At 63.0% G+C, this 55,157-nt stretch carries 60 protein-coding genes, 1 tRNA gene and 1 pseudogene (2 of these 62 only partly in view); 38 read left to right on the top strand and 24 right to left on the bottom strand.

The features are described from left to right. Window positions 1-929 carry the 3' portion of a Trk system potassium transporter TrkA gene (gene trkA / locus OPC11_RS03715; protein WP_069452850.1) on the top strand. It extends 412 nt beyond the left edge of the window, so the window shows 929 of its 1,341 coding nt (coding positions 413-1,341); the start codon falls outside the window, past its left edge; its stop codon occupies window positions 927-929. Next, entirely contained in the window at window positions 926-2,524 is a 1,599-nt protein-coding gene (locus OPC11_RS03710; protein ID WP_007983451.1) for a TrkH family potassium uptake protein, read from the top strand. The genes trkA and OPC11_RS03710 overlap by 4 nt, the downstream gene beginning before the upstream one ends. 34 nt (window positions 2,525-2,558) lie before the next feature. Here the strand turns inward: OPC11_RS03710 and OPC11_RS03705 are convergent, their stop codons facing one another. The 3 genes from OPC11_RS03705 to OPC11_RS03695 all read right to left on the bottom strand — a co-directional run bounded on the left by OPC11_RS03705 (window position 2,559) and on the right by OPC11_RS03695 (window position 5,877). Further along, entirely contained in the window at window positions 2,559-4,814 is a 2,256-nt protein-coding gene (locus OPC11_RS03705) for an amino acid permease (protein ID WP_264781055.1), read from the bottom strand. Beyond that, window positions 4,814-5,248, bottom strand: a complete 435-nt coding sequence (locus OPC11_RS03700) for a universal stress protein (RefSeq protein ID WP_007983448.1) — start codon at window positions 5,246-5,248, stop codon at window positions 4,814-4,816. Before OPC11_RS03700 ends, OPC11_RS03705 begins: the two co-directional genes overlap by 1 nt. A gap of 158 nt (window positions 5,249-5,406) precedes the next feature. Then, on the bottom strand, window positions 5,407-5,877 hold the full coding sequence (locus OPC11_RS03695) for a hypothetical protein (protein WP_264781054.1): 471 nt from the start codon (window positions 5,875-5,877) through the stop codon (window positions 5,407-5,409). Window positions 5,878-5,963: 86 nt separating this feature from the next. Here OPC11_RS03695 and OPC11_RS03690 point away from each other — a divergent pair, with 86 nt between their 5' ends. Continuing rightward, window positions 5,964-6,581 carry an adenylate kinase gene (locus OPC11_RS03690; protein WP_264781053.1) on the top strand — a complete coding sequence of 206 codons (618 nt, stop codon included), beginning with the start codon at window positions 5,964-5,966 and terminating at the stop codon, window positions 6,579-6,581. Between the two features lie 6 nt (window positions 6,582-6,587). On the opposite strand, the gene OPC11_RS03685 is transcribed toward OPC11_RS03690, so the two are convergent. Next, window positions 6,588-6,932 carry an SHOCT domain-containing protein gene (locus OPC11_RS03685; protein ID WP_264781052.1) on the bottom strand — a complete coding sequence of 115 codons (345 nt, stop codon included), beginning with the start codon at window positions 6,930-6,932 and terminating at the stop codon, window positions 6,588-6,590. Between the two features lie 148 nt (window positions 6,933-7,080). On the opposite strand from OPC11_RS03685, the gene OPC11_RS03680 reads away from it, so the two are divergent. The 6 genes from OPC11_RS03680 (at window position 7,081) to OPC11_RS03655 (ending at window position 12,833) form a co-directional block, all read left to right on the top strand. Further along, window positions 7,081-7,992 (top strand): DUF106 domain-containing protein, encoded by a 912-nt coding sequence (locus OPC11_RS03680; RefSeq protein WP_264781051.1) that lies wholly within the window; start codon window positions 7,081-7,083, stop codon window positions 7,990-7,992. A 39-nt stretch (window positions 7,993-8,031) separates the two neighbouring features. After that, complete coding sequence (gene cmk, locus OPC11_RS03675) at window positions 8,032-8,610, top strand: (d)CMP kinase (RefSeq protein WP_069451334.1); 579 nt, start codon at window positions 8,032-8,034, stop codon at window positions 8,608-8,610. Continuing rightward, complete coding sequence (locus OPC11_RS03670; protein ID WP_264781050.1) at window positions 8,610-9,482, top strand: RNA-guided pseudouridylation complex pseudouridine synthase subunit Cbf5; 873 nt, start codon at window positions 8,610-8,612, stop codon at window positions 9,480-9,482. Before cmk ends, OPC11_RS03670 begins: the two co-directional genes overlap by 1 nt. A 785-nt stretch (window positions 9,483-10,267) precedes the next feature. Further along, window positions 10,268-11,326, top strand: a complete 1,059-nt coding sequence (locus OPC11_RS03665; RefSeq protein WP_264781049.1) for a succinylglutamate desuccinylase/aspartoacylase family protein — start codon at window positions 10,268-10,270, stop codon at window positions 11,324-11,326. Between the two features lie 44 nt (window positions 11,327-11,370). Then, window positions 11,371-11,441, top strand: a tRNA-Pro gene (locus tag OPC11_RS03660). A gap of 327 nt (window positions 11,442-11,768) precedes the next feature. Next, window positions 11,769-12,833 (top strand): 3-keto-5-aminohexanoate cleavage protein, encoded by a 1,065-nt coding sequence (locus tag OPC11_RS03655; protein ID WP_264781048.1) that lies wholly within the window; start codon window positions 11,769-11,771, stop codon window positions 12,831-12,833. Window positions 12,834-12,846: 13 nt separating this feature from the next. On the opposite strand, the gene OPC11_RS03650 is transcribed toward OPC11_RS03655, so the two are convergent. Together OPC11_RS03650 and OPC11_RS03645 are read right to left on the bottom strand one after the other, a co-directional pair. Further along, window positions 12,847-13,398 (bottom strand): DUF2378 family protein, encoded by a 552-nt coding sequence (locus OPC11_RS03650; RefSeq protein ID WP_264781047.1) that lies wholly within the window; start codon window positions 13,396-13,398, stop codon window positions 12,847-12,849. A gap of 86 nt (window positions 13,399-13,484) precedes the next feature. Beyond that, the gene (locus OPC11_RS03645) at window positions 13,485-14,009 is read right to left on the bottom strand and encodes a hypothetical protein (RefSeq protein ID WP_073096576.1); all 525 of its coding nucleotides are present in this window, start codon (window positions 14,007-14,009) and stop codon (window positions 13,485-13,487) included. A 205-nt stretch (window positions 14,010-14,214) separates the two neighbouring features. On the opposite strand from OPC11_RS03645, the gene OPC11_RS03640 reads away from it, so the two are divergent. The 6 genes from OPC11_RS03640 to OPC11_RS03615 all read left to right on the top strand — a co-directional run bounded on the left by OPC11_RS03640 (window position 14,215) and on the right by OPC11_RS03615 (window position 19,291). Continuing rightward, on the top strand, window positions 14,215-14,946 hold the full coding sequence (locus OPC11_RS03640) for a hypothetical protein (RefSeq protein ID WP_264781046.1): 732 nt from the start codon (window positions 14,215-14,217) through the stop codon (window positions 14,944-14,946). A gap of 58 nt (window positions 14,947-15,004) precedes the next feature. After that, a complete protein-coding gene (locus tag OPC11_RS03635) occupies window positions 15,005-15,961 on the top strand; it encodes a hypothetical protein (protein WP_026177769.1) in 957 nt (318 codons plus the stop codon). An 83-nt stretch (window positions 15,962-16,044) separates the two neighbouring features. Next, window positions 16,045-17,022 (top strand): beta-ribofuranosylaminobenzene 5'-phosphate synthase family protein, encoded by a 978-nt coding sequence (locus tag OPC11_RS03630; RefSeq protein WP_264781045.1) that lies wholly within the window; start codon window positions 16,045-16,047, stop codon window positions 17,020-17,022. 11 nt (window positions 17,023-17,033) lie between these two features. After that, window positions 17,034-17,870: a hypothetical protein gene (locus OPC11_RS03625; protein WP_007978027.1), complete on the top strand. Its 837-nt coding sequence runs from the start codon at window positions 17,034-17,036 to the stop codon at window positions 17,868-17,870. A 114-nt stretch (window positions 17,871-17,984) separates the two neighbouring features. Next, complete coding sequence (locus OPC11_RS03620) at window positions 17,985-18,893, top strand: hypothetical protein (protein WP_264781044.1); 909 nt, start codon at window positions 17,985-17,987, stop codon at window positions 18,891-18,893. Then, entirely contained in the window at window positions 18,890-19,291 is a 402-nt protein-coding gene (locus OPC11_RS03615; protein ID WP_264781043.1) for a hypothetical protein, read from the top strand. Before OPC11_RS03620 ends, OPC11_RS03615 begins: the two co-directional genes overlap by 4 nt. A gap of 12 nt (window positions 19,292-19,303) precedes the next feature. Here the strand turns inward: OPC11_RS03615 and OPC11_RS03610 are convergent, their stop codons facing one another. Continuing rightward, window positions 19,304-19,654, bottom strand: a complete 351-nt coding sequence (locus OPC11_RS03610; protein WP_264781042.1) for a hypothetical protein — start codon at window positions 19,652-19,654, stop codon at window positions 19,304-19,306. Window positions 19,655-19,844: 190 nt separating this feature from the next. On the opposite strand from OPC11_RS03610, the gene OPC11_RS03605 reads away from it, so the two are divergent. Both OPC11_RS03605 and ppc read left to right on the top strand, forming a co-directional pair. Beyond that, the gene (locus OPC11_RS03605) at window positions 19,845-20,174 is read left to right on the top strand and encodes a transcription factor S (RefSeq protein ID WP_007978021.1); all 330 of its coding nucleotides are present in this window, start codon (window positions 19,845-19,847) and stop codon (window positions 20,172-20,174) included. A 73-nt stretch (window positions 20,175-20,247) separates the two neighbouring features. Continuing rightward, window positions 20,248-22,923, top strand: a complete 2,676-nt coding sequence (gene ppc, locus OPC11_RS03600; protein ID WP_264781041.1) for a phosphoenolpyruvate carboxylase — start codon at window positions 20,248-20,250, stop codon at window positions 22,921-22,923. Between the two features lie 46 nt (window positions 22,924-22,969). On the opposite strand, the gene OPC11_RS03595 is transcribed toward ppc, so the two are convergent. Beyond that, window positions 22,970-24,538 carry a globin-coupled sensor protein gene (locus tag OPC11_RS03595; protein ID WP_264781040.1) on the bottom strand — a complete coding sequence of 523 codons (1,569 nt, stop codon included), beginning with the start codon at window positions 24,536-24,538 and terminating at the stop codon, window positions 22,970-22,972. A gap of 111 nt (window positions 24,539-24,649) precedes the next feature. Between OPC11_RS03595 and OPC11_RS03590 the strand changes: the two genes are divergently transcribed. The 5 genes from OPC11_RS03590 (at window position 24,650) to OPC11_RS03570 (ending at window position 28,060) form a co-directional block, all read left to right on the top strand. Further along, complete coding sequence (locus OPC11_RS03590; RefSeq protein ID WP_264781039.1) at window positions 24,650-24,856, top strand: hypothetical protein; 207 nt, start codon at window positions 24,650-24,652, stop codon at window positions 24,854-24,856. Then, window positions 24,853-25,362: a hypothetical protein gene (locus OPC11_RS03585; protein WP_264781038.1), complete on the top strand. Its 510-nt coding sequence runs from the start codon at window positions 24,853-24,855 to the stop codon at window positions 25,360-25,362. Before OPC11_RS03590 ends, OPC11_RS03585 begins: the two co-directional genes overlap by 4 nt. A gap of 142 nt (window positions 25,363-25,504) precedes the next feature. Next, entirely contained in the window at window positions 25,505-26,200 is a 696-nt protein-coding gene (locus OPC11_RS03580) for a CalY family protein (RefSeq protein ID WP_264781037.1), read from the top strand. A gap of 50 nt (window positions 26,201-26,250) precedes the next feature. Further along, the gene (locus tag OPC11_RS03575; RefSeq protein WP_264781036.1) at window positions 26,251-26,715 is read left to right on the top strand and encodes a signal peptidase I; all 465 of its coding nucleotides are present in this window, start codon (window positions 26,251-26,253) and stop codon (window positions 26,713-26,715) included. Window positions 26,716-26,836: 121 nt separating this feature from the next. Next, window positions 26,837-28,060, top strand: coding sequence for a choice-of-anchor W domain-containing protein (locus OPC11_RS03570; RefSeq protein ID WP_264781035.1), 1,224 nt, complete (start codon window positions 26,837-26,839; stop codon window positions 28,058-28,060). Window positions 28,061-28,064: 4 nt separating this feature from the next. Here OPC11_RS03570 and OPC11_RS03565 read toward each other — a convergent pair. Further along, window positions 28,065-28,320, bottom strand: a pseudogene (locus tag OPC11_RS03565) (hotdog domain-containing protein); the annotation flags it as partial. A 66-nt stretch (window positions 28,321-28,386) separates the two neighbouring features. Next, on the bottom strand, window positions 28,387-29,220 hold the full coding sequence (locus OPC11_RS03560) for a hypothetical protein (RefSeq protein WP_007978009.1): 834 nt from the start codon (window positions 29,218-29,220) through the stop codon (window positions 28,387-28,389). A 94-nt stretch (window positions 29,221-29,314) separates the two neighbouring features. On the opposite strand from OPC11_RS03560, the gene OPC11_RS03555 reads away from it, so the two are divergent. Next, entirely contained in the window at window positions 29,315-29,560 is a 246-nt protein-coding gene (locus OPC11_RS03555; RefSeq protein ID WP_007978007.1) for a hypothetical protein, read from the top strand. Continuing rightward, window positions 29,557-30,240 (top strand): DUF2071 domain-containing protein, encoded by a 684-nt coding sequence (locus tag OPC11_RS03550; protein ID WP_264781034.1) that lies wholly within the window; start codon window positions 29,557-29,559, stop codon window positions 30,238-30,240. Before OPC11_RS03555 ends, OPC11_RS03550 begins: the two co-directional genes overlap by 4 nt. A 19-nt stretch (window positions 30,241-30,259) precedes the next feature. Here OPC11_RS03550 and OPC11_RS03545 read toward each other — a convergent pair whose 3' ends face one another. Further along, on the bottom strand, window positions 30,260-30,952 hold the full coding sequence (locus OPC11_RS03545) for an SDR family oxidoreductase (RefSeq protein WP_264781033.1): 693 nt from the start codon (window positions 30,950-30,952) through the stop codon (window positions 30,260-30,262). A 90-nt stretch (window positions 30,953-31,042) separates the two neighbouring features. Between OPC11_RS03545 and OPC11_RS03540 the strand changes: the two genes are divergently transcribed. Further along, on the top strand, window positions 31,043-31,513 hold the full coding sequence (locus tag OPC11_RS03540; protein WP_007977999.1) for a metal-dependent hydrolase: 471 nt from the start codon (window positions 31,043-31,045) through the stop codon (window positions 31,511-31,513). Here OPC11_RS03540 and OPC11_RS03535 read toward each other — a convergent pair. The 3 genes from OPC11_RS03535 to OPC11_RS03525 form a co-directional block, all read right to left on the bottom strand. Beyond that, entirely contained in the window at window positions 31,510-31,935 is a 426-nt protein-coding gene (locus tag OPC11_RS03535) for a hypothetical protein (protein ID WP_264781032.1), read from the bottom strand. The genes OPC11_RS03540 and OPC11_RS03535 overlap by 4 nt on opposite strands. A gap of 76 nt (window positions 31,936-32,011) precedes the next feature. Beyond that, window positions 32,012-32,929, bottom strand: coding sequence for a CocE/NonD family hydrolase (locus tag OPC11_RS03530; RefSeq protein ID WP_264781031.1), 918 nt, complete (start codon window positions 32,927-32,929; stop codon window positions 32,012-32,014). A 38-nt stretch (window positions 32,930-32,967) separates the two neighbouring features. Next, a complete protein-coding gene (locus OPC11_RS03525; RefSeq protein WP_018128785.1) occupies window positions 32,968-33,141 on the bottom strand; it encodes a hypothetical protein in 174 nt (57 codons plus the stop codon). Between the two features lie 197 nt (window positions 33,142-33,338). Here OPC11_RS03525 and OPC11_RS03520 point away from each other — a divergent pair, with 197 nt between their 5' ends. Together OPC11_RS03520 and OPC11_RS03515 are read left to right on the top strand one after the other, a co-directional pair. Further along, the gene (locus tag OPC11_RS03520; protein ID WP_018128784.1) at window positions 33,339-34,082 is read left to right on the top strand and encodes an ABC transporter ATP-binding protein; all 744 of its coding nucleotides are present in this window, start codon (window positions 33,339-33,341) and stop codon (window positions 34,080-34,082) included. After that, a complete protein-coding gene (locus tag OPC11_RS03515; protein ID WP_264781030.1) occupies window positions 34,079-35,326 on the top strand; it encodes an ABC transporter permease in 1,248 nt (415 codons plus the stop codon). The genes OPC11_RS03520 and OPC11_RS03515 overlap by 4 nt, the downstream gene beginning before the upstream one ends. Window positions 35,327-35,335: 9 nt before the next feature. Here OPC11_RS03515 and OPC11_RS03510 read toward each other — a convergent pair whose 3' ends face one another. Further along, window positions 35,336-35,935 (bottom strand): TetR family transcriptional regulator C-terminal domain-containing protein, encoded by a 600-nt coding sequence (locus OPC11_RS03510; protein ID WP_026177768.1) that lies wholly within the window; start codon window positions 35,933-35,935, stop codon window positions 35,336-35,338. 163 nt (window positions 35,936-36,098) lie between these two features. On the opposite strand from OPC11_RS03510, the gene OPC11_RS03505 reads away from it, so the two are divergent. The 3 genes from OPC11_RS03505 (at window position 36,099) to OPC11_RS03495 (ending at window position 38,690) form a co-directional block, all read left to right on the top strand. Beyond that, on the top strand, window positions 36,099-36,707 hold the full coding sequence (locus OPC11_RS03505; RefSeq protein WP_264781029.1) for a TetR/AcrR family transcriptional regulator: 609 nt from the start codon (window positions 36,099-36,101) through the stop codon (window positions 36,705-36,707). Further along, a complete protein-coding gene (locus OPC11_RS03500) occupies window positions 36,704-38,179 on the top strand; it encodes an MATE family efflux transporter (protein WP_264781028.1) in 1,476 nt (491 codons plus the stop codon). The genes OPC11_RS03505 and OPC11_RS03500 overlap by 4 nt, the downstream gene beginning before the upstream one ends. 76 nt (window positions 38,180-38,255) lie before the next feature. After that, a complete protein-coding gene (locus OPC11_RS03495; protein ID WP_264781027.1) occupies window positions 38,256-38,690 on the top strand; it encodes a universal stress protein in 435 nt (144 codons plus the stop codon). Window positions 38,691-38,738: 48 nt separating this feature from the next. Here the strand turns inward: OPC11_RS03495 and OPC11_RS03490 are convergent, their stop codons facing one another. Continuing rightward, entirely contained in the window at window positions 38,739-39,368 is a 630-nt protein-coding gene (locus tag OPC11_RS03490; protein WP_264781026.1) for a TetR/AcrR family transcriptional regulator, read from the bottom strand. A 346-nt stretch (window positions 39,369-39,714) separates the two neighbouring features. Between OPC11_RS03490 and OPC11_RS03485 the strand changes: the two genes are divergently transcribed. After that, window positions 39,715-41,295: an MDR family MFS transporter gene (locus tag OPC11_RS03485; protein WP_264781025.1), complete on the top strand. Its 1,581-nt coding sequence runs from the start codon at window positions 39,715-39,717 to the stop codon at window positions 41,293-41,295. A gap of 168 nt (window positions 41,296-41,463) precedes the next feature. On the opposite strand, the gene OPC11_RS03480 is transcribed toward OPC11_RS03485, so the two are convergent. Both OPC11_RS03480 and OPC11_RS03475 read right to left on the bottom strand, forming a co-directional pair. Beyond that, on the bottom strand, window positions 41,464-42,303 hold the full coding sequence (locus OPC11_RS03480; protein ID WP_264781024.1) for an ABC transporter permease: 840 nt from the start codon (window positions 42,301-42,303) through the stop codon (window positions 41,464-41,466). A 124-nt stretch (window positions 42,304-42,427) separates the two neighbouring features. Continuing rightward, entirely contained in the window at window positions 42,428-43,021 is a 594-nt protein-coding gene (locus tag OPC11_RS03475; protein WP_264781023.1) for a DUF6663 family protein, read from the bottom strand. 113 nt (window positions 43,022-43,134) lie between these two features. On the opposite strand from OPC11_RS03475, the gene OPC11_RS03470 reads away from it, so the two are divergent. The 3 genes from OPC11_RS03470 (at window position 43,135) to OPC11_RS03460 (ending at window position 44,352) form a co-directional block, all read left to right on the top strand. After that, window positions 43,135-43,557 (top strand): pyridoxamine 5'-phosphate oxidase family protein, encoded by a 423-nt coding sequence (locus OPC11_RS03470; protein ID WP_007977967.1) that lies wholly within the window; start codon window positions 43,135-43,137, stop codon window positions 43,555-43,557. Between the two features lie 115 nt (window positions 43,558-43,672). After that, window positions 43,673-43,984 (top strand): nucleoside triphosphate pyrophosphohydrolase, encoded by a 312-nt coding sequence (locus OPC11_RS03465; RefSeq protein WP_264781022.1) that lies wholly within the window; start codon window positions 43,673-43,675, stop codon window positions 43,982-43,984. 56 nt (window positions 43,985-44,040) lie between these two features. After that, entirely contained in the window at window positions 44,041-44,352 is a 312-nt protein-coding gene (locus OPC11_RS03460; protein WP_264781021.1) for a hypothetical protein, read from the top strand. 3 nt (window positions 44,353-44,355) lie between these two features. On the opposite strand, the gene OPC11_RS03455 is transcribed toward OPC11_RS03460, so the two are convergent. Then, window positions 44,356-45,273: a sulfite exporter TauE/SafE family protein gene (locus tag OPC11_RS03455; RefSeq protein ID WP_018128782.1), complete on the bottom strand. Its 918-nt coding sequence runs from the start codon at window positions 45,271-45,273 to the stop codon at window positions 44,356-44,358. 224 nt (window positions 45,274-45,497) lie between these two features. Beyond that, complete coding sequence (locus OPC11_RS03450; protein WP_018128781.1) at window positions 45,498-45,800, bottom strand: hypothetical protein; 303 nt, start codon at window positions 45,798-45,800, stop codon at window positions 45,498-45,500. Between the two features lie 30 nt (window positions 45,801-45,830). Here OPC11_RS03450 and OPC11_RS03445 point away from each other — a divergent pair, with 30 nt between their 5' ends. Then, a complete protein-coding gene (locus tag OPC11_RS03445; RefSeq protein WP_264781020.1) occupies window positions 45,831-46,481 on the top strand; it encodes an HAD family hydrolase in 651 nt (216 codons plus the stop codon). 37 nt (window positions 46,482-46,518) lie between these two features. Here OPC11_RS03445 and OPC11_RS03440 read toward each other — a convergent pair whose 3' ends face one another. Beyond that, window positions 46,519-47,358: a fructosamine kinase family protein gene (locus tag OPC11_RS03440; protein WP_264781019.1), complete on the bottom strand. Its 840-nt coding sequence runs from the start codon at window positions 47,356-47,358 to the stop codon at window positions 46,519-46,521. A gap of 109 nt (window positions 47,359-47,467) precedes the next feature. Here OPC11_RS03440 and OPC11_RS03435 point away from each other — a divergent pair, with 109 nt between their 5' ends. After that, entirely contained in the window at window positions 47,468-47,686 is a 219-nt protein-coding gene (locus tag OPC11_RS03435; RefSeq protein ID WP_007977954.1) for a hypothetical protein, read from the top strand. Window positions 47,687-47,706: 20 nt separating this feature from the next. Here OPC11_RS03435 and OPC11_RS03430 read toward each other — a convergent pair whose 3' ends face one another. Beyond that, entirely contained in the window at window positions 47,707-49,215 is a 1,509-nt protein-coding gene (locus tag OPC11_RS03430; RefSeq protein WP_264781018.1) for a phosphoenolpyruvate carboxykinase (ATP), read from the bottom strand. Between the two features lie 255 nt (window positions 49,216-49,470). Here OPC11_RS03430 and eif1A point away from each other — a divergent pair, with 255 nt between their 5' ends. Both eif1A and OPC11_RS03420 read left to right on the top strand, forming a co-directional pair. Beyond that, on the top strand, window positions 49,471-49,755 hold the full coding sequence (gene eif1A, locus OPC11_RS03425; RefSeq protein WP_007977950.1) for a translation initiation factor eIF-1A: 285 nt from the start codon (window positions 49,471-49,473) through the stop codon (window positions 49,753-49,755). A gap of 179 nt (window positions 49,756-49,934) precedes the next feature. Continuing rightward, the gene (locus OPC11_RS03420; protein WP_026177765.1) at window positions 49,935-50,303 is read left to right on the top strand and encodes a rhodanese-like domain-containing protein; all 369 of its coding nucleotides are present in this window, start codon (window positions 49,935-49,937) and stop codon (window positions 50,301-50,303) included. Between the two features lie 135 nt (window positions 50,304-50,438). On the opposite strand, the gene OPC11_RS03415 is transcribed toward OPC11_RS03420, so the two are convergent. Together OPC11_RS03415 and OPC11_RS03410 are read right to left on the bottom strand one after the other, a co-directional pair. Then, window positions 50,439-50,633, bottom strand: a complete 195-nt coding sequence (locus OPC11_RS03415; RefSeq protein ID WP_007977946.1) for a cold shock domain-containing protein — start codon at window positions 50,631-50,633, stop codon at window positions 50,439-50,441. Window positions 50,634-50,862: 229 nt separating this feature from the next. Further along, window positions 50,863-55,157, bottom strand: partial view of a PGF-pre-PGF domain-containing protein gene (locus tag OPC11_RS03410; protein ID WP_264781017.1) — the 3' portion only. It continues 1,777 nt past the right edge of the window; 4,295 of the gene's 6,072 nt are visible here — the last part of the coding sequence; its start codon lies off the right edge, out of view; the stop codon is at window positions 50,863-50,865.

Here is a 55,157-nt window from a genome sequence, read left to right as displayed (position 1 = left end):
CGGCGCGCGACGTGGACCCCTTCGCGGGTGGGAAGGTCCAGATGGCGGAGTTCGAAGTGCGAGGGGACAGTCCGCTGGCGGAACAGACGATTCGGCAGGCCGACCGCTTCGATTCGCTCACGTTCGCCGCCGTCATCCGCGACAGGGACGTCGATATCCCGCGCGGAGAAACGGTCATTCAGGCCGACGATAAAGTCGTCGTCATCGGCAGTCCCGAGAGCGTCCAGCAGTTCGCCAAGGAAGTCGCTCCCGACGAGACGCCGAGCACGGAGAAGGACGTCGTGGTAATCGGCGGCAGCGAAATCGGCTTCCACACCGCTCGACTGCTCGAAAATCGTAACCTCAAGCCCAGACTCATCGAACAGAACTCCACCCGCGCCCGCTCGCTGGCCGAAGCGCTGCCGGGAACCGTCGTCATGGCGAGCGACGCCACGGACACGGACTTCCTGATGCGCGAGCACGTCGATGAGGCCGATGTCGTCGTCGCGGCGCTGGAAAACGACGAGAAGAACCTCCTCGTCTCCCTGCTGGTTCGCCAACTCGGTGCCGAACGAGCCATCGCCATCGTCGAGAACACGGAGTACGTCTCGCTGTTCGAGACGGTCGGCATCGACGTGGTGATCAATCCGCGCGAGGTCACGGCCGAAGAGATAACGCGGTTCACCCGCGAGGAGCGCGCCGAGAACATCGCGCTCATCGAGAACGACCGCGCGGAAGTGCTCGAAATCGAAATCGACGCCAACAGCGTGCTCGTCGATAGACCGATCAGCGAGGGCGTCGCTAATCTTCCCGACGGCGTGGTTATCGGTGCGATAACCCGCAACGGCGAATTCATCGTTCCGCGCGGCGATACGATCGTGAAACAGGGAGACCACATCGTGGTGTTCGCCCATCGAAACGTGGTTTCGGAAGTGAGTGGCGCACTATGACCCTCCGCGTCGATTGGCGGGCGAGCGTGAGCCTCGTCGGAACGGTCGTCAAGTGGCTCTCCGTCCCGCTGGTGTTCCCGCTGCTCGTCGGACTCTACTACGGGGAGGGTATCAGCACGTTCGTCACGACGATGGTCGTCGCCGTCGTCGTCGGGTGGTCGCTCGAACGCGTCGAACCCGACCCCGAGATGGGTGCGCGCGAGGGGTTCCTGATGGTCGCGCTGACGTGGTTCGCGGTGTCCATCGTCGGCGGCCTCCCCTACGTCATCGCCGGAAACGACATCTCGTTGCTGAGCGCCTATCCCTACCTCGCCGTCCAGTCGGGGCCGTCCACGCTCGCGCACCCCGTCAACGCGCTGTTCGAGAGCATGAGCGGGTTCACGACGACCGGCGCGACCGTGATGGGCGACATCTCCTTCGAGACGCACTCGCGCGCGCTGTTGATGTGGCGGCAGTTGACCCAGTGGCTCGGTGGGATGGGAATCGTCGTCCTCGCGGTGGCGATTCTGCCGGAACTGTCGGTCGGTGGTGCGCAGTTGATGGACGCGGAAGCGCCCGGCCCCGGCATCCAGAAGCTCACCCCGCGAATCGCGGAGACGGCGCGGGCGCTCTGGAAGGCGTACCTCGGCATCACCGCGCTCGAAATCCTCCTGCTGTTCGGCCTCCACGTTCTGGGGAACGTGCTCGGGACGCCGCTCGCGCCGCAGATGACGTTCTACAACGCCGTCGCGCACGGCTTCACGACGATGGCGACCGGCGGGTTCTCCCCCGAGGCGCGGAGCGTCGAGGCGTTCTCGGCGGTCGTTCAGTGGGTCATCGTTCCGTTCATGATAGCGGCGGGGACGAACTTCGCGTTGTTCTGGCACGTCCTGAACGGGAATCCGCGACGACTGTTCGAGGACGTCGAGTTCCGCTTTTACATCGGCATCTTGGCCGTCCTCTCCGCGATTTTGTCCGTCCTGCTGTACACCCATCAGGGGTTGGTGTTCGTCCCGAACGGCCCGGCTGTCGCCGGGAACATCGAATCGTCGATTCGTCACGCCACCTTCCAACTCGTCTCCATCGTCACGACGACGGGGTACGCCAGCATGGACTTCAACACGTGGAATAGCTCCGCCCAATACCTCATGCTGGGCGCGATGCTCATCGGTGGCTGTGCGGGTTCGACCGGCGGTGCCATCAAAATCGTGCGCTGGCTCGTCATCCTGAAATCCTTCCGCCGGGAACTGTTCACGAACGTCCACCCCGAAGCGGTTCGTCCGGTTCGACTCGGCGGCCGCGCACTCGACGAGCGCGCGGTTCGCGGTATCTACGCGTTCACGCTGCTCTACGTGGTCATCTTCCTCGTCGCCACGCTCCTCCTCTTCCTCGACATCGAGCGGACCGGCCCGAACATCAACACGCTCGAAGCCATGAGCGCCATCGCTTCGACGCTCGGGAACGTGGGGCCGGGATTCCAACTCGTCGGCCCGATGAACAACTATCTCCCCTTCTCGAACAGCGCGAAACTCCTCATGGTCGTCCTGATGTGGGTCGGACGACTCGAAATCTTCCCGGTGTTCGTCCTACTGACGAGCGCGTACTGGCGGTCGTAGGGATTCCGAGAAACCAACGTCGAATTCGGGAGGATTACCCGATGAGTCGCTCTCGCATCGACCGCTTTCGCTGCTTTTCCGCGAGCAGGACGGAACAGTCCACGTCGTCAACGATGTCGAGCGCGAGCGACCCCCGGACGAGACGGGAAAGGAGGCCTTCCTCGGTCGCGCCGATGACGAGCAGCGAGCAGTCGCCCGCCGCACGTTCGATGGCCGCTTCGACGTCCTCGTCGTCCACCACGACGAGATTCGCGTCCTCGATGCCGTGTTCCGTGGCCCAGTCGGCGAGGAACTCCTCGCCCGCGTCACGCGATTCGTCGGTGACGTGGAGGAGCGAGAGTTCGGAGTCGTACTCCGCCTGCAGCATCTGCGCGATGGCCGCGCTGAGCTCGGAGTCCGGCCCGCCAGCGGTGGGAACGAGCACGCGACCGGGGTCGAATCCCCTATCTCGGAGAACCACCACGTCGCACGGAAGCCCGTTCGTCAGTTCGTCGATGGCGCTCTCGGCCCGGCCGGGGGAGCCGTGGCTGTCCTCGCCCCACCCCATGACCACGAGGTCCGCGGCGTGGGTTCGGGCCGCGTCGAAAATCTCCTCGAACGAGCGGTGCGAGAGGATGGTGTGCGTTTCGACGGGGACGCCGAACGTCTCGGCATCCGCGCGCGCTCGTTCGAGGAGTTCGGCCGATTCGGCGTCGAGTTCCTCGACGTGCGCCGCGCCGCTCGCCAGCGGCGTCTGGTCAGGCACCTGCACGATGTGCGTCGCGACGACCGTTCCGCCGCGTTGGCTCGCCACGGCGCTGGCGAGCGAGATGAGGTCCGTCTCGTGTTCGGGGTTGGCCAACGGCACCATCACGCGGTAGTCGCCGCCGTCCGGTTTCACGGTGGTGGCCGCGGAGACCGCGGGATCGGGCATATCGTCCGGTCGGCTGAGGACGTATTTGCTCAGTACCCCTTGTTTCTCCGTTCGCGGCCGCGCGTAGATGAAGAACCAGCCGATGCCAACGACGACGAACAGGATGGCCAGCCCGATTTCGATGCGGTCCATGAACGCGATGAGGGCGAACGAGAACAGCGCGCCGAGAATCGGCGTTATCGGGTAGAGGGGCACTCGGAACGCGGGATCGTACTCCGCGACGTCGGCCTCCCGCATCACGATAAGCGCGAGATTGAGCAGTCCGTAGACGATGAGGTGAAGCACGCTCCCCGCCTTCGCGAGAATCTTGATGTCCCCGATGAGGATGAGGACGAGGATGATGACGCCGGTAACCGCGATGGAGCGATAGGGTGTGGCGAACTTGTCGTGGATGTCGTTGAGCCACGCGGTAATCAGCTTGTCACGCCCCATCGCGAAATTGATGCGCGAGGACGCTAAAATCGATGCGTTCGCGCTGGAAGCGGTCGCCAACAGGCCGCCGAAAATGATAAGCCCGGCACCGACTCCGGCCAGTCCGAGACTATTCCCGAACGCGACTTCGGCAACTTCGACCACCGGGTCGGCACCGGGGGCCGCGAGTTCCGTCCAGTTTATGACGCTCGCCATTACAATCATCAGAATCGCGTACATCGTCGTGACGATGACGACCGATCCGACGACGGCGAGGGGAAGGTTTCGACCCGGATTCTTGATTTCTTCCGCAACGGTCGTGATCTTCGCGAAGCCGAGAAAGGAAACGAACACCAGCGCGGTCCCGGGAAGCACCGCACCGTACCCGGCTTTCGTCGGTGCGAACGGTTTGAGCGTAGAGAGATCGGCCTGCAGAAATCCGAGTATCGAGAATACTGTCAGGATGGCGACCAGCGTGATGACGATGACGTTCTGCAGTCGCCCGGTTTCCTTCGCGCCGACGTAGTTGATGGCGATGAACAACATCCCTGCGAAAAACGCGGCGACTTGCGTTCCGGAGATCCTGATTACGTCGAGGTCGATGGCCGGGACCGCGACAAGTGCGGTGACGAAATCCCCGAATCCGATCATGTAGAAGGCGGAGGCGAAAGCCAAACCCATCCAGTTACCCATGCCCGCAATCGAACCGAACAGGGGACCGAGAGCGTGATTGACGTAGTAGTAACTGCCACCCGCCTTCGGCATTGCCGTTCCGAGTTCGCTCGCTGAGAGCGCGGTGAACAGCGAGATGACGCCGCCAACGACGAACGAGAGGGCAATGGCGGGACCCGCTATTTCGTAGGCTTGACGCGGTAGGACGAAAATTCCTGCGCCGATCATCGTCCCGACGCCGATGGTGAGCGCGGCGAGCGGTCCGAGGTCCTTTGCGAGTTCCTCGTCCGCCATCAGTTCGCCTCCGTGTCGGGGAGGACGACTATCGGCCTGTCCGACTTCGTGACGAGCGAGTGAGCCACGTCCCCCGTGAGCAGTTGTATCCATCGGCTGCCGTGCCGCGGCGAGAACACGATTGCCGTCGCGTCCACGTCCTCGGCCACGTCGAAGATGGCGTCAGCGATGTCCGTGCCGTAGGTGAGTTTCGTCTCGACCGGAACCCCGGCGGCGTCACAGCGGTCCGTGACGACGGAAAATATCTCGTCCGCACGTTCTTCGCGCTGTTCGACCGACGCCTTGTCGGGAATTCCGCCGCCCTTCTCGACGACGTGCACTGCGACCACGCGGCCGTCGGCGTCGGCAACGCGGTCGAGCGCCGCGTCGCACGTCGTCTCCGCGTCCTCTTCGGTCACGACCGGGAGGACGATGCGTTCGAACAGCCCCGTCATGTGACGTACCACCCGGTGTCGATTACCTGTCGGGTGTACCGTCGCGTCGGGTCGGTCCAGTGTTCGATATCGGACGTATCTCGAATGGCGTGTCGATGTGTCATGCGTCCCCGTAATCTCCGAGCAAGGTGATAACGACTACGAAACCAGCCACGGACTCACACCTCCACCGCCCAGACCGTCACCGACTCGGAGCAGCCGTACACGTCGCGGAACGCCCGCTCTACGAACTGTGCGATGCGGTTCGCGTCGGCTTTCGCGCTGATGCGCACGTTCGTCCCCTCCGCGTTTTCCGGACTCTCCAACTGCTCGATTTTGAACGCCGGGAACTCCCGGACCAACTCCGTGAGCGCGTCCAGTTCCTCGTCCGTGCAGTCCACGTTGAGCGTCCGGTCGCCGAACTGTATCCACGGCGGGAGTTCGGTTTCCTCGTCGTCGTCCGTCTCGTCGCTCGTCCCGTCCTCCACCGCGGCCGTCGGTTCCGCTTCGGAATCGAGGTCGGGTTCGGGTTCCGGTTCGAGGTCGGCCACCAGCGTGCAGAAGGCGCTCCCGCGCTCGCGGTGTGCGGTGATGGCGTCCACGACGAGTTTCCGCCGCTCAGTCGGCGTCGAAGCACTGAATCTGGTCATATCGGACGTTCGTCTTCGGACGACAAAAACCGGGTGCTCCGCTCGGTTTCCGTAAGCCTTTATGCGAGGACGGCGCAGGTGAGTGCATGAACCCGAACATCCTGATTTTGGGTGCTCCCGGTGCTGGGAAAGGGACACAGAGCGCACGAATCGCCGAGGAATTCGACGTGGAACACGTCACGACCGGCGACGCGCTCCGCGCGAACAAGCACATGGAGACGGAACACGGTACCCCCGCGAGCTTCATGGACGCGGGCGAACTCGTTCCCGACCCAGTGGTGAACGAAATCGTGAACGCCGCCCTGTCCGAGGCCGACGGCTACGTCCTCGACGGCTACCCGCGGAACCTCTCGCAGGCGGAGTACCTGGACGACATCACCGACCTCGACGTCGTTCTGTACCTCGACGTGGACGAGGACGAACTCGTCGGCCGTCTCACCGGCCGCCGTCTCGACCCCGAGACGGGCGACATCTACCACATCGAGTACAATCCCGCCGAGGACGAAGCGGTAAAAGAGCGACTCGTCCAGCGCGACGACGACACCGAGGAGACGGTGCGCGAGCGCCTCCGCGTCTACCGCGAGAACACGGAACCCGTCATCGAGCACTACGAGGAGACGGGCGAACTCGTCCGCATCGACGGCGAGCAGACGCCCGACGAGGTGTGGGACGACATCAAGGAAACGGTCGAAAAAGAGGCCTGAACGCGGCTACTCGAACGACAGTTCTTTTTCCCGCGATTCGCTCGGTTCCGCTTCGAGGAGCGTGTCGAGTCGCCGTTCGAACTCCGCCTCGTCGATGTCGCCGTTGGCGTACCGCGCCCGGAGCATCTCCACGGCGTCGAGCTCCGATTCGTCCTCGTCGTCCTCGACGGCCGTTTCGTCGCCGTCGCGCAGGTACCACACGAGGAATCCGAGAACGGCGACGATTCCGAGGAGGTAGGGTGCTTGCGTAGCGACGACCGTGACGATTCCCGTCAGAAAGATGGCGAACCCTCCCAATACGACCGCACGCCAAAAATCGTGCTCCGGGAGGATTTCACTCAGTTCGCTCATACCCCCGTATTACGTGACAGCTGTAAAAAATTTATCTTCAGTCATGCCGCCGCGCCGGTCGTTTTTCGCGTGTTCGTCGTCGGGACGCTTCGCGTCCGTCCGTGCCGATGGCGAAGGTTGATTAACGCCGAATTCCAAACGTGCTACAATGGCACGGACAGCGCAGAAGGTAGAATCGCTCATCGCCGAGGACCCGGCGATGGCCGACGCCCTCTCGGTCATCTACGAACGGACCGACGAAGGGTCGGATGAAGTCCAATGGCAGGACGTGAGCGACGACCTCACCAGCGGTCAGTGGGGTCGGCTGATAGAGAAGGGTATCCTCGTGGACGGTATCCACGGGTTCGAACTCGCGGACCCCGATGAAGTCGCGGACGCCCTCGACGACTCCGGGTCGGCGACGACCAGCACGACCTCCTCGTCCAGCGACGTGGACGATATCGAGACTACCACGTGGTCGAAGTGGGACAAACTCGCGGCGGTGGCGAGCATCGGTCTGTTCTTGGGCTACTCCCAGAACGGCATCCGCGCCGCCGTCGGGCAGGTCGTCGACGTGGTGCTCGGCCCCATCGACGCCGCGCTCCCGTTCTACGTCGTCATCATGATCGTCGCCATGCTGACCGGACTGTACACCACGCTCCTGCAGGACAACCTGATGGACATGGAGAAGATGAGCATGTATCAGGAGCGCATGAAGGACATCCAGAAGCGCCAGAAGGAGGCGAAGGAGAAGGGCGACGAGCAGGCGATGGAGCGCATCCGACAGGAGCAGATGGAAGCCATGGGCGACCAGACGGGCATGTTCAAAGAGCAGTTCCGCCCGATGGTCTGGACGATGTTCATCACCATCCCTGCCTTCCTCTGGATGTACTGGCGCATCGGCGACCAGACGCCGGCCGTCGTTCCCAATGAATTGATCCTTCCGATGGTCGGGCAGACGGGATGGTCCGAGGGCGTTATCGGGCCGATGATGGCGTGGATCGTCTGGTACTTCCTGTGCTCGATGGCGTTCACGCAACTCATCCGGAAGGCGTTGAACATCCAGACGACGCCGACGTAAGTTCAAAACCTCTTTCTTGGTGCCCGTTCGAGGGTACATATGTTATTGACCGTCTCAGGCCCACCGGGGAGTGGGAAGAGCACGACTGCGCAAGGACTCGCGGACGCGTTCGGACTGGAACACGTGAGCGGCGGCGACATCTTCCGAGAACTCGCCGCCGAGCGCGACCTGACGCCGCTCGAATTCAACAAGCTTGCCGAAGAGGACGAGGAGATAGACCTCGATTTGGACCGACGCCTCCGCGAAATCGCCACCGAGGAGGACGACATCGTGCTCGAATCCCGACTCGCCGGGTGGCTCGCCGGTGAACACGCCGACTTTAGAATCTGGCTCGACGCGCCGCTCGACGTGCGCGCGGCCCGCATCGCGGACCGAGAGGACAAAACCGAAAAGCAGGCCGCGACCGAGACCCGCGCCCGCGCGGGCAGTGAGGCCCAACGCTACGAGGAGTACTACGGCATCGACATCACCGACCTCACCATCTACGATTTGAGCATCAACACCGCGCGTTGGAATCCCGACGACGTTCTCGCCATGCTGACGACGGCCGTCGAGAACTACGAACCGGACTCCGACGAGGGCAAGTACCCGATTACCGGCGTCACCTACGACTTCTGATGACGCTTCGCGGCCCACCATCCGAGCGTTCGCCCGCGGAACTCCTCGAATTCGGGGTCATCAACCTCGACAAACCGCCCGGCCCGTCAGCCCATCAGGTCGCGGCGTGGGTTCGGGACCTCTGCGAGGTCGAACAGGCGGCCCACGCGGGCACCCTCGACCCCAAGGTCACCGGGTGTCTGCCGACGCTGACCGGCTCGGCCACCCGCCTCTCGCAGGTCTTCCTCGAAGGTTCGAAGGAGTACGTGTCGGTCCTCGAACTGCACGAGACGGCTCCGGCCGACATCGAGGCCATCGTCTCCGAGTTCGAGGCACCGCTGTATCAGAAGCCGCCGCGGAAGAGCGCCGTCTCGCGGAAGCTTCGCGTGCGCGAGATTTACGAGTTGGACGTGCTGGAAGTACAGGACAGAAAGGCGCTCCTCGGGATTCGGTGCGAGAGCGGAACCTACATCCGAAAGCTCTGTCACGACATCGGCCTCGCGCTCGGAACCGGGGCGCACATGGGCCACCTCCGCCGGACGGCGACCGACCCGTTCGACGACACCGACCTCGTGACCCTCCACGACCTCTCGGACGCGCTGGCGCGCTGGCGGGAGGAGGACGAGGACGATTGGCTTCGGGAAATCGTCCGACCCGCGGAGGACGCTTTGACCCACCTCCCGAGCGTGACCATCGCCCCGAGCGCCGCCGAGCAGGTCGCACACGGCGCGCAGGTGTACGCGCCGGGCGTCATCGAGGCGGAGGAGGCCGAACGGGAGCAACTCGTCGCCTGTCACACGCCGAACGGCGCGGCTGTCTGTCTCGGCCGAATGGTCGGCGACGCGGACGCCGAGACGGGGACCGTGGTCGAACTGGAGCGCGTGTTGGTCTGAGCGTCGAAGTCCATCACGTCGAACGCGTGGTCCAGCCGGATTTCGTGCGAAGATCGTCTCGTTGAGCCATCCGTCTTTCCAACACATTTTGAGTGGAAAAATGGTCTGGTGGTGTGAATTAGAAACCGCGCCGGTCGTCTAATAGTAAACAAAAGGTTTACTTCCGATGGCGTTCAATAATCACTTGTTCCAATCATCCACGGGTGAGGCAATTCACTCATCCGTACTGCTAACTGCATAGAATCATCTCTATCCCACTCCACAGGTGCCGACAATCGTCATTCTTTTACAGACAGTATGTATATAAGGAGATGATGGCGTTATGCCATCACCCGTAGGATGATTGGAACAATCCTCGCGGGTCTGGTTAGTTCAAAGACGGCAATGTGGGCGGTGACGACCGTTCTTCGCATTATCGCCATTGCCGTAGCCCTAATCAGGCTTAAGCGGGAGTAGTGCCGTAAGGTCGCTCCCTATGGTAAACCGGGGGTGATGACGTGTCACCCCCCGGGGAAGATAGGAAGCTGCGTGCGCGATTCAGTTTCGCGCGAATCATCCTACGGGATTTCAATACTCCTGAGCAACCGGTGTACTTTCGAACGGGGAAGTCCGCCATTCCGGAGTACGGATGTTTTAACGATTATCACTCTCGTTCATCTATCCGTTGCGAGATAGACGGTGACTCCTTTTTATTCGAGGAACGCACGGATTTACCGTTATTCCGCCATCGCTTCCTCCCCTGCCGGTTCACGCTGCTTTTTGTCGCGTGCGAGTCACCTCCCGGTATGCAAGTCGGCACCGCGGAATCTGCGCCCGGCGAACTCGTCACCGGATGGTTGGACGTCACCGACCTTCCGACAGGAACGCCCGAACGTCTCCCAGTCCTCATCGCGGAGGGGGAGGAGGACGGCCCGACGCTTTGGATTACGGCGTCGATTCACGGCAACGAGGTGACCGCCCTCGCCACCGCGCAGGACGTTATGCATGGGGAGTTGGCGTCGAAGATTCGCGGGACGGTCGTCTGTCTCCCAAATTTGAATCCCGCCGGACTCCGCCGGACGACTCGCACCTCCTACTACCACGGTGACGACCCGAATCGCTATTTCCCCGACCCGGACGCGGACGGGTCGCGTCCCCCGCGCGTGCAGGAACTCATCGACGAACGGGTGTTCGACGCTTTCGCCGACTCGGCGGATGCGCTCGTGGACCTCCACACCGCGCAGGTCGGGTCGATTCCGTTCGTGATTCGGGACAGGGTGCTTTACGGAACTCAGCGAGACGAGGACGAAGCCCGCGACCTCGCCGACGAACTCGAACGCCTCGTGGACGCCTACGACTTCCCGATCATCAACGAGTACGTCGCGGAGGAGTACGTCGAGCAGAACCTCCAGCGCTCGACGGCGGGCGCGGCGCTGAACAACGCCGGAATTCCCGCGTTCACGGTCGAACTCGGCGGCTTCGAGGTCGTCGAGGAGGACACCCGCGAGAAGGGCGTCGTCGGCCTGTTGAACGTCATGCGCGAACTCGATATGCTACCCGGCGACGCGGAACCGACGGGACTCGCCGCGCCCGTCGACTTCCCGGTCAAGCGCGCGGTCCATCCGCACACCGAGACGGCCGGAATCGTTCGCCACCGCGTCGAGGCGGGGGACGCCTTCGAAGAGGGGGACGTCATCGCGGACATCGTGACGCCGCACGGCGAGCCGAAGGCGACGGTCGAAACGGACCACGACGGCTACGTCGTCGGGCGCTATCACGGCGTCGCAGCCTACGAGAACGACCCGCTCACGAGTCTGGCGGTGCGGGACGACGGCGACGTGGTAGTCCCACGCTCGCAGGAGTGAAACGAAGGGCTTAACATAGGCACTCTCCTTTTGCAGAATGTAGCGGGACCGTGGGGTAGTGGTATCCTCTGCGGATGGGGTCCGTAGGACTCGAGTTCGACTCTCGGCGGTCCCATACTTCTGTTGGGAGCAGGAAAGGCGAGCGAAGCGAGTCTTTTCCGTGGTCCCATACTTCTGTTGGGAGCAGGAAAGATGAGCAACGCGAATCTTTCCGTAGTCCCATTCTTTGATTGGACTACGAACGGCGAGCGGAGCGAGTCGTTCGGTGGTCGCTCATCCGTCAACGATGCTCGTACGCTGACGGATTACTTCGGAGTTCGATGTACCGTGTTGTTCCGTGAGTGTCGAGTATGTCTGGGTATTACCACCATTGGACATATTTGTTTCCATAGTTTATAATATTAAGAGAAGATTGAAATAACGGTGGTACAACCAGTTAGATATGTCGAAAAAAGAACCAACCGGAGCGGCCGGTAAGGATGGCAGACGCGACGCCCTCCATCGAAATCTCTACGACGATTTGTCGTTCGACGAACTCGAATCGTCGCCGACGTTCACTCCCGAGATGGCGAAGGAGTTCTTCCCGGTCCACCGCGAGGAGCCGATCGACACGATGGGCGGGCCGGTCGTCATCGAATGCGCCTACCCCGGATGGCAGGCCGGTGGCGAGCACTACCCCGCCGTCCCGGACACGCTCGAAGAACAGAGTCTGGGACTCATCGAGGGTATCGAGGCGGGTGCCGCCGCGGTGCACGTCCACCCGCGAAACGAGGAGCGGCGGCCCCAGTGGGAGAGTCCGGAACTGCTCGCCGAGGTGCTGGACCCCGTGTTCGAGGCGTGCGGTGAGGTGATTACGACGAGTCAGACGTGGATGACCGGCCCGCACGCCGATTACGTGACGGCGACGGAGAAACTGCTCCGCATGGGCGACGGGAACAAGTACTGCCAGGGTTCGGTCGTCCTTCCGATGGGGTTGTTCGGCGCTGGTACCTATCACTCTCCGTCGGCCATCACGGAGGGCGTTCGGTTCTTCCAAGAAAACGGGGTCAAACCGGTGTTCCAGTTGTACGACACGCACGTCCTCTACGACTTGAAACATCGACTGTTCGAGAAGGGCGAGGTGGAGGAGGATTCGCACATGTTGAACCTCTATCTGGGCGCACACCACTCCCAGACGACGAACAACGACCCGTGGTCGTATCTCAACGTCATCTCCTCCATCTACAACGCCCGCGAGACCATCGACGACGCCATCGTCGGCGTCAACCCCGGCGGGCGAAACTGGCTTCCGACGCTCGTCCTCGGACTGCTCGCGGGTGCGAACGTTGTCCGCGTCGGTATCGAGGACACCTACTGGCGATACCCGCACCGGAACGAGGTGATTCAGGACAACACCGAAATCATCGAACTCGCCGTGCAGTTCGCCGAGTTGCTCGGCCGAGAGGTCATCACGGACCCCGACCAGGCCCGCGACTTTCTCGGCATGGAGTACACCTCGCCACGCTGATGTCGGGTGTCGGCTACTGCCACGAAACCACGTACGTCACCAGCTGCATCCCGTCTCTCGACCCCCGAAATACCGCCTCGACGTCGGCGTCCTCGTCACCCCACGTCTCGACGACGCCGGTGATGAGACCCCTGTTCAACTCCGGTGGATACGGATTCACGCACACCATTCGTCCCTCGGTTTCGCCCGTCTTCTCGAACTCGTAGTAGCCGACCTCCCCGCCGCGGTGGTTCATCTGGTACACGTCGTCCACGCTCGAGAGGGCACTCTCCACCGAATCGACCGCCGACGGCCACTCCACGACGTCGGGTATTTTCGTCCCTATCTTCGTCACCGTCCTCGGTCCGACCGTCTCGGCCAGTTCGTCGAACGCGTCGAGATACGACTCCATCGGATACCACTCGCCGGGTTGTGGTTTCGGGATTCCGTTCTCTTCGAGGATGGAAAGCGCCCGCCGCTCGTACGCATCGGAGAAGGACCCGACTCCCCTGACGATGGAAGAAACCGCTCGCCCTTCTACTTCGATGCTACTGATGTCCGTTCCGCGTCGTTCCGAAATATGCACACGAGGATAGTTTTCATCTGTAGAATATTTGTTTTATTATAAGAAAATATACAATAGAATTCGGTTGGTAATTGGCGTGCGCTCGATTACCACGAAACGTCGAACGTTCGTTTGCTCGCCGTTTCGTCCCGCTCGACTTCGACGAATGCGCCGCTGTCGTTGAACTTCTTGACGATACCTTCGACGATTCCTTGATCCATCGGGGACGGGTACGGAGTTTCACAGATCATTCGTCCCTCCGTTTCGCCGGTCTTCTCGAACTCGTAGTAGCCGACGTCTCCACCGCGGTGATACATCTGATACACGTCGTCGAGCCCGGTCAATCCGGCCTCTACGGAGTCGATTTGTGGTGGCCACTCTACGGTTTCGGGGATCTCCTTCCCGATGGTCTTGACGGTTCGCGGGCCGATACCGTCGACGAGTTCGTCGAGCGAATCTATCGCTGCCGGGAGCGAGTACCATTCACCCACCTGTGGTTCAGGAACGCCGTTTTTGTCCAACACGTCGAGAACGCGCTTCCGGTACGCTTCCGATAGCCGAGAGACAGCCTGTACGACGGATGTGAGAGAGTCTCCTTTTACTTGCGTGTTTGCCGCTGCCATTTGAGGCATGAAAATTATTTCAGAAACGTATATTAAATAACTTACTATTATCAGATTAAATAACTAGAGATAGTAAATATTTTGTAACCTCTGGATTGGCAAGCAAGCGGAGAGAACTCCTTACTCATGCAATATATGATTCCTATTCTTGTTCTTTGATATCGTATATGTGTGAACCCCTAGGTTTATTATTTACAATATTCAAATTCTTAATATGATCACCGATGACGAATCGCTCGAATCCTCGTCGGACGATGAAACGTACGAAATCGAGGATGTGGCGTTCATCGGGCGAACGTTCGAGGAGTACGTTCGAATGTTCGATCTCGACCTCCACCGACTCGACGGGGGGCGGATACTCGACTGTCCCTCCGGCGCGTGTGCGTTCGTCGCGGAGGCGACCCAACGGGGACTCTCTGCGGTCGGCGCGGACGTCATGTATCGGGGTGACTACGGCAAGCTCGATACGCGCGGCGAGCTCGACATCGAGATGGCACTCGAGGGGTTCGACGACGCGGAGGAGTTGTTCGAGTGGGACTACTACGGCGACGTTGACGGCCTTCGAGACCACTGGACCGAGGCCTACGAGACGTTCCTGAAGGACTACCCCGCCGGACTCGCCTCCGGTCGGTACGTTCCCGCCAAACTTCCCGACCTCCCGTTCGAGGACGACGCGTTCACGCACACGCTCTCGGCGCATTTGCTCTTCCTGTACGCCGACCGACTGAGCCACGAATTCCACGTCGAGTCGCTCCGCGAACTCGCTCGCGTCACCGCCGATGAAGTTCGCGTCTACCCTCTCGCGGACTTCGAGGGAACGCCGTACCCGCGGCTGGACGACCTCCTCGATTCCCTTCGGTCGGACGGGTACGGCGTCGAGATTCGCTCCGTTCCGTTCGAGTTCCAACGCGGTGCGACGGAAATCCTCGCCATCGACTGCGACTGATTTTCTTCCAAAACAGGAAATCCAAATATACTTCCCACGGCAGGGAGGACAGTTGGCCATGAGCCGGACCGTTGCTGTCGCACATTATCCGGAAGGCGCGGGGCACGCGACCCGGATGCTTGCGGTGGCACAAGCATTGGAAGGGCCGGAGACGGATGTCGTCCTCGCAGGCGGTGGTCCGGGGTCCCAGTTCATCGAGCACAACGGCTACGAGGTCTACCGTCCGGCGACGGTCGATTACATCGGTGACTATCAGGGCGGGTCGATTCTCGACGTGGTGACTCGAAGCGTTCCGAACAGCGGTCGGCGGGTGTTCGACTTCGTTCGATGGCTCCGCCGCGAAGACCCTGCCGCCCTCGTGACGGACGACATGTTCGCCGCGATGGCGGCCCACTGCACCGATACGCCGCTGTACGTTCTCACCCACAACGCCGCATCCTACTACGACGCCGCCATCGAAGAGGTGTTCACGTGGATTCTCAACCGCTACCAGATTTCGGTGTCGCACGCGTTCTTCTATCCCGCCGTGTGGCCGCCGGACCGCGGCGACCCGCCGGGCGTCGTCCACATCCCTCCTATCGCCCTCGAACCCAACGGCGAGGAGCCTCCCGACGACATCGACGTGCTCCTCGTTCCGAGCACCTACACGACCAACTTCGCGGAACTCGCCCGCGCCCTCGAAGACGACGGCAACGACGTGACCCTCGTCGGTCACGACGGCTGGGAGTCGGTGCCGTCGCTCCTTCCGTGGATTCAGGCCGCGAACGTCGTCGTCTGCTCGGGCTACTCCACCGTGATGGAGGCCGCCGTCGCCGGGACGCCCTGTATCATCTACCCGTTCACCGACGAGCAACACGGCGTCTCGCGGGTCATCGAACGCCGCGGCCTTCGCGGGTTCCAAATCGAACACTCGATTCCGCACGTCACCCGCGCGGTGCGCCATCCCCCCGAATCACCCGAGTACGAAAACGGCGCGGACCGCGCGGCGGAGTACGTTTTGGACCACATGGAGTAGCGCTTCTTTCACGCGCACCGGGAGATAGCGCGGTAATTTGCCACTGCCGAAATCGCCATCCTGCTCTCGACTGACCGCTAGGTATGGCACAGGTGACGGTCGGGGGGCGACTCCATTTCGGCTTTCAGAACCTCTCACTCGCCCACGAGCGATTGTACGGCGGGTTGGGGGTCGCTCTCTCCTCGCCGACCGTCTCCGTCGAGGCGACACCGGCAGACGAGGTGCGCTGTGACGACCCGTGTGCACGCGAGTACGCGAGCAGGGCTACGGACTTGCTCTCCGTCCCCGGCGCGGACGTTCGAGTTCACCGGACGCTGCCGAGACACGTCGGACTCGGGAGCGGGACGCAACTCGCGCTGGCCGTCTTCGCCGCCGTCGCCCACGCCTACGGCGACGACCCGGCGGTCCGCGAGCACGCGCCCGCCCTCGACAGGGCGGGGAGGAGCGGCATCGGCGTCTCGACGTTCGAGCGCGGTGGTTTCGTCGTTGACGCCGGACATCCCACGGAACGCTTTACCACGGCTCGTCCCGCACGCGGCGACTGGTCGGTCCCCCCCGTCGTCGCGCGACACGACGTTCCCGACGACTGGCGGTTCGTGCTCGTCCTCCCGGACGCCGAACCCGGTCGGAGCGGCGACGACGAGGACGCGAGCATGCGCTCGGTCGTCGAACGCGCGGACCCGACAATCGCCGAGGACGTCTCCTCGATACTCCTCCGTCGGTTGCTTCCGGCGATTGCGGACGGGGACCCGGACCGGTTCGGCAGTGCGGTCGCGGAGATCGGTCGCCGAAACGGCGCGTGGTACGCCGACGAACAGGGAGGCGTCTATCGGCCACCCGTCGGCGAACTCGTCACCGCCATGGAATCCTCCCCGTCGGTGTTCGGTGCCGGGCAGTCGTCGTGGGGACCCGCGGTGTACGGCGTGACCACGCGGACGTTGGCCGACGGAGCCGTCGAGGCGGCTCGAAACGCGCTCGATTCCGCGGGCGTCGCCGGAGACGTGTTGCTCACTTCGCCCCGAAACGCCGGAGCGAGCGTAAACGGTAAGCGTCAGGAATGAGAGGGGAACGCATGGACCGCATCCCGTTCGGCGTCTCGCAGTTCGACTCGCTCATCGGCGGGGGGTCCCCGCCGGGGAGCGTCGTCTTGTTGGCTGGCGACGCCGGGGCAGGCGCACGCGAGTTCGCGTACACGAGCGCGACCATCAACGCCCTCGGTCACGTCGATTCGGACCTGTTCGAACTTCACTACGGGCCGATAGACTCGCACTCGGATCTCCCCGACGAAGTTCACTACGTCTCGTTTACCGCCAACGAACCCGAAATATTCGACGAACTCACGCACACCATCGACGAGACGCTCGTCGGTCCGGCGGCGGACGCCATCTCGTTCGAGGATCTCTCGGCCGAGTACTTCCAACTGAGTCCGATTCCGAACGACTGGTACGTCGAGAAGCGTCGCACCATCACCGACCTCGGGAGCAGTCACGACCGCCGCGGCGTCCTCGAAGCGCTCGGCGAATACCTCTCCGAGAACGCGCCCCGAAACCTCGTCGTCGTCGATTCGCTGACCGACCTCTCGTCGCTTCCGGACGAGCAGGTGGATTGGAACCAGATGGTCATGCTCCTCAAGGGCATGAAGAAGGCGGCCAAGGCGTGGGGCGGCCTGATACTCGTCCTCGTCGCACAGGAGAGTCTGACGGAGCGCCAGATGGGTGCCCTGATGAGCGCGACAGACGGCACCATCACCTTCGAGTGGGAGAGCGGCGGCAACGAGCGCGCTCGGACCATGTTCGTCCGCGAGTACCGCGGCGTCCTCTCGCGCATCGAGGAAGAGAGCATCATTCGCTTCGAGACGGAGATACAGAGCGACGGGTTGGACATCAGCAACGTTCGCAAGATTCGATAGCGTCCATACGCTCGCCTCAACCGTCGTTTCAAAATTCGTTTCTCTTTGCCGGTATCCCGCTCCCGTCGAGGCGAAACGTTAAGTCAACGCTGTGAGAAATAGGTATTCACCCGAATGGAGAGCGAAGACGCGGGTCACGTCCCAGCGGAAGAGGTTCCGGCGGCGGTCGACCAGTGGCTAACCAACACGGCCGACGAACTCGGCATCTCCCGCCAGCGCCTCCTCTCCGAACTGGTCGCGGGGCACGGTACGCTCCACGAGAGGAACGGTTCCGACGAAAGGCTCGCCGAACTCCGCGACGATTTTATGGAGAAGTTGACCGACGTGCGCGAGCGCGTCGTCCAGATAAAGCGCGAAACCGACGAGAAGGCTCCGGAAGACCACGACCACCCCGAACTCCGCGGCGAACTCGCCGGTCTTCACGACGAACTCGCCGACCTCCGTCGCACGGTGGACGACGGGGACGGCGACGACCTCGAACCGGAACTCGACGCCCTCCGTGAACGAGTGGCCGAGAACCGGAAACGACTGGACTCCGGATTCGAGAACTACGAGGCGGTGCTCGACTACCTCACCGAGACGACCGACGAACTGGACGAGCGACTCGACGTCCTCGCGCGTGCGCTCGTTTCCGTCCGCGACCAAGCGCGCACGCTCGCCGCACAAAACGCGACGCGGGCGGCCACCGCCGAACTCGCCCGGACCGCCAACCGTCACGGCATTACGAGCGCCAAGTGCTCCGAGTGCGAGACGAGCGTGACCATCGCGCTGCTGACCGAACCCGCCTGCCCGCACTGTGGCGCGACGTTCGAGGACATCGACCCCAAGCAGGGCTTTTTCGGGTCGAACTGGCTCGTCGTGGGGCGTCCGCCCGCGCTGGAAGGCGACACCACCGACCCGGACTTCGAATCGCGGTCGAAGTCCGGCGTTGACCTCGACCACGACCTCAACTTCGACGGCGGCCTCGACCCCGACTCCGACCTCGACGTTGACGACCTCTTGAACGAGGTGATGGGCGAGTGAGCGACCGACCGCCCGGGGACGACCGGGACGAACCCCTCGCCGACCTCGCCGCCGACATCGAGGAGCGCCGGAAGCGAAAGTCCACCCCGGTCGATGACGCCTTTCGAGAGGAGAACGTCGGCGACATCGATACCGACGAACTCTGGGCGGACCTGCTGCGCGAGGACAGCGGCGAACTCGTCGTGAGCGCCCCCCGAGAGGCGGGTCGGGACGACCGCGACGTTCGCACGATTCCGAAAGCGACCTGCCACGGCTGTCCGCACGTCGGCGACCCGCCGACCCTCCACTGTACCCACGAGGGAACGGACATCCTGTCGATGCCCGACACCGACCACTTCCGGGTGGCCGACTGTCCCATGGTCGCCGACGAGGACAACCTCGACACGGGGAGCGGATGACCGCGAGAGTCGCTACGATTCCGTCGCGTCGCCCGTAGTTTCCGGTGCGAAGGCGGAGTCCTCGTCTACCCAGCAGTTGAAGTCCACGACGAGCTCGTCGGTTTCTTCGCCGTTTTTCATCGAGACGACTCGAAGCCGCCCGTGCTGTGGCCGCGGGCCGATGGTTTGGAGATAGTTCCGCCGCTTCCCGGTCGGAATCTCGTATTCGAGGTCGCCCGACGAATCGTACACCCGAAGCCGGTCGGTGGACGCTTGCTTGCCGTTCGAAAACGAAACGGAGAGGAGCACGCGCCCGTCTTCGGGGGACGGCGGACACCGATTGCAGGATTTTTCCATCGCCGTGTGCGACGGCGGTCGTTTCACAGTCGGCGCTCGACGAACTGTTCGCACCGGAACACCCCGCGAGTCCAGGGGCCGCCAAGCCCGCTCCCGCGGCGAGCAGCGTTCGTCTCGATAGGTCAGAGGTCATCTCAATGGGTTGACACATACCACGAAAATAACGCTTCCCGAATCGGTACGTGGCGCTTTTCACGCTCCGCGTCCAAGCCGAGGTATGCAATTTTGCGACGAATGCGGTTCCATGATGCGGTCGATGGGGTCGAAGATGGTCTGTACGAACGACGACTGTCAGGCGACGGTGGCGAAGGACGAGGAGCGCGCCGCCGAGTTCGTCTCCACCGAAGCGCAGGACGATTCCGACGTCATCGAAACCGAGGAGGGCGCGAATTTCGAGGGGAAACCGACGGCGAACGACGTCACCTGTGAGGAGTGCGGCCACGGCGTCGCGTGGTACACCATCAAACAGACCGGCTCCGCAGACGAACCGCCGACGCGATTTTTCAAATGTAAGGAGTGCGGCTATCGCTGGCGCGAATACAATTAATTATCGTCCAAAACACTTCGCATATTTTACCCGCAGACCGACGTTTTACGTGGCGTGACCCCGACCCTCTGGTATGCGATTGCATACCCGGGACGTTCGACAGGACGTCCGCGAACTCGGCGGGTTGCTCGGCGACGTACTGTCGCGGCTGGCCTCTCGAGAGGCGTTCGAGTCCGTCGAGACGGTTCGAACCGGTTCCATCGACTACCGACGCGGGGACGCGGAGTCCCGCGCCGTCCTCCGCGACGAAGTGGCCGACTTATCGCCCGAACTGGCCGGTCACGTCGCACGAGCGTTCGCCACCTACTTCGAACTCATCAACCTCGCCGAGGAGCGACAGCGTGTGCGCGCCATCCGCGAGGGGACGCAGGAGGGAACGCTCGAAGACAGCCTCCGCGCGACCGCCGAAACCCTCGCCGAGGCCGACGCGGACCCCGAAACCGTCGAACGAGTGTTGGAGGACGTCAACGTCGTTCCGACCTTCACCGCACACCCGACCGAGGCGCGCAGGAAGACGGTCAAGGCGAAACTCCGCTCCGTCGAAACCCTGCTCTCGGAACTCGACGAACGAAGGCTCACCGACCGCGAGCGGAATCAACTCGAACGCCGATTGGAGAGCGAAGTGACCGGTCTCTGGGAGACGCGGCAGGTCAGAAAGCGCCGCCCGGAGGTGGCGGACGAGGCGCGGAACGTCCTCTGGTACCTCGAAAACGTTCTCTTCGACATCGTGGGTGACGTGTACGACGAACTCGACCACACCGTCGGCGAGGAGTTCGACGTGGACGTGCCGAAGCTGTTCGGCTTCCGGTCGTGGGCCGGGAGCGACCGCGACGGCAACCCCCACGTCACGCCGGAGGTGACCGCCGAAACCCTCGACCGCCAGCGCGACGTCGTGTTGGAGCGCTACCGTGACGAACTGAAGCGACTGTCCGGCGTCCTCAGTCAGGACGGCGACCGAATCGAGACGAGCGCTCTGTTCGATTCGAGCCTCGACACCGACCGCGAACAACTCCCCACCATCGCGGAGCGCGTGACGGACCGCTACCCGGAGGAACCGTACCGCCAGAAACTCGCGTTGATGCGCGAACGAATCGACCGCGTTGGCGACGTTCGACCCGGCGGATACCACGACGCCGAGGAACTCCTCGCGGACGTGGACGCCATCGCCGACAGCCTCCGGAAGGACGGCGCGGAGAGCGTCGTCGAAACGGAAGTCGAACCGCTTCGCCGCCGCGTCGAAACGTTCGGGTTCTCGCTCGCCGCGCTCGATTTGCGCGACCATCAGGAGAACCACACCACGGCAATCGCGGAGGCGCTGGCCCGCGAGGGCTTCGACTACGATTCGATGAGCGAGGACGAACGGGTCGAACTGCTGACCGACGCCATCCTGCAGGACGAACCCATCATCGACCTCGACACCGAGGGGCTCTCCGAGACCGCAAGCCGGGTTCTAACCCTCTTTTCGGAGACGGCAGACTGGCAGCGCGAGTACGGCGCGGAGACCATCGACACGTACTGCATCAGCATGACCGAGGAGGCGAGCCACGTCCTCGAAGTGCTGTTCCTCGCGGATCAAGCCGGAATCGTTGACCTGCCGGGCTACTCCGGACTCGACGTGGTTCCCCTGCTCGAAACCGAGTACGCGCTCTCGGGCGCACGGCGCATCGTCGGCACCCTGTTCGAGAACGAGGCCTACGCCGCGGCGCTCGAAGCGCGCGGCGGGACGCAGGAAATCATGCTCGGGTACTCCGATTCGAACAAGGAGAACGGCTTTTTGGCCGCCAACTGGAGCCTCTATCGGAATCAGAAACGACTCGCCGAAATCACCGAGGAGTACGACGTCACCCTCCGCCTGTTCCACGGCCGCGGCGGGTCGATTTCCCGCGGCGGCGGCCCGATGAACGAGGCGCTGCTGGCGCTCCCCCGCGAAACCGTCTCGGGACAGGTCAAATTCACCGAACAGGGCGAGGCCATCGCGGAGAAGTACGCCAACCCCGTCATCGCGGAGCGGAACGTCGAACAGATGCTGGACGCTCAGATTCGCGCCCGGTACGCCGCCTTGGAGGACGACGAGGAGACGATTCCCGACGAGTGGGTCGAGGCGATGGACGTCGCCGCCGACGCCGCCCGCGACGCCTACCGCGACCTGCTCGAATCGGACGGCTTCGTCTCGTACTTCGAGGAGACGACGCCGATAACCGTCATCGAGGACCTGAACCTCGGGTCTCGGCCCGCCTCCCGCTCCGGCGAGCGAACCGTGGAGGACCTCCGCGCGATTCCGTGGGTGTTCTCGTGGACCCAGAGCCGGTGTATCCTCCCCGGGTGGTACTCGCTCGCCAAGGGATTGGATGCCTACGGCGACGTCGAAACCCTCCGGGAGATGTACGAGGAGTGGCCGTTCTTCCGCACGACCATCGACAACGCCGCGATGGCGCTCGCCCGAACCGACCTCGAAATCACGGCTGAGTACGCCGACCTCGCGTCGCCCGAGTTGCGCGAGCAGTTCTTCCCCGAACTGGAAGCGGAGTACGAGCGTTCCGCCGAACTCGTCTTGGACATCACCGGACGCGACGACCTCCTCTCGCGCGAGTGGCTTCGGGAGAGCCTCGACCGACGGAACCCCTACGTGGACCCGCTCAACCTCCTCCAAGTGCGTCTGCTTCGCCAGTCACACCTCACCGAGACGGAGCGCCGGACCCTCCGGCTGACCGTCACGGGTGTCGCGGCGGGAATGAAAAACACAGGCTAGTCGGTCGGTTCGTTTCTTCTCACCCGTCGTTCGGGGTCGTCCGTCCTCATATTCGTCCGATATCGCTCTCTTCTTTCCCGAGATTGGCGACGATTTCGTCCAATTCCTCGATAGTCCGTGCCTGTTGCTCGTTCGTCTCCGCGATGGACGACACCTCGGTCGAGATACGGGCGGACGTCTCTGCCGCCTCGTCGATCATGGTCGCCACCTCCTGGGTGCTCGACGCCTGCTCGTCCGTCGCGGCGGTAATCTGCTCCATGCCGACCGCGGTTTCCGTGGCCGAGTCCACGATGCGTTCGAGCTTTTCGCTGGTCCGCTGGACGGCGGTGACCGTCTCGGAGATGGAGGCTTCGCTCTCGCCGAGGCTGTCGAGCGTGCTCTCGGTTCGGTTCTCGATGCGTTCGCCCATCGCCTCGATTTCGGCGGCCCGAGCCTTCGACTCCTCGGCGAGCGATTTGACTTCCTCGGCGACGACGGCGAACCCGTCGCCAGCCTCTCCGGCGCGCGCCGCCTCGATGGAGGCGTTCAGCGCGAGGAGGTTCGTCTGGTCCGCGACGTCGTTTATCATCCGCACCGCGTCGCCGATTTCGCTGACCGCGTTCTGGAGTTCCTCCGCGTCGTCCACCATGCTCTCGCGGGCGTCCTCGGTGGATTCGGTCGCGCTGATCGCGCGCTGGCCGAGTTTCTTCCCCTCCTCGGCGAGTTCCTGGGATTCGCGGCTCTTCTGTTCCACTTCGTTCGCGCTGGCGGCGATCTCCTCGACCGTGGCGCTCTGGGTGGACACTTCGCTGGCGATTCGCTCCATGTTCTCCGACTGTTCCTCGGTGAGTTGGTTGATTTCGACGGAGCTCTCGGCGACGTCGGCGGCGGACTCGTGTGCGTCGAGAACGTGCTCTTCGGTCGATTCCCGAAGGGTGCGCGAGCGCTCTATCTCCTCTTTCATCTGCTGACTGTGCGAGTGGACGTAGGTGTCCGCCGCTATCTGCATGTCGAGGTTGAGCACGCGGAGCACCGAGAGCATGTCCTCGAAGCGCTCGTGTGCCGACTCCCGGACCTCGGAGACGAGTTCGTCCACGTCGGTCATGGTCCCGGCGAGTTGCCCGCCGTCGGTCGCCGCGGGCGAGACGTGCTCTCGAATCGTCGCTTCGAGGTCGTCCTCCAGTCGCTCTTTCAACAGACACCCGATGAGGTCGTAGTAGATGCTGTACTGGCCGATATAGTGGTTCAACGGCATGTCCAGCATGTCGTGGAGCTTTCCGATTCGCGCCCGGTTTCGAACGTACTCCTCGTCGTAGGTCGCGTCGGCGAGGGTGACGAGGTACTCCCCCTGTGTCGATTTTAGCGATTCGATACCGCGCGTGGAGTTCGCGAGTATTTCGTGTGTCTCCTCGTGTTCCTGCAAATTCTCGTAAAATTGGTCGGCCACCGTTCCGCGGTTGGCTTCGAACGTCGGGCGGAGGGCGGACAGTCGGCTGACGTCCTCCGCGTCGAGGCCGAGAAACGACTTCCGTCGCTCTATCTCTTCCATATCGAGACCCATCTCGTCGAGTTGCGCGTCGATATCGACCCGTTTCCCGAGTTCGGAGTTCCCGAACACGTCGCCTGTGCTGTTCATGGCGTGTACTGTGGTCAAGTATTTAAATTATTACCGTTATCGGCGTCCGGGAAACGGCCACAAACACAGCACTACAGCGGTCGTATGGTGTGTATCTAAACGGAGGGGGAGATGGATTATCAAATAACGCTCATCTCTCGGATTCGGTGTCTGTCCCTCCAAAAGGACTTTCGTTCCGACGACCACATCATCGAAACGATGGACGAGTACGTCGAGCGGCGCTTCGAACGAACCGACGTGGCGTACGAGGAGACGCTGACGGCGTGGCGGCCGAAATCGGATGACCTTTCCGCGAGCGCGACCGAAGCGCGGACGTGAGCGCAGACACTCCGGTTCGCGTCGAAGTGCATCCGGGCCGCGAGGCGGTCGTGGAATTCGACCCCGACCTCACCTTCGAGTGCGTCGATAGCTGTACGTGGTGTTGCCACCACGGCGTCATGCTGTACGACCGCGAGTTCTTCGAGTTGGGAGAACACGCAGACCTGAACGAAGCGACTACCGAGTTCCGCGGCGAGGATTTCGTGCGCCGCGAGGAGAAAGACCACGACGAAACCGCAGAAGACGGCTGTGCCTGTCACTTCCTCCGCGGGGACGGCCTCTGTGAGTTGCAGGCCGAAAACGGCTGGAAGCCCGCCCGCTGTTTCGTCTACCCCGTCTCGATTCGCACGGAAAACGGCGAGATGCACGTCGATATCCGCGAGTCGGCGTGGGACCACTGCGAGGGAATGAACGCCAGCGACCGCAAAATCATCGACCACTTGGACGCCTTTTTACCGGAATATCTGTGGGACGTGGAGAACCCGGATTCGGCGCGAGAACTCTGACCTGAGGTATTTCGCTCTTCGACCCGCATCGTACCACAGTTCCGTTCCTATATATATTCGCATATTTTTGAATAATTATAATTAATATGATTTGAGCTAGAAAAGATTTAATCCTTTGTTTATTGTGTAATATACTACAGAGATGGAAATAAACAACAGAAGAACCAAAATTGCGCTCGCGTTGGTAGTCATCGTCGGTGGTATTCTCGCTGGTGTCGGTACATGGGCGTTCTGGAGCGACACGGACTCAAGCACGGGGAACACGGTCGAAGCAGGAACGATGGACCTCGCAATTAACGGCAGCGCGAATGGCACAACGGAGGATTTCAACCTGATCAATGCACAACCAGGTGACCAGGTGGATCACACGTACGCGCTGACGAACGAAGGCTCGACGGAGGCGGATCATCTCGAAATCGGCTTCAACTATACGGAAAACGACCTTCGCGCCGAACCGAACGACTCCGAGCTCGCCAACGAGTTGAACGCGTCCGAGACGGCGAGCCTCATTCGCGTTCAGGCGATGCAGTACGAGAACCCGCAGGGGACCGTCCTCAACGACATCACGACCAACGTGACGGACACGAATGGTAACGGGTACGTCGACCTTCAAGAGGTGAACGAACAGACGGGCGTGCTCGACAATCTGCAAGCACCCGCTCCGAACGGTTCGAGTACGACGTACTTCACTCTCGACCTCGAAGTCGCAAACGACAACGCTGCGTACTGGACCGGTGCCGATACGACCGGTAATCTGACCGGAGCCGACGAGGACGTGATGGCCGACGGCGTGGACATCGCGGTCAACTTCACGCTCAATCAGGACAGTAGCCAATAATCAAAAAGTCTCATACTTATTTTAAATATGTTGCAGTCGTATTCTGATTGATGAGGTTCTTCCGTCCCTCCCGACTCGGTTGGATCGTTATCGGAATCCTCCTACTCCCGATAGTCGGACAGATCCTGTTCACGCTGTTGCCCGGCGTGGGAAGCTATGTCGTCCTGAGCGGCAGTATGACGCCATCGCTCAAGCCCGGGAGCGTGGTTTACACACACGACTCGAGCCACTACGAATCCGGGGATGCGATCACCTTCGTACAGAACGGTGAACTCATCACTCATCGAATCGTTCGGAAGACGACCGATGGATTCGTGACGAAAGGCGATGCTCGAACGTATCCGGATTCCTTCGTCGTCCATCGGGACCAAATTCGTGGCGAAGTCGTCCTATCGGTTCCGCTATACGGCTATCTGGTTCACCCGGTTTTCTCGCGTAGTGCGTATCTCTACGCTATCGTCCTTGGTGGCGTGCTCATCGGTAGTGCAGGGTATTTTTTCACCCAAATGGAATAGATTTTATTTCAGTGGGAAAGGAACAAATATCTGGGTTCCATAGTCGCTCAGGGTGACGATGAGGAAACTATCGAGACGGCGCGCTCTCCAACTATTCGCGGTCGGTGCCAATTCGTGGGCGATGACGAGAACGGGAACCGCGACATATGACGTCTCCGATTCGACGGGTGGATCGACCGACGAGGGTGATCTCGATCTTAAACTCCAGGGTGGCGATGCCGACCGAATCCCTGCCGCGGGCGACTTCGTTCTCGCTTCCGGCGGTTCGTACACACACCAAACACAACTCACGAACGACGGGAGCATCGGTGGCGAGTCGATCAGCCTCGGCGTATCGACGGTGACGACTGGCGAGGGGACGACGGAACCCGACGAGTCGAACACGTCCCCCGCCGACGGGGGCGAACTCGACGACGAACTACAGTTCAGGGCGTCTCTCGAACGGGACGGGACGTTACTCGGCTACTTCTTCGGCAGTAGCACTTCGCTCGCGTCGTACAGCACGGTCGCCACACAACCCGACCAGACGATACAGCTTTCTCCACCACTCGGGTCGGCCCCGGTCGATTTCGTGTTCGAGTTGGAGTATCCGACGGGTTCGACCGCCGCATACGGCGACCGCCTCGCCTTCGACCTCGATCTCACGTTGAATTCACGCGTTTCCCCGGCCGGGTGGAGCGACGTGGATACGACACGGGTATCGCTACAGGCCGGGGCTGGACAGGCGTCCGACCCCACGATAACGACGCTCACACAACAGGAGTACAACTCGATTCGGATGCAGCAGTCGTTCATCGCGCAGGGGCGTATCGGGGGACACGGGTCCGGCGTGAAAGAGCACCGACTGGGTCCAACGATCAACAACCCGAAAAACCGAGCGAACAAGGACTGGCAAAACAACGAGACCCGTCCGTTCACGCTTACGTACGATCCACGGTCCCAAATCGTCACTTACAGCAATCAGGGCACAAACGACTTGACCTACTCACCGCTCGATACCGGGCCGTATACCGACTTACTGATCTATGCTCGCGCACAGTCCGCGGCAACCACACGGTTGAGCAACATGCGCCTCAACGGCGATTCGGTGGGACAGGACATTCAAGTCACGAACGGCGGTTCCGCGATTCGTGTGTCGAACGTTTCGCTCGAAGAAGGGTTCACGCTGGAGGGGGATGCCATCATACAGTGGTCGCGTAAGAAACCGTCGCAGAATAAACAATACTACCGGTTGCGGGTCGGTCGTGTAACTTCGAGGTCAAGGTCGACCGGCAGTAATTCGACCGAAAACAGCCCACAATCGTTGGTTTTCGGGACGCGAAACGGGCCGTATATCGTTCGGTAGGGAGAAGCGTGCCTCGTCCCGTGTCGTAGACGTACGATTGGATGACCGTGGTATCCCCGACGGGAATCGGTCGTTGGAAGTCCATCTGGTCCACGTTGGCGGTGACGCACGTCTCCCCCGCGAGTCGCATCGCCGACATCGCCCCCGATTTCGTCCATCCACTTCATCACGATTCTCCCGTGGGCGGTCTCGTAGTTGTTGGCGTGGTTCGGTTGCACGCGTTCGCGGTTTTCGATGTAGGTGTCCATCAACGTCGGCATGCGCGTGGCTACTGCAAGCGGGCGAATAGTCGTTGTGTGGTTGCCTGTGTGATGGCACGCCGACGGTCACATCGGGCGGCTGATGACCGCCCAGAGCGCGAACACCACCAGCCCGCCGAGGGCGGTGCTCGCGACGGCGTGCGTGCGGAGTTCGTCGAGGAGGTGGTGGGCGTTGTCGCTCAACTGTGCCACCTCGTACACCTCGCCGCCGAGTTCACAGCGCGGGAGGAAGTCCATGGCGACGTGGAGGAAGACGCCCGCGGCGAACCCGAAGACGAGGCCGTTGACCGCGGCGCTGGAGGGCAACTGGAGCAGCGCGGAAATGATAGCCGTGATGCCGATGCCCGCGGCGGGGAGGAGCAGGACGGACGGTGTACTGCCGCCCTCTCGGAGTCGGTGGGCCGCGACGTACCCCGCGGGTCCCTTGTGCGAGACGATGGCGAGGCCGAGGAGCAACCCGAGTTCCGGCATGTTGCCGTAGACGAGACCGATGATGGCACCCGCGGCGAACGAGTGGGCGGTCAGTTCGACCGACGTGTGGTCGAGCGCCGTTTCGAGGTGGGTCGCCCGGTGGCCGATGGTGTGGGCGCTGAAGCCGACCAGAATCCCGGCGGCGATACCGAAGCCGCCGTACTCCGGGTGGTGGGAAATCGCGCTCGGGACGAGGAAGACGGCGGCGCTGGTTATCATCGCGCCGCTCGCCAACCCGAAGGCCCAGACGAGCTTTTTCGCGTGCATGGAGTCGTTCGACCGACCCCCGAGCACGGCACCCGCGGCCATGGCCGCGAACGCGACCCACGCGATGACGAGGACTTTGGACAGCCCCGCCGTCACCCCCACCCCGGTGAGGACGACGAGGGCGACGAACCCGGCGAGGCCGAGCCGTGACAGTCGTGGCATGGTTATTAATCCTCAATCAGAAGTTATTAACCCGTCGGTTGGTCGTCGCGAACCACCACAAAGCTATTGCCGAGCGACGACACGTAGAGTGACCATGGAGACGAAGACGGTTCGCGGCGCGGGATTGCTCGTTCGGGCGGCGCAAACGCTGGTCGCGTACGTCCTGTTCCGGCTCACCGCCCCGTTTGCGGGTGACGCGGTGTACGGAACGCTCTCCGCTCTCGGACTGGACGTCTTCGTCACCGGGTCGCTCCGATTCCTGCCGATACTTCCCGTCCTCGTCATCTCCTTCGGCGTCCCGTTCTGCTGTTTCGCCTGCTGGTACTACCGGCGGTCGTGACCGTGCGCGTACTCCGATTCACGTGGCGCGATTGTCTGTTCGCCCACTGGTCGGTCGATACCGCCGCGCTCGAAACCGCGATTCCCGATTCGCTGGCGCTCGATACGTTCGACGGGCGGGCGTGGGTCAGCGTCCTCGCTTCGACCGTCGAAAACGCCCGCCCGCCGGGAACGCCGCACCTCCTCGGTGCGACGTTCCCACAGGTCAACGTCCGAACCTACGTCCGCCTCGGCGATGCCGTCGGCGTCTACTTTCTCAGCCTCGACACCGGCAGTCGGCTCGCGGCGCGTGTCGCGCGGCGGCTCTATCGTCTGCCGTACTACGATGCCGACATAACCGTCGAAACGGACGGAATACACCGGATTCACGCCCGCCGACGCCATCCCGAAACGCTTCCCGTCGAGTTCGAGGCGACGTACCGTCCGAAAAACGGCGCGACCGTTCCCGAGACCGGCTCGCTCTCTTACTTCCTCTCGGAGCGGTATCGACTGTTCGTCCCGCAAGCCGGAATGACCGCCCGCGTCGAACACGACCCGTGGCCGCTCCACCCCGTCGAGGCCGACGTGTGGGCCGACTCACTGTTCGATGCCGTCGGACTGCCTCTCCCCGACGCGGAGCCTCGGGTCCGGTTCTGCCCGGCGATGGTGTTCCACGTCCACGCGCCGAAACGACTCGACTAACGTATTCCCGCCGACGAACTCACTCCCGCGTCGCCTGCCGCCACCGCTTTAGCCCGACGATTTCGCCGTTCACGTCCTCGGCGTCCGTGGCGGCCCAGACGAACAGACCGGCCACGTCCTCCGGGTCGCGTCCCTGCTCGCCCATCATCTCCGTTCCGACGACGCCGGGGTCGATGCCGACCACCGTCCCGTCGAGTTCGGCCGAAAACCCGTGAACCAACCCCTCCGCGGCGGCTTTCGAGACGGCGTAGGAGCCGTATCCGGCGTGCGTTTCGTGGCCGATAGAACCGGTCGAAACGAGGATTCGAGCGTCTTCGGCGAGGTGCGGAAGCGATTCCCGAATCGCCGTGTACACCCCCCGGCAGTTCGTTCGGAGGGTGTCGTCGAAGGCGGCGTAGGATTCGGTCGTCAGGGGCGTTTCCCCCGGCGTCCCGTGGTAGACCCCGGCGTTCGCCACCACCACGTCGATGCCGTCCTCGCCCTCTCTGGCGGCGGTTTCCACCAACCGCTCCACGTCGAACTCGTCGCGCACGTCGGCGCGCACGCCGACCGCGTTACCTCCCGCGTCTTCGATGGTCTCGACGGTCGCATCGACTTCTCCAGCATCGCGTCCGCAGAGGGCGACGGTCGCGCCCTCGTCCGCGAACGACTCCGCGACCCGTCGCCCGATTCCTCGCGTCCCGCCGGTGATGACCGCCGTCAATCCGTCCATGGGAGAACGTCGGACGGGAGCGTGAAATCGGTTTTCGTCGTCGCCCGTACCCCCCGTTGCAGTTAACCGCCTGCGGTGTAAGTGAGAAACATGTATCAGCCGGGTCACTGCGGCGTGGCGCTCGCGCTCTATGCACCCATCTGTTGCGTCCTCGTCGCGGCCGGGTCTCCGACGTTCGCGCTTCTCGGCGGCGGTGTCACCGTCGCGTTGACCATGATTCCCGACCTCGACACGCGGACGAACCGACTCCGCCATCGGGGAGCGACACACACCGTCGCCTTCGCCGGTGCCGTTGGCGTCCTCTCCGCCCTCGTCGGCGGGATTTTCGGGGGGACGACGGTCGCCGAGTTCGGCCTGCTGGTCGGTACGCTCTCTATAGTCTCCCACCTCCTCGCCGACGTCATCACGCCGATGGGGGTCCGTCCGTTCTGGCCCCTCTCGGAGCGGACGTTCACCCTCGATATCGTCCCCGCGAGCGACTTTCGTGCGAACGTCCTGCTGTTCGTCCTCGGCGTCTCGGCCGCGGGTGGCGCGTGGACGCTCGGCCACCTGCTCCGTTAAACGGTCGCGTCGATGGCCCGCGTGCGGTGGTCGTCCTCGGCCGCGAATCGGAGGTACCGCTCGAACTGCCGCGGAATCCGGCCCAACTCGACGGTTTTCTCCGCTCGGTCGTAGGTGACGAGTCCGGCTTGCTGGAGTTTGGGGAGGTGGATGTGGTCCAACGCGACGGCGACCGACCTCCGGTTCGCCGCCGTCACTTCCAGTTCGTTCGTCCCGGTCGCCGCTTCCGTTTCGTTCCCGTTCGTCTCCGTCGTCGCCACCGCTTCAACCGCATCGACGGATGCGGCGAGGTCGGTCAGCGTCATCGGTTCCGACCGTCCGTGGAGTTCGTACAACACCGCTCTCCGACGCGGAGCGACCAGTACTTCGAAGATTTCGTCGAGTGAGAGGGAGACAGGCGGTGTCTCGGATGATTTCACCATTGCTCTATTTTGTTATATTGTGTGATGATGAATAAAACTAGCTACATCCTCGCGGACACCACCGGTACGGAGTACATCACTCCCGCACTTCTCGGTCGAGGAACGCCGCTTCGTATCCGACCACCGCGTCGAACGCGTCGTCGTACACGTCGAAGTGGCCGATTGGGAGTTCGATGTACGTCGCGTCGGCCCGTTCCGCCGCGGACCGAATCGACGAGACCGGAACGATGTCGTCGTCCCGGCCGCCGATCAGGAGCAACGGACACGGAACGTCCTCCACGACCGAAATCGGGCGGTAGAACGGGATTTCGAGGAAGACGCGGGCCGGAACTTCGTTCTCCCAGACCGGCGGGTCGGGCACGATGGTTTCCATCCCTTCCATCGCTCCCGGCGCGTTGAGCACCGCGAACTCGTCGGGATACCCGGCGACGGGAACCGTGTGCGGACCGCGGAACGTGTACTTTCGTACGAGGTCGCGGACGCCCGCGAACGTCCCCTTCAACACCTTCTTCGCGCCGGACGCGCGGGCGACCGTCCGTCCGTCGACGAACGGGACTTGGGCGACCACGGCGGCGATTCGATGGTCGTCCGCCGCCGCTTCGATGACGTGCCCGCCGCTGTAGGACGTTCCCCAGAGCGCTATTTTCCGGCGGTCGATGGCGTCCAACCCGCGAACGTGGTCGATGGCGGCCTCCCAGTCTTCGACGTGCCGACTCGCGCTCACGAGATTGCGCGGTTCGCCGTCGCTGTCGCCGAAATTCCGGTAGTCGAAGAGGAAAACGGCGAACCCGCGGGCGACGAACTCCTTCGCGATTTTCGGCAATCCGAAGGTTCGTTCGCCCCCCAATCCGTGAGCCATCATCACCACGGGCGGGTCCGCGACGCCTTCCGGGGTGTACAGCCATCCCGCACAGCGCGTTCCCTCGCTCTCGAAATCGGCGTCGTTCTTCGCGTACCGCAACCGCGATAGCTCGCGTGCCCGTGTCTTCGTCATTATCCGTTACGAGGACGACGGGGAACATAAAAGTCGTCTCACGGGTTCATGAACGACAGTTCCTCCTTCTTTCCGGTGACGGCCCGCATCATGCACCCCCGGCACACCCACAACTCGCCGGTCCGTCCGACGAGATGCGTCCCGTTCGACTTGCGCTGTTCGCAGATGTCACAAACCCCCATACTGAAGCCGTCGACGCCCGTGAATGTCAAACCCGTGCCTCCTCACAGCGTTAGCGCCGTTTCGAACGAGCGAGTGGTACTAAATACCGAGGAACGCGTATCCCCGTTTGACTGAATATTCGGTCAGTACGGTGCCGAGCGACGCCGAACCCGTCGGCGACTCGACGGAATCGTGACCGACCGCGAACACGGACCGGACGAGCTATCGAACACGCTATCACGACCTCATGCCTGATTCACGCCCACGAACCCAACCGAAATCGACCGCCGCGGTGACCCTGACCGACGTCCGCAAGACCTACCATCGCGGCGAACCCGTCCACGCCCTCGACGGCATCGACCTGTCCATCGAAACCGGGTCGTACACCGCCGTCATGGGGCCGAGCGGGTCGGGAAAGAGCACCCTGATGAACGTCGTCGGTTGTCTCGACACGCCGACCGAGGGGACGATAACCGTGAACGGAACCGAAGTCACGACGCTTTCCGACGCCGAGCGGACGAGGCTTCGGGGTGACGAAATCGGCTTCGTCTTCCAGACGTTCAACCTGATGCCGAAACTCACCGCCGCGGAGAACGTCGCTCTGCCGATGCTGTTCCAGGGAGCCGGAACGAAGCGACGGACCGAGCGGGCGAGCGACCTCCTCGAACGGGTCGGCTTGGGCGAGCGACGCGACCACCGGCCGAACGAACTCTCGGGCGGGCAACGCCAGCGCGTGGCCATCGCCCGCGCGCTGGCGAACGACCCCGCCATCATCCTCGCCGACGAACCGACCGGCAACCTCGACAGCGAGACGGAACGCCGGATTTTGGCCCTGTTCGAGGAACTCAACGACGAGGGCAACACCATCTTCCTCGTCACCCACGAGCGCACGGTCGCGGAACACGCGGACCGAATCGTCCACCTGCTGGACGGCGAAGTGGAGCGCATCGAACCCGTCGAGTCGCCGCGACGCGTGGAGGCGAGGCCATGAACTTCCGCCAGAGCTTCCAGATGAGTTGGCGGTCCATCCGCGACCACAAACTCCGGTCGGTGCTGACGACGCTCGGCATCATCATCGGCGTCGGGTCGGTCATCACCTTCGTCACGCTCGGCGCGAGCCTTCAAGCCGCCATCGTCGGGCAAGTCTCGGCCGATTCCAACCCCTCCATCGTGGCGAGCGTCGGCCCGCCGAGTTCCAACGACGGACCCGGTGGGCCATCGAGTCAGGGCGGCTCGGTACCGGTGCTCACCGAACACGACATCGAACAGTTGCGGGGTCTCTCGGACGTCGATTCCGTCGTCCCACAGGGTAGCGTGCAAGTGTCCTCGCTGGGTCACGACGGCCAAACCATCGGCTGGGAGAGCGTAACCGCGACGACGCCGGGGGCCTTCTCGTCGGATTCGTTCGAGTCGGGACGGACGTTCTCGTCCGGTTCGGAGGAGGTCGTCCTCAACGAACCCGCCGCGACGCTGTTCTCGACGAACGTCACGACCGGCGACAGCCTCACGCTCCAGTTCGCAAACGGCACGCGGACGGTGACGGTCGTCGGCATCCTCAACGCCTCGGCAACGGCGAGCGCGTTCGGTACCTCACGGCCCCAAATCTACGTCCCGACCGACCCGTTCTACGGCACGACGGTGCGGAGTCCGACGACGGGCACACAGCAACGCGCCTACCCGCAAGTCACGGTTCGGGCCGTCGATTACGACCACGTGGATAGCGTCCAACCCGCGGTCGAATCGTATCTGACCAATGAATCCGACGCGAGCCAACTCAAACCCGCGTCCTACGAGGTGTCCCTCCAGACGAACCAACAACTGGTCGAGCAGATTCAGGAGGTCATCGGGACGTTCACGAGTTTCATCACCGGTATCGCCGTCATCTCGCTCATCGTCGGGGCCATCGGCATCGCCAACATCATGCTGGTGAGCGTGACCGAACGGACCCGCGAAATCGGCATCATGAAAGCCGTCGGCGGGCAGAAACGCGACATCATTCAACTGTTCATCGTCGAGGCGATAATCCTCGGCGTCATCGGGTCCATCGTCGGCACCGTCGTCGGCATCGCGGGCGGGTACGTCGCCGCGCAGGCTATCGGCTTCGACCTCGCGTTCGCGCCGAAATGGTTCGGCGTCGCCATCGTCGTCGGTATCGGCGTCGGTCTCGTCTCGGGTCTCTACCCGGCGTGGAACGCCGCACGCATCGACCCCATCGACGCGCTCCGACACGAATAGCGGCGCTTTTTACTCGGCCATCAGGACCGATTCGACGTACTCCCGGGCGGTCCGTCGCGCCTCTTCGAGCGCGTTCTCGTCCCCGATGGAGCCGTACCGCGTCCGAGCACCATCGACGATGAGCATGAGCGAGTTAGACGCGTGCTCCGGGTCCTCGGCGCTGAACACGCCCGAATCCGTTCCGTCGGCGATGACCGTTTTGAGCAGATAGCGGGTGTACTCGTCGTTGCGCTGGAACTGCTCCCGCACCGCCTCGTTGTAGGGCGCTTGGGCGCGCATCTCCAGCATGGCGATCATGAAATCTCGGGAGCCCTCGCGGTGAGTCAGCAGTCGGTCCAACAGAAGGTCGAGTCGCTCTTTCGGGGCGGTCGTCTCGACTTCGTGAACCCGGTCGATGAACTTGTCCAACAGGTAGCTCAGAAACGCCGCGAGGAGGTCGTCTTTCGTGTCGTAGTAGTAGTGAATCGCGGCGGTCGATTTGCCGTACTCCTCCGCTATCGCCTGCATCGTCAGGTTCGCGTAGCCGTGCTCACAGAGTGCCCGATAGGTGGCCCCCATTATCTTCAGTTCGGCTTCGGAACGCTCGTCACCATCGGAAGGCTCTGCCATTAACTAAACAACTAGTTATCTCCCCAAAACGCTTGTGGTCGTCGCGCGCAATCGAGCTATCGCCCCGTCTGCCGCTCCGTTTCGTGGTATTCTGTCTCTCCCCCCGTCATTCTCGTCGGACAACACAACGCTTAACACGGGTGACTAACTATTCAGTCAGTACATGGAAACACAGCGGTCGAACGGGCCCCCGCCCGAGACACACGAAGCCATCATGGACGCCACGTGTCGGGCGCTCTGTGAGCACGGCTACGCGAATCTCACGATGAAACGCATCAGCGACGAGCTCGACAAGAGCAAGTCGCTCCTCCACTACCACTACGACAGCAAAGGGGAGTTGCTCGTCTCGTTTCTCGAGTACCACCTCGACGAGTTCGCCACGAGGCTTTCGCTGGACGAGTGCGACAGCGCGGCCGACGCGCTCTCGTTCACCGTCGATGCGCTCTTTCCCGACCCGGACGATTCGAACGATTTCGAGGTCACGATGTTGGAGATGGGGATGCAAGCGCCCTACAACGACGCCTTCCGGGAACAGCTTCAGGAGAACAACGCCCGGCTCAAGGACCTGTTCACGCGCATCTTCGAGGACGGTATCGAACGCGGCGAGTTCGAGGACATCGACCCCGAGCGAGCGGCCGAACACGTACTGATTCTGCTCGACGGCGTTCGAGGACGGAGCGTCGTCCTCGGCTCCGACGAGCCGAACGAAGTAGGCCGCGACGCCATCCGCGAATTCATCCAAGCCATCACCGTCGGAGATGAAGCCCAATGAGCGCCGGAAATCGTGACGTGAACCTCACCGACGGAGACTTGTTCAAACCGCTATTATTGCTGTCGGCACCCATCGTCGCCAGCCAGTTGATGCAGGTCGTGTACAATCTCGCGGACACGTTCTGGGTCGGCCAGATCGGCCCCGGTGCCGTGAGCGCCGTCTCGTACGCGTTCCCGCTCGTCTTCCTCCTCATCAGCCTCGGAACCGGCTTTTCCATCGCCGGGACGGCGCTCGTCTCGCAGAACAAAGGAGCGGGCAACCACGACCGCGTTAACCACGTCGCCGGGCAGACCATCTCGTTCACGCTGCTCGCATCGTTGGTTTTCGCGGTCGTCGGCTACTTCGCCGTGCCGACCCTCGTTTCGCTTATCGGAACGACGCCGGGTACGCAGATATATCGCTGGACCGTCGAGTTCACGCGAACGACGTTCCTCGGCGTGTTCTTCATGTTCGGCTTCTTCATGTTTCAGGCGCTCCTCCGCGGCTGGGGAGATACGAGGACGCCGATGTATCTGATGGCGTTCGGCGTCTCGCTCAACATCCTCCTCGACCCGTTCTTCGTCTACGGGTTCACCGACAACCTGCTGTTGGAGTTCCTCGGTCTCGGCGGACTCCAGACGACACTGTTCAACCTTACCGGATTCGCCGGGTTCGGGGTACAGGGCGCGGCGATTGCCACTGTTCTCTCGCGCGGCATCGGCGCGGTCATCGGACTCTCCATCCTGTTCAGCGGCCGCGTCGGCATTCACCTGTCGATAGACGACATCATCCCGGAACCGAAGACGGTGAAGAAGATCATCCGCATCGGCGGTCCGTCCAGCATCGACATGTCGACGCGGGCACTCGGCGTCACGTTCCTGACCGCCATCGTCTCGATGGCAGGCGACCCAGCGGTCGCCGCTTTCGGTATCGGTAACCGGCTGAACTCGCTCGTTTTCCTCCCGAGCATCGGACTCGCACAGGGGACGACGACAGTGGTCGGGCAGAACCTCGGCGCGAACAAACCCGAGCGGTCGGAGCGAGCGGTGTACTACGCGTCCGCCACATTGGCGGTTGTACTTGCCGTCGTGAGCATCCTCGCATGGTACTTCGCGGAACCCGTCGTCGGGATATTCGTCGGATCCAGCGACAACTACAGTCGTGCGAAAGTCATCCATATCGGCGCGCAGTACCTCCGCACTATTGGTCCAACGTTCCTGTTCCTCGGCATCTTCCGAGTCGTCACTTCGGCGTTCCGCGGGGCAGGTGATACGACCACCGCGATGGCGTTTACCATCCTCTCGCTCTGGGTGTTCCGCATCCCCGTGGCGTACGGCCTGTTGACGTACACCGCGATGGGCGCGACGGGCGTCTGGTACGCCATCGCGTTCTCGAATACCGTGACCGCCATCCTCGCGTTCCTCTGGTTCCGCCGCGGGACGTGGAAATCGAACGAACTCGACGACGTGAAACAGCCGTCTCCGGCGGACTGAGACCGACCGACGGCTCGAACGTTTTCGCTCGTCGCCATCGAAACAACTGTTACTGTTCGGCATCGATACACGACGTATGTCCCGTCGAATTCTCGTTCCCGTAGACAACGCACCGCAATCGGACACGGCGCTCGAACACGCCATCGAAGTCTATCCCGACTCGACCATCGTCCTGCTCCACGTTGTCGACCCCAGCGGGTGGATTTCCTCGGACGAGTTCGGGGACATCCTCTACGACGATTCCGTCGAAAAGGCGGAGAAAGCGGCCGCGGACGAGTTGCTCTCGGATATGCAGGAGACGGCCGTCGAATCTGGTATCACGGCGGAGACCGTCCGGCTGATCGGTCGTCCGGCACACACGATAATCGACTATGCGGCCGACGAGGACAACGACATCGACGCCATCGTCATGGGTAGCCACGGGCGAACCGGCCTCAACAGAATTCTCCTCGGAAGCGTGGCGGAAACGGTGACGCGACGGTCTCCGGTTCCCGTCACCGTCGTTCACTGAGGGGAGGACGGCAGTTCCGCGACCTTCGTTGTACGCCCGAATCGCCCATTATCGCTCGGTCGAATCGCCCGTTTCGCCCGCGAGCAGGCGAAGACGAACGTACTCGTCGAGTTCCTCACGGACGTCCTCGATGATGTCCCCGTTCGTCGTCACGCGCTGTGTCATCACGCCCGTGATGGTCGTCTGGAGGTACGCCGCCGTTCGTTCGGGGTTCACCTCGCGGAAGACGCCGTCGTCGATACCGGACCGGACGACGTTGGCGAACAGTTCTCGGAAGAACTCGTCGCTTCGCGTGAAGTGGTCCCGATACTTCTCGTCGTGGGCGGCCTGTGCGCGCAGTTCGACCATCGCCCGCCAGAAATCGCGGTAGTCGTCGGTCATCGGCGTGCGAAACACGCGGTCGAAGATGGCGTTCAGGTGGTCGTCCGCGCTGCTCGTCGGTTCGGCGGGGATCCGCTCCCGCTGGTGTTCGAGCATGAACTCCAGAAAGTCGAGCAGGAGGTCGTCCTTCCCGTCGTAGTGGTGGTAGAGCAACGACTTGCTCTTCGGGAACTCGTCGGCGATACGCTGAATCGTGAGGTCGGCGTAGCCGTGCTTGCAGAGGGCCAGATACGTCGCCCGCATGATGGCGTCCCGCGTGTCGGTCGGGTCTTCGAGGAACGTCGGCGTCTCCGTCATCGTTGGTCGAACCCGTCGTTCGTGGTCGGTCGTGCCGTCGGTCGGAACGATACGGCGGGGGCACCCCGTTTCGTGCGTCGTTCTCCGAACACGAGGGCCGTCCCGTCGAATCTGTGCATACTGTCCCTACGAATTCGACATATAAAAATTGAATGAACATTCAGTAGCGACCGTCGTACTCCGGGGAGAGGGTGAACCGGAGCGAGTCCAGTCAGCGCGGTCGAATCAGCCGCTCGTGGCAATACTCTTCTCGGAAGGTTTATCACTAACTAACTGTTCAGTAAGCCATAGGTGACTGAATGTTCATTCAACTTCGAGCTTCATCGCGCGCACGGAGGGTGCGGGCATGAGCACTGAAACGAGCGACGGTATCGGTCGTGAACGCCTCGTTATCCTCGGCGGACTGATGCTGGGGATGCTCCTCGGCTCCATCGACCAGTCCATCGTCTCGACGGCGCTTCCGACCATCGTCGGCGACTTGGGCGACGCGAGCAAGATGTCGTGGATCGTCACGGCCTACCTCGTGACCGTCACGGTGACGACGCCGCTCTACGGAAAGCTAAGCGACCTGTACGGACGCTCCATTATCTTCGAGACGTCCATCTCCATCTTCCTGCTCGGGTCCATCCTCTCCGGCCTCGCCGGGGAGTTCGCCGCCATCAACGACGCCGTTGGCCCGATGACTCAACTCGCGCTGTTCCGCGCGCTGCAAGGTATCGGCGCGGGCGGTCTCATCGCCATGGCGACGACCATCCTCGGCGACATCTTCTCGCCCCGCGAACGCGGGAAGTACATGAGCTACATGATGCTCATCTTCGGCGCGGCGACCATCGGTGGACCGCTCCTCGGCGGCTACCTCACCGACCACTACAGCTGGCGCTGGATCTTCTACATCAACGTCCCCATCGGGTTGGCGGCCATCACCATCACGCACTTCAAACTCGACCTCCCGACGCCGGAGGCCGACCACGACATCGACTACCTCGGAGCCGCGCTCCTCGTCTTCTCGGTCGGGGCGCTCATGCTCGTCACGACGTGGGGCGGCGACAGGTACGCGTGGGACTCCGTGGAAATCTTCTCGCTCGCCGCCGCGACGGTCGTTTTCGGCGTCCTGTTCGCCCTGCAGGAACTTCGGGTGGACGAACCCGTGTTCCCCATCCACCTGCTCGACAGGCACACCGTCGTCGGCGTCATGACGCTCAGCTTCTGTCTCGGTATCGGAATGTTCGGGGCGACCATCTACCTCCCCGTCTTCCTCCAGACCGTCTTGGGCGCGAGCGCGACGAACTCCGGGTTGCTCCTCTTCCCGCTCGTCGGCGGAATGCTCGTCACGAGCGCGGTCACGGGGCAACTCATGACCCGACTCGGACACTACAAGCTGTTCGCCGTCGTCGGCACCGTGGTCGGCACCGTCGGCTACTGGTTGCTTCACACCATGTCCCCGGCGACGACCTCCACGGAATCGACCGCGTTCATGTTCGTCACCGGGATGGGTCTCGGGTTCGTCATGCCCGTCCTCACCGTCGCGGTGCAGAACGCCGTCGAGCGCGAGGACCTCGGCGTTGCGACGACCTCCGTCACGTTCAGCCGGAGCCTCGGTAGCTCCATCGGGGTCGCCGTCTTCGGTGCGCTCCTGACGAACCAGCTCACCCACCGCCTCTCCGACGCCTTCGGCGCGAAGGCCGGTTCGGGAACCCTCGCGGCGTCCGGCGGCAGCATCGACCCGAAGACCATCAGCGCGCTCCCGGCGGGGATACACGATGTCGTCGTCACGGCGCTGGCCAACAGCATCGACACGGTGTTCCTCGCCGGAACCGGCGTGCTCGCGCTCGCGTTCGTCGTGGCGCTCACGCTCCCCAACACGGAACTCAGCGAAGAGGCGCACGTCTCGATGGGCGAGGGTGCCGCCGACCCGATGGACGACTGACCGCCGAACTAGTCGTTTCAACGCGGTTGCGGCCGAGAGAGTTCGAATTTTCGGGATTCTGCTGTCCGCTCGTGCGGTCTGGGGCGATTTCGAACTCGGTGGAATCATGTCGTACATCGTCGCCCGCGGTTATTCCATCAAAGCAGTCGGCTTCCCTACCTCCGGTCGTCATTCGATATCCGCTTTCTCGAAGCGAACGTAGCCGATTCCGAGCGTCACAACGACCCAGAGCGCGAGAACGACGAACCCAACCCAGTCTTGAAGGTAGAACGCGTTCGACTCCGGGAATATCGTGATTGCGTAATACTGGGGTATCACGGCGCGCGTAGCGTACATGAACGACGTGGACGGGTTGAGGATACCGACGAACTGTATCCAGTCCGGGAGGCCGCTTTCTGGAACCGTGGGACCGATGGTCACCAACTGTAGAAGGAGGAGAAACGCGTCCCATCCCAGCATAAACAGGGCGTAGAGAAAAATCGCTCCCGAGAGAGCCACCGTTCTCGATTTCGTCACTGCCGACAGGCACGTTCCGATGGCGATGTAAATCCCACCGTATCCCAACGTCAACAGGGTGAAGAGTCCGAAGACAACGACGTCGAAGGCGTCGTACGAGACCAAAGCGATGATTCCGGCGGCGCTGTAGCCGACCAGTATGGCGATGCCGACGACGGCGGTTCTGCCGACGAATTTCCCGAGCAGAACGTCCCGCCGCGTGTTCGGCAATCCGAGCATGAGTTTGAGACTTCCCGTCTCTCGCTCGCGGACTATCGCGCCGTACCCGATTCCGAGTCCGATCAGGGGGACGAGCATCACGGTCGGTTGTCGCATGCTGTTCAAGAGCACCAGCGTACTCGTCGTCGCGGTACTGTCCCGATACATGACCGGCAACCACTGAATAGCGGCGAGAAACGTCGCAAAGAGGAGAAAGAGGAGTGTGAGACCGAGCAGCACGTTCGACCGAATCGAATCGTCGAATTCTTTTTTGACGACAGCAGCGAGACTCATTAATCGAAGTTTGTCAAATCATCATCTTCAACGCTTCGGCTCAGTGTAACCGTTCCCTCCATCTGTTTCGCGTTCCTCGTCGCAACAATTCAGGGAGAAATACCGCTTTTTGTCTCCTTCGTTCTTACTCGCCCTTCTCCACCGGCGACGGACAATCGTAGGTATCTCGAAGCGTCTCCGCGAACTGGCCGCCCTTCCGGAGCGCGATGGTGACGACGACGTACGTCCCGTCAGCGGGTCGGAGGACGAACACCTCCCGCGGCGCGTCCCCTTCCTCCTCGTTTACCCTCTCCACCAGCGGTTCGACCGGGCGGGTACCCTCGCGGAACGCCTCGAAGACGCTCCCCCTGTCGTCCTCGGCGAACACGTAGAGGACCCCGTTGACCTCGTTGTCCGTGTTGCGCGTCACGCGACTGTTCATCGAATCGCCAGCCATCTGCGCCTCCGTCCACGTCTGCTGTGCGGCCTCGAAGACGGGTTCGATTTCGTCGGCGAAGGCGTACAGCGTTCGTCGAACCACCGAGAACGACCGAATCGTCGGTTCGCTCGTCGTCCAATCGAGGTCGGCGTCGATGCAGTAGCCGGGGTGCAGTTCGGCGACCGACGCGCCGTGGCCGTCGGCGGCGGTGACGACCGGTTCGTACGTCTCCCGGTTCAGCAGGCGGAGCGGTCCCTCCTCCGGCGCGGCGAGGACGCGGAATCGCGTGTCTTCACTCATGGTGGACGGTCCGCCCGGACGCGGGAAAAGACGCTCGCATCCGGTTCCGGTTTTCGTCACGCGACGTCCGTCCGATGCGGCCGACCTATTAGGTCCCCCGTCGTACTACCCGTATGGAACACGTCGAGTTCGTCTACACCTTCGGCATGGACAAAACGGAGATCGAACGGAAGCTACGCGAGGCCGAAACCGGCGTCCTCTCGCTCGCCCGCGGCGACGACGCCTACTCCATCCCCGTCGCGTTCCACTACGACGGCGAGCGCATCCTGCTCCGGTTCGGCGTCGAGGAGGGGGGCGAAAAGCTGTCGTTCGTGGAGGGAACCGACACCGCCAGTTTCGTCGTCTACGAGTTCGCGGACGACGACTCGTGGAGCATCCTCGTGACGGGACGTCTCGTCCCGGCGTCGGATTCGCTCGACGACACGGCGATAAACGAACGGTTCATCCCGCTCAGGATCTTCGACGAGTCGATTTCGGACGTGGAACCCGAACTGTACGAACTCCGCATGGAATCGGTGACGGGACGAAAAACGTGACGAGCGGCGGGAGCGAACGACGGTGGGTTGACCGCGATGTAACGTGCGTTGACGAACGACGGGCCGAAATTCCTCGAACGGTGTCCTTTTCAGTATCGTTTCTATCACGACTGGTATGGTTCGGACGTACGACAAGCTGGTGCGCGACGACATCCCCGACATCATCGAGGAAAACGACGAACGGCCGGTGACGCACGTCGCCGACTCGGACGAACACGAACGACGACTCGCCGAGAAGTTGGACGAGGAGGTCGCGGAGTTCCGCGAGTCGGGCGAGGTGATGGAACTGGCCGACGTGCTCGAAGTCGTCTACGCGCTGGCCGAGGGGAAGGGAATCTCGCCCGACGAACTGGAACGCCTCCGGGCAGAGAAGGCGGCCGAACGGGGCGGTTTCGATGACGGAATCGTCCTCGAACGGGTCGAGTAAAAGCCCCTGCGTGTGCAACCCCGGCGTGGATGGCCGACGACGACGAACGTCCGTCCATGTCACGCACGACGTACACGCTCGTCGTTCGAGAGGGAGCGGGTAACGAGGGGATCATCGGCGAGGTTCGCGCCGACGGAACCATCGAGGAGTCGACTCGTCTCACCTACGGCGATTTCGGCTTGACGGCTATCCGCGACGACTGGCTCCCGAACGAACGACGGACCGAAGTCGAGGCCGACGTTCGGACGATTCGACTCCAGACAGAACGGAGCGGCGACGGTTTCTCGTTCCGCGTGCTGGGCGACGGCGAAACCATCGCAGAACAGCGAATCTCGGACGACGAGTGGCGAGTCGCCGCGGTACGGTAATTCTCAGAAGAACAGCGCCGGGACCGTCTTCGAGAAGATTTTCAGCGAGATGACCAGCAGGATGCCGACAACCAGCCAGTTGAACTTTCGTTCGTCTATCTCGACGCGCCGAAGGTAGGTCCCGGCGAACAACCCGACGAGGGTGACGACGGCGAGCGTCGAACCCAGCCAGAGGTGGTAGGAAGTCATGACTCCAGTTGCCAACATCTGGGCGATTTTCGCGGTGAACACCAGACCGAGCACCATCGAGAGGCCGCCGACGTAGCGTTCCGTGTCGCGCTCGAACGTGTGGAGGTACGTCGGCAGGAGCGGGCCGAGATTGGCCGCGCCGAGGAGGAACCCCTCCAAGAGGCCGACGACGCCGAGGGCGACGGGATTGTGCGTTCCCTCCACGGAGACGAACCCCTTGCCGAGTTGGAACAGGACGTAGCCGAACAGGACGAGGCCGATGAGGAACGTCACCAGCGCGCTGGTTTTGAACGCGGAGAAGAAGAAGACGCCCGCGATGCTCCCGACGAGCGCGAGGCCGATGAGCGACCACTCCCGGCGGACGAATTCGAGGCCGGTGTCCGTCTCGCCCACCTGAAAGACGTTTATCATCCACGGCGGAATCGCGAGGACGACGACGGCGATTTCGACGTTCATCACCGACGCCGCGAGCGGCGTGGCGATGAGCGCGAAGCCGAACCCGACCATCCCCTTCACCATCGCGGCCAACACGATGAGGGCGACGAAGAGCGCGAGGTCTGTCGTCGTCGCGTTCGTCTTCAGCCCGTTCGTCACGTTCTCCACGCCGGGGAAGAGACCGATTGCGGCGACGACGACCGCCACGGTCGCTATCGCCATCAGCAGTTCCCGGTACCTGAATCGACGCAAGTTCCTGACGAACTCCCCGGGGCGAATTGCTGGTTCGCTCGACATCAGTACACACCCCGCGGTGGTCGCGCGTTCGTTCTCATTACCCGTGATTGTTCCCCCGCGTAGTTAGGTGCCAGAAATCGGGAAACCGTCTCCGCGAGCGATGACGCCCCGTCTCGGGGGAGACGTCCGCGGAGACGACGGGAGCGGTGAAAACGGCGAATCGGCCGCTCGTGGGGCGTCCCAGAAACCGGCAGTCCTTGCGAAACCACCCCGTCGAACCGGTTTCACACCGACAGCCGAACCGTCTCGTCGGTGATGGTGGCGATGAACTGCCGTCGCAACTCGTGAACCGACTGGTTGACGACGCCGCCCCACCCGAGTTCGTCGATGGTGTCCGGGTTCGGGTCCGCGCCAACCTCGACGTACAGCGTTCCGTTTCGAACCTCCTTTACGACGCCGAGTCCGGTTCCGTCGGCCGCGACGACGCGTTTTCCGGCCTGTTCGTCCGAGAAGTCGGAGTCCGGGTCCATCGCCCACACTTCGTGCTCGACGCCCAAACTCACTTCGGCCGCCGAAAATGGGAACACATACCCTCGCTCGCTGACGAGACTCAACAAATGTACGATGCGGTGTTGTTCGACAACGACGGCGTGCTCGTGAGACCGCCGAAACGCGAGTTGCTCCGCGAAGCGGCGGTTTCGGCGTTCGAAGAATTCGACGTGGACCCCGCGGAGGACCACCTCGACGCGGTGACGCACAGCGCCACCCCCGACGGGTTTCGGCGGGTCTGTGAGGTGTACGGGTTCGACCCGGACACGTTCTGGAAGGCCCGCGACAGCGCCGCCTCCGAGACGCAACGTCGGGAGATCAGAGCGGGCCGGACCACGACCTACGACGACGTTGGAACGCTCTCGGATTTCGACCGACCGCTCGGCCTCGTCAGTTCCAACCAGCAGGCGACGGTGGAGTTCATGCTCGACTACTTCGAACTCGGACGCCACTTCGAGACCTACTACGGCAGACCGCCGACCGTCGAGGGAATCCGCCGCAAGAAACCCGACCCGCACTTCCTCGAACTCGCGCTGTCCGACCTCGGTGTGGAAGACGCCCTCTTCGTCGGCGACAGCGAGAGCGACGTGGTCGCCGCACACAACGCCGGAGTGGACTCCGCGTTCATCCGCCGACCGCACCGCGCCGACTACGACCTCACCGTCGAACCGACGTACGAAATCGAAGGCCTCCCCGAGATTTTCGACGTACTGGACTAAGGGGTGGAGGTCCGAGGGTGGACCGCGGGGACGCCCGTCAGTAGCCCACCCGCGAAAGCGTCCGGTCGAGTTCCGGCAGGTACTCGTCCCCGAAGTGGTAGACGTGTGAGAGCAACGGATAGACCACGTACACGTCGCGGCGCGAGTCGAACCCGGAATCGATGCCGCGGATGTCGTCGTAGCGTTCGAAGAAGGCATCGCCGACGGTCCCCGTCCAATCCACGTACGCGAGTTCGATTTCCGCGTGGGCGTAGTACGTCGCCGGGTCGAGGAAGGCGCGGAGTTCCCCGTCGGCCGCGAGGAGGTTCGTCGTCCACACGTCGCCGTGTATCAACGAGGGTGCCTCGGGTTCGACCAGCAGCGACTCGAGGTCGGCGGCGAGCGCTTCGACCCGCTCGAACGCGGACTCCGGCAGTGCACCGGTCTCGCGGGCGACGGACGCGGCGTGAACGAGTCGCCGGTCGCGGTAGAAATCGACCCACGAATCGGTCCACGGATTCGGCTGTCGGAGCGACCCCGTGAGCGTGTCGCATTCGAAACCGTAGGCCGGTGCGGTTTTCTCGTGGAGGGCGGCGAGGTGCGCCGCGACGTCCCGTTCGATTTCGGGGGTGATGGTCGAGTCGCCCTCGACGTACTCCAGCACGAGGAGGTCGTCCGCCCCGTATAAAACGTCGGGAACGGGAAGGCCGTGGTCGGCGAGGTGGGACAGCATGGTCGCTTCGACGGCGAGCGACGTCTCGCTCGTCTTGACGACGAGCGGCGCTCGGGAGTCCAACTCGACGCGATGCACGGTGCCGATTTCTCCCCCGTCGAGTTCGCGGATGTCGGTCGGCCGTTCGTCGATGACCGTCGAGAGGCGGGACACGAGTTCGTCCATCGATTCGGATACACCCTGACGCGCGGTAAAACGCCGTTGTTTCGCCCCGCCGCGGGCGACAGGGCGACGATACCCTAGTTATTCGGAGCTTCGAGCGTTACTTCGTAGCATGGTCTACACGTGGCAGTACTACGACCTCGTGCTGGGTGGCATCCTCGCCAGCATGGTCTTCGGCGTGAGTATCGGCTATCTGACCGCCGTTTCCCTGTCGCTGTCCGTCATCGGTGCCGGGTTCGTCGCCGTCGCCATAATCGGCCACGGGCTGTTCGTGAACGGTCCGGTGGACGAACCGAGCGACTTGACGAACGAAGTCGAGACGCTGAACTGAGGGAGAATTGAGTCAGTCCGTCAGTAGACGGCGTTTCGGATGTCCTCGTCCAAATCGTCGAACGTCGAGAGGTGCACCCGACGCTCGGTCCGGAGTCGTTCCAGTTCGGACTCGTAGTCGGAAACGTTGTCCGCGACGGCGAACTCCTCGATGTCGATGCCGGGGACGGAACTCGGGACCGTGAGACCCGTCGCCTCGTCGTCCGTCCACTCGACCGTTCCGCGGGCGATTTCGCGGAGGAGGGTCACCGACTCCGTGACGCCGATGTCCTTGCCGCCGAGGTGACCGGTGTTGAGGATGTAACACTCGACGCCGAGGTCGTCGATGAGCTCGCGGAAGCGGTTGCCCTCCTCGCCTTTCGACCCGACGATGAAGGGGTTGGTGCCGACGACGCGGATGGACTCTCCGGCTTTCGACGGGTCGCCCGCGCTGGTTTCGATGGATTCGCCGAGCATGAACGCCACCGCGGCCTCCTCCGGCGTGAGCTTCGAGACCGGCGGCATCGTCGGATTGCGCGTGATGAAAAACAGTTGGTCGACCCTATCGAGGTCGATGTCGTCGCCCGACGATTCGAGCTGGTCGCGGCGGATGACGGCGCGTCCGTTGGACGTGTGGCAGTCGCTGTCGAAATCGACGGTCCCGTCCTCCTCCACGTCCACGTTTTCGAGGACCGCGGATTCGTGGGTTACCGCGTCGTACATCGCGGGCTGTTCCTCCTCGTCCAGTCCGATAGTCTTGACGTAGAGACCGTGCCCCTCGCTTCCGGCGACGCTTCCGTCGGGGAGCAGCGCGCACACGTCGTCCTGTAGCATCGTCGCCGATTCGGGGTCGTCCAGCCAGAGGCCGTGGGCGGTCAGCGTGGATTTTCCGGTCGCCGACAGGCCGAGGAACACCTGTCCGACGTCACGAAGCTCGTCGTCTTCGTCCTGTAACGTGACCCGCTTGCTTCCCGCGTGCAGTCCGAGCCCGCCCTTCTTCTTGGCGTGGAACATGAACAGCCGGAGGAAGGACTTCTTCGCCTCGCCGGTGTAGTCGCTGCCGAGTACGGCGGTCATCCCCTCCTCGGGGCGAATGCGGACGGCGATTTCGTCCCAGTCGGGTACCTGCACCGTGACGAAATCGGGTTCGCCCGGTCCATCGACCGGTTCGAAGAGGTTCGCCCACGCGAGGGCGATTCGACCGTACTTCGTCGGAATGTAGAGTCGGCATCGGTAGGAGTGGTCGGCGTGTCGGCCCATCATACGGTCGACGCACAGCATCTCGTGTTCTCGGGCGTACGTCACCGCATCCTCGATGTGCGCGAAGTCGTCCGCGTCGAACTCCTCGTCCACCGCGTTCTTCGTCTTGTCGGCGTTGCGCGACCGCTCGCGGCTGACGTAGGACGCGGAGCCGAACTCGGCCGTCGTCTCCAGCTCCCGAGAGAATTCGCGGAGCTGTTCCAAGGACGGATTGTATCGTACGTTATCGGCCTCGGTCGGATCGGGGAGGGTCGACTTCAGGGATTGGACTGACTGCCCAGTGTCTGACATCGTGCTTGAACGCCCCATCCCGAGACGTATAATTATGCACGGTTTACGGCCGCCTTAGTGCCCTCATAACCCCGATATCGGCGGAATTGTGATTTCGGACGCGAGTAAATAATCCGCGTTTCGACGGTCGGACGACCCGGAGAGAGGTCGGGGAACGACGAGCCACGGACGCGATTCGTTCGGAATGATGTCGCCCGTGACACGCGGTATCGAGCGACACCTACCACTTAACCGTGTCCGCCACATATTCCACCTGTGAGTGAAGAAACAGGGCGTCGGAATCTCCGAATGCCAAACAACGACGAGATGTTCGCGGTCGTCACCCAGCACAACGGTGGCAACCACGTACAGCTCCGATGTAACGACGGAAAGGAACGAATGGGCCGCATTCCCGGTCGCATGAAATACCGAACGTGGATCGAAGAGGGCGACATCGTGCTCATCGAGCCGTGGGACTGGCAGGACGAAAAGGCCAACATCGAGTGGCGCTACACGAGTCAGGACGCGGACCAACTCCGTCGCGAAGGCCACATTCAATGACGCCTTCGGCGAACTGAAGCGGACTTCTCACCGGTCAATTCCGGGACACAGGATTTTCCAGCGGTCGCTGTTTTCGTGCGAGGGTGCGATTCTGCGCACTCGGGGACCCATCGGACACGCTCGTCTCGGCCATGCCGATGACGTCAGGGCTTTAACGACTCGGTACGATTGTGGGCATGATGAGCAAGATTCGTCCCGACGAACTGGACGAGCGACTCGACGCCAACGACGCGCCGTTCGTTCTCGATATTCGACCGCGAAAGGCGTTTCAGTCGGACCATATCGACGGGAGCCGCAACGTCCCTGTGTACGACGAGCTTCGCGCGGGTAACGAGGACGCACTTCGCGGCCGTCTTGGTAAAATCCCACAAGACAGACCCGTCATCACGGTCTGTAAGATGGGCGTCGTCGCCACGCGCGCGACCAGCGTCCTCGACGACGAGGGGTACGACGCCACGACGCTCGCGGGCGGCATGAGCGGGTGGCGCGGCTATCGAAACGGGTCGCTCGGCTACCGACTTCGGTCGCTGCTCTGGCGACTGTTCTGACCGTCGAATCCGATTCGAGAATGCGTTTTCTTCCCGTGAACGTACCGTCAGAGCCATCGCTCTCGGAGAGCGAGTGCATTGAAAGAAACGAAAGTGCGCCCTGTCGCCGTGTGGCGACGGTGCGAAAATTCGAGTTTACTGTCGAACGACGTTCTTCGCGCGCGGACCCTTGGGGGCCTGCTCGATGTCGAATTCGATTTCGGTACCTTCCGTGAGATCCTCGCCGCCAACGTCTTCCATGTGGAAGAAAACGTCCTCGTCCGCGTCGTCCGTCTCTATGAAACCGTAGCCGCCTGTGTCGTTGAAGAAATCAACTTTACCGTTTGCCATTACGATTATACACAGTCCCACGACACGGTTAAGGGTTCCGCATTCGTTTTCAAAAATCACGTTTTTTTAGACGAATTCAGTTTCTAGCCACCGGTATCTGGTCATCCGGACACGAATGGTGGGTTATTCGTGGATATGGTGACCGATTCGTCACAAGGAGCGCCGACTTCCGTGGTATCCACATAATCGTCACGCTCCCATGGATGGGTCGCTTTCTCTCGATAGCAACTCACCGCACGCGTCTCACGAGGAGCGCCACGAGAACGGCGACGACGGCGAGGCCCGCGAACAGCCAACCGTTGGGACCGCCGCCCGTCTGCCGCGTGGTGCCTGCATCGAACGCCTTCTCGGTCGTTCCGGGCGTCGCCCGCAACGTCGCCGTCGAGGTTTCCTTCGTCGTCCCGATGTCGGTGGTCGTCGTTTGAGACGTCTCCCGGTTCTCGTCGGCCGCCCTGGAGAAGGCGACGGTCCCGGCCGATACGTCGTCGATGGCGATGCCGTAAGTTCCGGGGCGGTCGCGCGTCACGTCGAACGTGACCGTTACCGTCTCCCCGGCCGGAATAGTGACGGTTCGAGCGGCCAGCGTCGTCCCGTTGGCCGTCACGGCGAGCGAGTCGTTCGCCAACCAGTTCCCTCGATTCGTGATCGTCGCGGACGCCGTGACGGGAGCGCCGACCGCGGCGGACGGTTTCGAGAGGCTCGCACCCGTCACCGAGAGCAGGTCCGCGTCCCGAAGTCCGACCGCGAACACCGACAGGCCGGGGGAGTCGGCCCGCAAGACGTACTCGCCGCCGTCTCTGCCGACCACGCTGGTGTCGAGGGCGTTCCACCTGCCGCCGTGGTACCGGTAGACCACCGCCTCGGTGGCGTCCATACCGGTCTCCTCGAAGCGGCGGGTGTCGATTCGGAATGTGAGTCCCGCGCCGTCGATGTCGGCGTCGCGGACCGAGTGGTCGACCTCGACGAACCCGACCGCGTGGCCGCCGAAGTCGGACGCGTCGCCGAGCCGGGCGGCGGAGGCGTTGACGGTCAGACTGTAGTCCATCGGCCGCTCGACGGTGAGGTTCAACCGGCTGAGGTTCACGCCGTTCGAGCCGGTCTCGTTGCCGAACGCCACGCCGACCCGCTGGTTCGCATCGGCGTTTCTCACGGAGACGTTCGTCGTCTCGTTCGTCCCGCGCGTGACATCCACGGAGAGTTTCGGGTCGTGCGCGTCGGCGTCGGTTCCCGTGGAATCGGACCCGGAACCGGTTCCGGGGCTACTGCCGTTTCCGCCGCCATCGTTTCCGCTTCCGCCGCTCCCATCACTTCCATTTCCGCCGCTCCCACCGCCGCCCCCATCGCCGCCACCGGTCCCGTTTCCTCCCGTTCCGGTTCGTGTCGTGTTGATGGTGACGCTGGCGACTTCTCCCGACGACCCGTCGTTGCCCGCGTCGTCGAGCGCTTGGTCGAGCGTCGCCGTGTAGGTACCGTCCACGCTGCCGTTGTAGGTCGCGGTGTACGACGTCCCGTTTTCGGTGAAGTCGGGCAACGTCAACGTGGCGTTCTCCGCACCGCCGATGGTGACGGTGGCGGCCGAAAGGTGGTCGGAGCTATCGAAGCCGACGACAACACGCCTGTCGGCTGGGTTGGTGGCCACGAAGTTCGAGATGGTCGGCGGGCGCGCCTGCAACGTCACGGAATCCGTCTGTCCCGCCGTTCCCTCGTTGTCCGCGGTATCCGCGAACCCGATGAGCGTCACGTCGTACTGACCGTCCGAACTCCCGTCGTAGGACGCGGTGTACGTCGTTCCGTTCTCGGCGAAGTCCGCGAGCGTCAGGGTCTCGTTTTCCGCGCCGGAGATGGCGACGTCGAGGGACGAGAGTTGCTCCAAGCTCTCGATTCGAACCCGAATTTCGTTCCCGGCGGGGTTCGTCGCGTTGACCGTCGAGACGCTCGGCGGTGTGGCGTCCACCGTGACGGTCCCAGATTCGCCGGACGCACCGTCGTTGCCCGCGTCGTCGAGCGCTTGGTCGAGCGTCGCCGTGTAGGTTCCGTCCACGGTGCCAGTGTACGTGACGACGTAGGTCCCGCCGTTCGCCGACGGATTGCTCCGGGTCAGCGTGGCCGTTTCGGCACCGGAGACGGTGACGCGGACCGCCGAGAGCCGTTCCGAGCTATCGAAGCGCAGGCGCACCTCTTGGCGCGTCGGATTCGAGACGGAGACGTTCGAAATCGTCGGCGGCGTCGTGTCGATGCCGATGCCGTCCGTCTCGCCGGACGCACCGTCGTTGCCCGCGCCGTCCGCCGCCGCGTTCAGCGTCGCGGTGTAGTTCCCGTCGGCCCCCGAACGGTACGTCGCGGTGTACGTGGTGCCGGACCGCGAGAAGTCCGCGAGCGTCAGCGTCGCGCTCTCCGCGCCGGAGATGGCGACGTCGAGCGTCCCGAGGGGTTCGTCGCTGTCGAACGCGACCGTCAGGTTTCGCCCGTCGGGGTTGGTCAACCGGAAGTTGGACAACGACGGCGTGGTGGTATCGACGTCGGCGCTCTCGGACTGGCCGGTCGAACCGTCGTTGCCCGCCGCGTCCGCCGCCGCGTTCAGCGTGGCGGTGTAGTTCCCGTCGCTCGACCCCGCGTAGGTCGCCGCGTAGGTGTACGTCCCGCTTCCGTTGGCCGTCTCGGTGAAATCCGCCCTCGTCAGCGTCCCCGACTCGCTCCCCGAGACCGCCGCGGAGATAGTCATCAACCGCTCGTCGGCGTCGAAGGAGACGGTAACGTCCTGCCCGGCGGGGTTCGTTACGGTGTAGTTTCCGACCGTCGGTGCGGTCGAGTCGATGGCGAACGTCGCGTCGCTCGCGTCGCTGCCGACGTTGCCGCTCGTGTCAGTCGCGCTGACGCGAACCGATACGGACCCGGAATCGACGGCGGGTATCGTCCAGTCTTCGGTTCCGTCATTCGCCGTGTCGGACCGGACTGTCGTCCAGTTTCCGCCGCCGTCGGTGCTGTACGCGATGGAAACCGTGTCGACGCTCACGGAATCCGTCGCGGTCCACTCGATGGGTATCGTCTCCCCGCCGCGGACGGTCGCCCCGCCGTCGGGTGCCGAGAGGGTCACCGCTGGTGCCGTGTCGTCGACGAGCACGGTTTCCGTTTGGCCGGTCGCGCCGTCGCTCCGCCCGTCGTCGGCGGTGACCAACTCGAACGTGTAGTCCCCGTCGGTCCCCCCGGTGTACGTCGCCGCGTAGGTGTACCCCCCGTTACCGTCCGGGGTCGCGGTGACGTCGCTCGTCGTGAGCGTGTCGTTCTCCGCGCCGCTCACCGCGACCGCCACCGTGTCGAGTTGGTCCGTCGAATCGAACGACACGTCGACGTCCATGCCTCCGGCCTTCGTCGCCGCGAAACCGCTGATGTAGGGCGGCACGTCCACGCCGAACGCGTACCCGGTCGTTCCCTCGTTCCCGACCGTATCGTTCGCCGAGACGTTCACGGTGACGGTGCCGTTCGGCAGCGTCGGAACCCCCGTCCCCGTCGGGTCGATGGTGAGCGTCCCGCCGCCGAAGGACACGCCGTCCGTGGCGGTACCACCGCTGAACAGTTGTCCGCTCGCGTTGCTGAGCGTCACCCGGATGCTCCCCTCGTCCACGTTCGTCGTCGCGTCGGCGATATCGACGTGAATCGCCGTCCGGTTGTCCGTCACCGTTCCGGTCGGAGCGGGGTTGGCGAACGTCGGTGCCGTCGTATCGACGCCGAACGAGAACACGGTCGCGTTCCCGTTGCCCGCCGTGTCGTTTGCCGAGACGGTGACGTTCACGCCGCCGTCGGCCAACGTGATACCGGCCGTCGCCGGGTCGATGGTGAGCGTCCCGCCGCCGAAGGACACGCCGCCGTGGGCCGTTCCGACGGCGGCGAGCTTCGTTCCGCTCGCGTCGTCCACCGTGACGCGAATCGAACCGCCATCGACGCTTCCGGTCGCGTCCGCGATATCGACGGAGAGCACGGACTCGTTGTCGGTGACGGTCGCACCCTCGGGCGTCGGATTCCCGAACGTCGGGGGCGTCGTGTCCACGGTCACGCCGTCGGACTGCCCCGTCGCCCCGTCGTTGCCCGCCGCGTCCCGCGCCGCGTTCAGCGTGGCCGTGTAGGACCCGTCGCCGCCGCTCGAATACGTCGCGGTGTACTCGTACGGACCGCTCCCGGATTCGGTGAACGACCCCAGCGTCGTCGTCCCCGACGGAGTATCGAGAGCGACGGACGCCGCGTCGAGGGATTCGCTGGCGTTGAACGACACCGCGACCGTCCCGCCGCCGGTGTGCGTCACGCCGAACCCGGTTATCGTCGGCGTCTCCGTATCGACCGAGAACGGGTGGGTCGCCGCCACGAGTCCGTTGCCGATGCTGTCCGCCGCACCGGACACCGTGACGTTCCCCGTCGTCGTCTCGTCGTCGTCCGCGATGGTGACCGTCCCCGTCCACGTCGTGTCGCTGTCGAACCCGCCGCTGACGGCGTACGTTCGATTGAGCCCCGTGACTTTCACCGTCGGTGAGA

Origin of the sequence: Haladaptatus sp. T7 (assembly GCF_026008575.1) — an archaeon.
In the GTDB taxonomy this organism is placed as follows: domain Archaea; phylum Halobacteriota; class Halobacteria; order Halobacteriales; family Haladaptataceae; genus Haladaptatus; species Haladaptatus paucihalophilus.
This window is presented reverse-complemented; position numbering and strand designations above follow the sequence as displayed.

Coding starts and splice junctions, on each gene's coding strand:
- OPC11_RS03710 (WP_007983451.1), top strand. CDS start 926: ATGACCCTCCGCGTCGATTGGCGGGCGAGCGTGAGCCTCGTCGGAACG.
- OPC11_RS03705 (WP_264781055.1), bottom strand. CDS start 4,814: ATGGCGGACGAGGAACTCGCAAAGGACCTCGGACCGCTCGCCGCGCTC.
- OPC11_RS03700 (WP_007983448.1), bottom strand. CDS start 5,248: ATGACGGGGCTGTTCGAACGCATCGTCCTCCCGGTCGTGACCGAAGAG.
- OPC11_RS03695 (WP_264781054.1), bottom strand. CDS start 5,877: ATGACCAGATTCAGTGCTTCGACGCCGACTGAGCGGCGGAAACTCGTC.
- OPC11_RS03690 (WP_264781053.1), top strand. CDS start 5,964: ATGAACCCGAACATCCTGATTTTGGGTGCTCCCGGTGCTGGGAAAGGG.
- OPC11_RS03685 (WP_264781052.1), bottom strand. CDS start 6,932: ATGAGCGAACTGAGTGAAATCCTCCCGGAGCACGATTTTTGGCGTGCG.
- OPC11_RS03680 (WP_264781051.1), top strand. CDS start 7,081: ATGGCACGGACAGCGCAGAAGGTAGAATCGCTCATCGCCGAGGACCCG.
- cmk (WP_069451334.1), top strand. CDS start 8,032: ATGTTATTGACCGTCTCAGGCCCACCGGGGAGTGGGAAGAGCACGACT.
- OPC11_RS03670 (WP_264781050.1), top strand. CDS start 8,610: ATGACGCTTCGCGGCCCACCATCCGAGCGTTCGCCCGCGGAACTCCTC.
- OPC11_RS03665 (WP_264781049.1), top strand. CDS start 10,268: ATGCAAGTCGGCACCGCGGAATCTGCGCCCGGCGAACTCGTCACCGGA.
- OPC11_RS03655 (WP_264781048.1), top strand. CDS start 11,769: ATGTCGAAAAAAGAACCAACCGGAGCGGCCGGTAAGGATGGCAGACGC.
- OPC11_RS03645 (WP_073096576.1), bottom strand. CDS start 14,009: ATGCCTCAAATGGCAGCGGCAAACACGCAAGTAAAAGGAGACTCTCTC.
- OPC11_RS03640 (WP_264781046.1), top strand. CDS start 14,215: ATGATCACCGATGACGAATCGCTCGAATCCTCGTCGGACGATGAAACG.
- OPC11_RS03635 (WP_026177769.1), top strand. CDS start 15,005: ATGAGCCGGACCGTTGCTGTCGCACATTATCCGGAAGGCGCGGGGCAC.
- OPC11_RS03630 (WP_264781045.1), top strand. CDS start 16,045: ATGGCACAGGTGACGGTCGGGGGGCGACTCCATTTCGGCTTTCAGAAC.
- OPC11_RS03625 (WP_007978027.1), top strand. CDS start 17,034: ATGGACCGCATCCCGTTCGGCGTCTCGCAGTTCGACTCGCTCATCGGC.
- OPC11_RS03620 (WP_264781044.1), top strand. CDS start 17,985: ATGGAGAGCGAAGACGCGGGTCACGTCCCAGCGGAAGAGGTTCCGGCG.
- OPC11_RS03605 (WP_007978021.1), top strand. CDS start 19,845: ATGCAATTTTGCGACGAATGCGGTTCCATGATGCGGTCGATGGGGTCG.
- ppc (WP_264781041.1), top strand. CDS start 20,248: ATGCGATTGCATACCCGGGACGTTCGACAGGACGTCCGCGAACTCGGC.
- OPC11_RS03595 (WP_264781040.1), bottom strand. CDS start 24,538: ATGAACAGCACAGGCGACGTGTTCGGGAACTCCGAACTCGGGAAACGG.
- OPC11_RS03590 (WP_264781039.1), top strand. CDS start 24,650: ATGGATTATCAAATAACGCTCATCTCTCGGATTCGGTGTCTGTCCCTC.
- OPC11_RS03580 (WP_264781037.1), top strand. CDS start 25,505: ATGGAAATAAACAACAGAAGAACCAAAATTGCGCTCGCGTTGGTAGTC.
- OPC11_RS03575 (WP_264781036.1), top strand. CDS start 26,251: ATGAGGTTCTTCCGTCCCTCCCGACTCGGTTGGATCGTTATCGGAATC.
- OPC11_RS03570 (WP_264781035.1), top strand. CDS start 26,837: ATGACGAGAACGGGAACCGCGACATATGACGTCTCCGATTCGACGGGT.
- OPC11_RS03560 (WP_007978009.1), bottom strand. CDS start 29,220: ATGCCACGACTGTCACGGCTCGGCCTCGCCGGGTTCGTCGCCCTCGTC.
- OPC11_RS03555 (WP_007978007.1), top strand. CDS start 29,315: ATGGAGACGAAGACGGTTCGCGGCGCGGGATTGCTCGTTCGGGCGGCG.
- OPC11_RS03545 (WP_264781033.1), bottom strand. CDS start 30,952: ATGGACGGATTGACGGCGGTCATCACCGGCGGGACGCGAGGAATCGGG.
- OPC11_RS03540 (WP_007977999.1), top strand. CDS start 31,043: ATGTATCAGCCGGGTCACTGCGGCGTGGCGCTCGCGCTCTATGCACCC.
- OPC11_RS03535 (WP_264781032.1), bottom strand. CDS start 31,935: ATGGTGAAATCATCCGAGACACCGCCTGTCTCCCTCTCACTCGACGAA.
- OPC11_RS03530 (WP_264781031.1), bottom strand. CDS start 32,929: ATGACGAAGACACGGGCACGCGAGCTATCGCGGTTGCGGTACGCGAAG.
- OPC11_RS03520 (WP_018128784.1), top strand. CDS start 33,339: ATGCCTGATTCACGCCCACGAACCCAACCGAAATCGACCGCCGCGGTG.
- OPC11_RS03515 (WP_264781030.1), top strand. CDS start 34,079: ATGAACTTCCGCCAGAGCTTCCAGATGAGTTGGCGGTCCATCCGCGAC.
- OPC11_RS03510 (WP_026177768.1), bottom strand. CDS start 35,935: ATGGCAGAGCCTTCCGATGGTGACGAGCGTTCCGAAGCCGAACTGAAG.
- OPC11_RS03505 (WP_264781029.1), top strand. CDS start 36,099: ATGGAAACACAGCGGTCGAACGGGCCCCCGCCCGAGACACACGAAGCC.
- OPC11_RS03500 (WP_264781028.1), top strand. CDS start 36,704: ATGAGCGCCGGAAATCGTGACGTGAACCTCACCGACGGAGACTTGTTC.
- OPC11_RS03495 (WP_264781027.1), top strand. CDS start 38,256: ATGTCCCGTCGAATTCTCGTTCCCGTAGACAACGCACCGCAATCGGAC.
- OPC11_RS03490 (WP_264781026.1), bottom strand. CDS start 39,368: ATGACGGAGACGCCGACGTTCCTCGAAGACCCGACCGACACGCGGGAC.
- OPC11_RS03485 (WP_264781025.1), top strand. CDS start 39,715: ATGAGCACTGAAACGAGCGACGGTATCGGTCGTGAACGCCTCGTTATC.
- OPC11_RS03480 (WP_264781024.1), bottom strand. CDS start 42,303: ATGAGTCTCGCTGCTGTCGTCAAAAAAGAATTCGACGATTCGATTCGG.
- OPC11_RS03475 (WP_264781023.1), bottom strand. CDS start 43,021: ATGAGTGAAGACACGCGATTCCGCGTCCTCGCCGCGCCGGAGGAGGGA.
- OPC11_RS03470 (WP_007977967.1), top strand. CDS start 43,135: ATGGAACACGTCGAGTTCGTCTACACCTTCGGCATGGACAAAACGGAG.
- OPC11_RS03465 (WP_264781022.1), top strand. CDS start 43,673: ATGGTTCGGACGTACGACAAGCTGGTGCGCGACGACATCCCCGACATC.
- OPC11_RS03460 (WP_264781021.1), top strand. CDS start 44,041: ATGTCACGCACGACGTACACGCTCGTCGTTCGAGAGGGAGCGGGTAAC.
- OPC11_RS03455 (WP_018128782.1), bottom strand. CDS start 45,273: ATGTCGAGCGAACCAGCAATTCGCCCCGGGGAGTTCGTCAGGAACTTG.
- OPC11_RS03445 (WP_264781020.1), top strand. CDS start 45,831: ATGTACGATGCGGTGTTGTTCGACAACGACGGCGTGCTCGTGAGACCG.
- OPC11_RS03440 (WP_264781019.1), bottom strand. CDS start 47,358: ATGGACGAACTCGTGTCCCGCCTCTCGACGGTCATCGACGAACGGCCG.
- OPC11_RS03435 (WP_007977954.1), top strand. CDS start 47,468: ATGGTCTACACGTGGCAGTACTACGACCTCGTGCTGGGTGGCATCCTC.
- OPC11_RS03430 (WP_264781018.1), bottom strand. CDS start 49,215: ATGTCAGACACTGGGCAGTCAGTCCAATCCCTGAAGTCGACCCTCCCC.
- OPC11_RS03420 (WP_026177765.1), top strand. CDS start 49,935: ATGAGCAAGATTCGTCCCGACGAACTGGACGAGCGACTCGACGCCAAC.
- OPC11_RS03415 (WP_007977946.1), bottom strand. CDS start 50,633: ATGGCAAACGGTAAAGTTGATTTCTTCAACGACACAGGCGGCTACGGT.